Source organism: Pseudonocardia halophobica (assembly GCF_050948485.1).
Taxonomy (GTDB): domain Bacteria; phylum Actinomycetota; class Actinomycetes; order Mycobacteriales; family Pseudonocardiaceae; genus Pseudonocardia; species Pseudonocardia halophobica.
This window is the reverse complement of sequence record NZ_CP192046.1, coordinates 2,216,479-2,271,826: the sequence shown is the minus strand read 5'-3', so window position 1 is coordinate 2,271,826 and position 55,348 is coordinate 2,216,479. Positions and strand designations below refer to the sequence as shown.

The following is a 55,348-nucleotide window of genomic DNA, read 5'->3' as shown; positions in this document are numbered from 1 at the left end:
TCGTCGTGTCGATCGCGCTGGTGGCGTTGTCGGCCTTCTTCGTGGCCGTCGAGTTCGCGCTGGTCGCGGCCCGGCGGTACCGGCTGGAGGAGCAGGCGGGGCACAGCGCGTCCGCCCGCGCCGCGCTCCGCAGCGCGCGCGACATCTCACTGCTCCTCGCGGGCTCCCAGCTCGGCATCACGCTCTGCACGCTCGGCCTCGGTGCGGTCGCCAAGCCGGCGGTCGACGACGCGCTCGAGCCCGTGTTCCTCGGGTGGGGGCTGCCCGCGGGCGCCGCGGGGATCGTGTCGTTCGTGCTGTCGCTGGTCGTGGTGACCTTCGTGCACCTCGTCGTCGGCGAGATGGCGCCCAAGTCCTGGGCGATCTCGCACCCCGAGCGCTCGGCCACGCTGCTCGCGCTGCCGATGCGGGCGTTCATGGTCGTCACCCGGCCGCTGCTGGTGGCGCTCAACGGGATGGCGAACTGGTGCCTGCACCGGGTCGGCGTCGAGCCCGTCGACGAGATGGCCTCCGGCCGGAACGCCGACGACCTCCGCCAGCTCGTCGACCACTCCGCCCGGGCCGGTGCGCTCGACGAGGAGCGGCGCGACCAGCTCGTCACCACCCTCGAGCTGGACCGGGCGCCGGTGCGCTCGCTGGTCCACCCCGACCCCGCGGGCGTGACCTGCGACGACCCCGTGGCCCGCATCCGCGAGGTCTCCCGGGAGAGCGGTCACCTGCGGCTCGTGGTCCGGGACGGCGACCGCGTGACCGGCTTCGTGCACGTGCGGGACACGCTGGGCAGGCCGGAGACGGTGCGGGCCCGCGACCTCGTCCGCGACATCCTCACCTTCCCCGCCGACACCCCGGTCCACCAGGCGCTGTCGACCATGCGGGAGAAGCGGGGGCAGCTGGCGCTGGTCACGGAGAACGGGACGCTCCTCGGCATCGTCACCATGCAGGACGTCGTCGACCGCCTCCTCCCCGCCTGACGCTTGCGGCCGTGCTCGGGCCGCGCCGGGCCGTGATCGCCGGCTGGGACCATTGTCGGCCGCAGGTGGCCGTCATCGGTCCGGTCCGGCGATCACGCCCCGAGGCACGGCTCCCCCTCGCCCGTGATCGCAGGCCTGGGCCACACGGCCACGTGCGGCCGGGAACGGGCCGGGGCGCCGAGGGACAGTGGGTGCGCGTCCTGCCCCGGGTGTACCGCCCGGCGAGCCACCGCTACGGCGACGAGGCACGCATCCGGGCGGCCTGGCTCTGGCTGGGTGACGACACGATCGTCTCAGGCCCGGCGGCGGCGTACTGGCACGGCATGCTCGGTGCTGCGCCGCCGACGATCCAGGTCACGGTGCCGCGCACCGAGCACCGCGGACCCGGCCCGGCGTCAGCATCCGACGGCGCACGCTCGATGCCGCGGACCGCACCCGGATCCGCGGCGTCGGCATCACCGCGCCGCCGCTCACGTCCTCGAGACCGCGGTCGCGCTCGACGCCGGCTCGCGTTCCTCGACCGCGCCCTGCAACGGCACGTCCGCTTCGCCGAGGTACATCGTGCCTACTCGAGCATGCTCGGCAGCCGCGGCTCCCGACGCGCCGGCCGGCTGTTGGCCGCCGCGGCAGACACAGCGGGATCGGACGCGGAACGTCTGATGGTCGCGCTGCTCCGCGAGGCCGGGATCCGGGGCTGGGTGCTCGGCCACCCCACGGGACCGGACGCGGCCACATGCGGCCGGAAACGGTCCCGTCCGACGATCATGCCGGAGCCCGTACACGGAGCCGAACCAGAAGACCTCAGGTCAGCAGCCCAGGAGGCGTTGGGCGAGGTAGCCCTCGACCTGGTCGAGGGGGATGCGCTCCTGCGCCATGGTGTCCCGCTCCCGGATGGTGACGGCCTCGTCCTGCAGGGTGTCGAAGTCGACCGTGATGCAGAACGGGGTGCCGATCTCGTCCTGGCGGCGGTAGCGGCGGCCGATGGCGCCGGCGTCGTCGAACTCGACGTTCCAGTTCTTCCGCAGCCGCGCGGCCAGGTCCCGCGCCTTGGGCGAGAGGTCGGCGTTGCGGGAGAGCGGCAGCACGGCGGCCTTGACCGGGGCGAGCCGCCGGTCGAGACGCAGCACGACGCGCTTGTCGGTGCCGCCCTTGGCGTTGGGCGCCTCCTCCTCGTGGTACGCGTCGATGAGGAAGGCCATCATCGAGCGCCCCACGCCGGCGGCCGGCTCGATGACGTACGGCCGGTACCGCTCCTTCGTGTTCTGGTCGTAGAAGGAGAGGTCGACGCCCGAGTGGTTCGAGTGCGTGGTCAGGTCGAAGTCCGTGCGGTTCGCGACGCCCTCGAGCTCGCCCCACTCCTGCCCGACGAACTCGAAGCGGTACTCGATGTCGACGGTGCGCTTCGAGTAGTGGGAGAGCTTCTCCTTGGGGTGCTCGTAGTGCCGCAGGTTCTCCCGCGCGATGCCGAGGTCGACGTACCAGTTCGTGCGCTCGTCGATCCAGTACTGGTGGAGCTCCTCGTCCGTGCCCGGCTCGACGAAGTACTCCATCTCCATCTGCTCGAACTCGCGCGTGCGGAAGATGAAGTTGCCCGGCGTGATCTCGTTGCGGAAGCTCTTGCCGACCTGGCCGATGCCGAACGGCGGCTTCTTGCGCGAGGTGGTCTGCACGTTGAGGAAGTTCACGAAGATGCCCTGCGCGGTCTCCGGGCGCAGGTAGTGCAGGCCCTCCTCGGACTCCACCGGGCCGAGGTAGGTCTTGAGCATCATGTTGAAGTCGCGCGGCTCGGTGTACTGGCCGCGCGTGCCGCAGTTGGGGCACGGGACGTCGGACAGGTCCTCCTCCGACGCCTCCTTGCCGGTGCGCTCGGTGTACTCCTCGGCCAGCTGGTCGGCGCGGAAGCGCTTGTGGCAGTGCTGGCACTCGACGAGCGGGTCGGTGAACACGCCGACGTGCCCGGAGGCGACCCACACCTGGCGCGGCAGGATCACCGACGAGTCGAGGCCCACGACGTCCTCGCGGCCGGTGACCATCGACTTCCACCACTGCCGCTTGATGTTCTCCTTGAGCTCCACGCCGAGGGGCCCGTAGTCCCACGCCGACCGGGTACCGCCGTAGATCTCACCCGACGCGAAGACGAATCCGCGGCGCTTGGCGAGCGCGACGATGGTCTCGATCTTGGCGGAACTGGGCTTGCTGGCCACGGAGGATCTCCCGGGAACGGTGTGGGGCGACCCCGCCGGATGCGGGGGCGGAATCTCCAGGGTATCGACCGGCGCGAACGGGTTCGGCTAGTCCCCCGCCCGCAGCGAGGCCCGCCGCTCGACGGCGCCGCCGGCGGCCCCGAGCAGCGTCTCGTAGGTGGCGGGCGAGTCGGCCGACGCCTCGGACAGCAGCGGGACGACGTGTTCGCGGACCGGGAAGGGCGAGAGGGCCCGGCGGTAGGCGTCGACCCCGGTGAAGCGCACGGTGAGCACCCAGTGCGCCGGGTCGTCGACGGCCCGGCCGGCCTCCCCGCCGAGACACCCGGGCTGCGCGGTGAGCACCTCCAGGGCGTACGCGAGCCGGTCGGCGAAGGCGGCCGGATCAGCCGGTGTGAAGCGGCACACGAGCAGCACGCGGCGGACCCTACCGGCCGCCTTCCCGCCTTGTTGAAAACGCCTATCATGGCCGATGCGGCCCGGCGAGGCTCACGACGCGACCGAGGGTGCGGCCGCCGCCCCCGGGGACTGGACGGTCATGTCGATCACGCACGAGCACGAGGGCACGCTGTGCCCGGCCGCCGAGCCCGCCCCCGTCCACCCGCCGCGCACCCTCGCCGCCGCGGGCGACCTGCTCCGCGCCCTCGCCGCGCCGGTCCGGATCGCGATCGTGCTGCAGCTGCTCGACTCCCCGCGCTGCGTGCACGACCTGGTCGACGCCCTCGGCGTCACCCAGCCCCTGATCAGCCAGCACCTGCGCGTGCTCAAGTCCGCCGGGGTGGTCGAGGGCGAGCGCAAGGGCCGCGAGGTGCTGTACTCACTGGTCGACGACCATCTCGCGCACATCGTCGTCGACGCGGTGGCGCACGTTCAGGAGGACGCATGACCGCTGGGGGCACCCGGGTGCTGCGCGCGACGAAGCAGCGCGCCGCCGTCTCCGCCCTGCTCGACCGGCTCCCGGACTTCCGCTCGGCCCAGGAGATCCACGAGGAACTGCGCCGCTCCGGCGAGGGCATCGGCCTGACGACCGTGTACCGGACCCTGCAGACGATGGCCGACGGCGGCGAGGTCGACGTCCTGCGCAACGCCGGCGGCGAGGCCGTCTACCGCCGCTGCGCCTCCGACGAGCACCACCACCACCTGGTGTGCCGGCGCTGCGGGGCGGCGGAGGAGATCGACGCCCCCGCCGTCGAGGAGTGGACGCAGCGGGTCGCCCGGGAGCACGGCTTCACCGAGATCTCGCACACCGTGGAGATCTTCGGCGTCTGCCGCTCCTGCGCCTGAGCCCTCCTTCGACCTGCACGAACGGCACTCTCGCTCACCAGATCTGAGCGAGAGTGCCGTTCGTTCACGCGGGGGTCAGGACTTCGGGGGCATCCGGATCGCGCCGTCGAGCCGGATCGTCTCGCCGTTCATGTAGTCGTTGGTGAGCACCTCGACCGCCATGGAGGCGTACTCCTCGGCCTTCCCGAGCCGGTTCGGGTAGACCACGCTCTGGCCGAGCGCGGCCTTGAAGGCCTCCGCCTTCTCGCCCTCGCCGTAGATCGGGGTGTCGATCAGGCCGGGGGCGATGGTGTTGACGCGGATGCCGTGCCGGGCAAGGTCGCGGGCCATCGGCAGGGTCAGGCCGACCACGCCGCCCTTCGAGGCCGAGTACGGGGTCTGGCCGATCTGGCCGTCGAACGCCGCCGCGGAGGCCGTGTTGAGGATCGCGCCGCGCGAGGTGCCGTCCTCGAGCGGGTCCGTCTTGGCCATCGCCGACGCCGCGAGCCGGGCGCAGTTGTAGGTGCCGGTCAGGTTGACCCGCACCACGAACTCGAAGGTCTCGAGCGGGACCGGCTCGAGGTCCCGGCCGATGATCCGGGCGGCACGGCCGAGGCCGGCGCTGTTGACCAGGATCCGCAGCGGGCCGAGCTCCGAGGCCGCCTCGACGGCCGCCTTGACCTGGGCCTCGTCGGCGACGTCGGCCTTGGCGAACACGCCCCCGATCTCGGCGGCGACCTTCTCGCCCCGGTCCTCGTTCAGGTCGAGCACGACGACCTTCGCCCCGCGCTGGGCCAGCAGCCGCGCGGTCGCCTCCCCGAGACCGGACGCGCCGCCGGTGACGATGGCCGAGGCTCCCGTGATGTCCATCAACGCTCTCCTCTCCGCGGCGGCGTCGGTGCCGCCGTGATGCACGTGCATTGTCTGCCCACTCTGCTGTGCCGAGGGCGTGCTGTCGACCACATCGACAGCCGCGGCGGAGTGGCCGGCGTCTCATATCGAGATCCACCCGGCGTCGGCACGGGGATACCGTGCGCCGACGCGACGAAGCGGGAGGCGTGCCCATGACCGACGGCGGGACCCCAGGGGCATCGGGTCCGGACGCACCGAGCACGGTGCGCAGGCTCGACACACCGGAGTCCGGCGAGCTGGCCCAGCTCTCCGCGGTGTTCGAGGACCTGCAGTACGTGCTGCGCTGCTGCGAGCACCTGGTCGCGGCACTCGCCGTGCCCCGGCCCGACCCCGTGCTGGTCGAGGCGTTGTGGACCGGCGCGCTCGTCGGGTACGTGCGCTGCTTCTCGGGCCGCACCAAGATCCTCACCGACGCGGACGTCGAGTCCCTCGAGCTCGACGACGAGGTGGTGAAGTTCCACAAGACCTTCCCGACCCTGCGGGACCACTACGCCTCGCGGCACGTCAACCCGCGCGAGGCCTTCACGATCGGCATCGCGCAGGCCAACGACGGGCACCCGACGGGCGTCGCCGTCGTCTCCGCACCGCGGCCCCCGGTCGACGACACCACGGTCCGGCTGCTCGGCCGGATCTCCTACGGCCTGTCCGGGCTGGTCGACGGCCGGATGCAGGAGGCGCAGGCGCGCGTCCTGGAGAACGCCCGGCAGATGAGCGCGGCCCAGCTCGCCGAGCTGCCGCTGGTGCACCTGTCCGAGTCCCCCGTCGGCTGACCCCGTGAGTGGCGATGGTCGCTACGGCAGCCATCGCCACTCACGAGGGTCAGGAGCCGACGAGCTCGGTGCGCATGGCCGAGGCGCTGCCCACCACCAGCATCAGCAGTGTCCCCATCGGACCCTCCGCCAGGCCGGCCGCGGGGAAGGCGTAGCGGAGCGTGACGTCCCAGCCGTTCTCGCCGCGTACGACCCGCGGCGTGCCGAACAGCCCCTCGCCCACGCCGAGGGCGACGCGGGTGGGGACGTCCGTCGCCGGGTCCGCGGACACCGGCAGGTCCCAGGCCACGACGCAGGTCAGGTTGAGGACGGGCAGCCCCTCCTCCAGCTCGGTGCCCTGCACCACGCACAGCACGCCGCCGTGGGCGAAGGTGAGCGCGCCGTCCTCGCCGACCTCGACGTCGTGGTAGCGCTCCAGTGCCCTGCGGGCGATCTCCAGGCTCACGAGGACCCCGCCTTGTCGATCGCCCCGCCGAACCGGCGGTCCCGCCTCGCGTAGATCTCGATCGCCTCCCAGATGTGCCGACGGTCGAAGTCGGGGAAGAGCGTGTCGAGGAAGACCATCTCGGCGTAGGCGCTCTGCCACAACAGGAAGTTCGACGTCCGCTGCTCGCCGCTCGACCGCACGAACAGGTCGACGTCGGGCATGTCCGGCTCGTCGAGGTACTTCGCGATCGTCCGCTCGTCGATCTTGTCCGGCTTGATCTTCCCGGCCTGGACCTGCCGCGCGATCTGCTGCACCGCGTCGGCGATCTCCGCCCGCCCCCCGTAGTTCACGCACATGGTCAGCGTCAGCACGTCGTTGTGCCTCGTCTTCTCCTCGGCGACCTCGAGCTCCTTGATCACCGACCGCCACAGCCGCGGCCGCCGCCCGGCCCACCGGACCCGGACGCCCATGCTGTGCATCTCGTCCACCCGGCGGCGGATGACGTCCCGGTTGAAGCCCATGAGGAACCGCACCTCGTCCGGGCTGCGCTTCCAGTTCTCGGTGGAGAAGGCGTAGGCGGACAACCACTTCACGCCGATGTCGATGCAACCCCGCGCGACGTCCATGAGCGAGGCCTCGCCGCGGCGGTGCCCCTCGATCCGGGGCAGGCCGCGGGCGTTGGCCCAGCGGCCGTTGCCGTCCATGACGAGGGCGACGTGGTTCGGGACCAGCTCCGGCGGGATCGCCGGCGGCCGCGCTCCCGACGGGTGCGGCGGCGGGGGCTGGAAGGGCCCAGGAGTCGGCACGGCCATGGAGCCTACGTCCGCCGTCCCTGGACGCCGGGCCCCGGTCTGGAGTAGGCACTGCACATGGTGGCCTGGTTCACGGACACGATCGTCACGACCGGGCGCCTGCCCTTGTTCTGCTTCCTCTGCGCGTTCCTCGTCGCGTTCCTGTTCATCCGGTTCAGCGTGCGGATGATCCGTGCCCAGGTGTCGTGGTGGCCCGGCAACGTGACGCCGGGCGGGCTGCACATCCACCACGTGATGTTCGGGATGGTCATGATGCTGGTCGCGGGCTTCGGCCTGATCGCGCTGGCCGAGGTGAGCACGCCCGTCCCGAACGTCATCCTGGCGAGCCTGTTCGGGATCGGCTCGGCGCTGGTGCTCGACGAGTTCGCGCTGATCCTGCACCTGTCCGACGTCTACTGGAGCACCCAGGGCCGCAGCTCGATCGACGCCGTGTTCGTCGCCGTCACGATCACCGGGCTGTTCCTGTGCGGGCTGCACCCCCTCGGGTTCGACGACGACCTCGTCGGAGTGACCTCGACCGACGCCGTCGAGGTCGTCCTCACGCTGGTCTTCTTCGCGCTGCAGCTGGTCCTGGTGGTGATCACCCTGGCCAAGGGCAAGCTGTGGACGGGTCTGCTCGGGCTGTTCCTCACGCCGCTGCTGCTCTTCACCGCCATCCGGCTGGCCCGGCCGGGCTCGCCCTGGGCGCGCTGGCGGTACCTGTCGCGGCCGAAGAAGATGGAGCGCGCGGTGCGCCGCGAGAAGAAGTACCGGGTGCCGGTCGTCCGGGCCAAGATCGTGGTCCAGGAGGCGATCGCGGGGCGGTTCGACGCCGACCCGGAGCAGCGTCACGCGGTGACCGAGGCCGCGCACCGGGAGGCGGAGCGGGCGGCGCTCGACGCGGCCGAGGCGGTCCGGCGCGCGGGCCCGATCGGCGCCACACGCACCCCCGCACCCGTCGCCCCCTCGCCCCCGGAACGCGTCATGGAACCATAACGCGCGAAATCGGGCCGGAACTCCGCGTGAGGGAACCATAATGCGCAGAATCTGGCCCGGAAGTCGCGCTATGGAACCATAATGCGCCCCGCGACGCGGTCAGCCGGCCACGCGCGGCAGGTTCCACCCCTGCCACACCGCGACCAGCCGCAGCACGACCGTGACGACGGCGCCGAGGGCCAGCACCAGCACCCGCGGGGCCCGGTAGCGCAGCCCCACCGCGGTCACGCCGGCACCGGCCAGCGCGGCGACCGCGTAGACGTCCGAGCGCAGGACCAGCGGCACGCCGCCCAGCAGGACGTCCCGGATCACGCCGCCGCCGACCCCGGACACCGTCCCGAGCAGCGCCGCGAGCAGCGGCGACATCCGGTGGTCGATCGCCTTCGCCGCCCCGACCACCGCGAACAACGCGAGCGCGGCCGCGTCGAGCGGGATCAGGACGTCGCGCGGGACGTCCCGCACCGTGGTGTAGAGCAGCACGACCACGGCCCCGCCGGCGAACGCCGTGATCGGGTAGGCGAGGTCGCAGAACACCGCAGGCGGGGTGTCGCCGAGCAGCAGGTCACGGATGATCCCGCCGCCCACCGCCGTCACGAAGGCGATGACGAGGACGCCGAAGACGTCGAGCCCCACCGCGGCGGCGGTGAGCCCGCCCTGCAGCGCGAACAGCGCGGTCCCGGCCAGGTCGACCGTGCGGAGCAGGTGAGCGGGGCGGAGGCGGCCACCGAGGCGGGGCTGGAGGCGGCGCGGGCGCGTCGGCATGGGCGGTCTCGAGGCTCAGGCGATCGGGGTCGCCCCCGGCGCGGCGGCGGCGGTGGGGTCGCCGCGGCGCTCGACGAAGGGCAGGGAGCGGAGCTGGCGTTCGAGGTGCCACTGCAGGTGCGCGGCGACCAGGCCGGAGGTGTCGCGACGGGTGGGCGGCTCGGCGGCGTCGGCGATCTCCCAGTCGCCGTGCAGCAGGGCGTCGAGCAGGTCGAACACGGCCGGGCCGGGGAGGACCGAGCCGGGCGGGCGGCACACCTCGCACACCGCGCCGCCGCCCGCGACGCTGAACGCCCGGTGCGGCCCCGGCGAGGCGCACTTGGCGCACTCGGTGATCGCCGGCGCCCAGCCGGCGTGGCTCATCGCGCGGAGCAGGAAGGCGTCGAGGATCAGCGAGGCGTCCCGCTCGCGCCCGGCCAGGGCCCGGATCGCCCCCACGAGCAGCAGGTAGACCCGCAGGGTCTCGCCACTGTGCCCACTGCCCTCCTCGGACACGAGCCGGTCGGCCGTCTCGAGCATCGCGCAGCCCGCGGTGTAGCGGGAGTAGTCGGAGACGACGCCGGTGCCGAAGGCGTCGAGCGTCTGGCACTGGGTGATCACGTCGAGGCTGCGGCCGGTGTAGCACTGCACGTCGACGTGGTTGAACGGCTCGAGCCGCGCGCCCCACCGCGACCGGGTGCGGCGCACGCCCTTCGCGACCGCCCGGATCTTGCCGTAGCGCCGGGTCAGCAGCGTGACGATCCGGTCCGCCTCGCCCAGCTTCTGCACGCGCAGCACCACACCGGTGTCGCGGTACAGGGTGCTCACCGGGGAAGCCTACGACCTCCGCCGCGCACCCACGCCGCGACCGGCCGATCGACCTCCTGCGCCGCACGAGGATCATCGAGTGCCCGGTGGGCGGTCCGGGCGAGCGGCACGGCCCGACGCGGCCGGACGAGGGGAACCCATGGCCGTCATCGTCGTCACCACCCTGACGGCGTGACCGCCGACGGGCTCCGCGAGGCCAACCGCACCCAGGACGCCACGATGCAGCGGATCGTCGAGGACGGGAGGTCCAAGGGCTGCCGGCACCACGTGTTCGCCGAGGCGGAGGACGGCAGCGTCGTGGTGTTCGACGAGTGGACCAGCCGTGAGGACTTCGCGGTTCCGACCCCTGCCCCGATCCCCTACGACGGGGGTTGCGGCCGGAAGGGCTGCTCGACGTCCGGCCCCTTCTGCAGCACGAGCGCCGTCGACGGCGGCACCTCGTGCCACAGGCCGGGCAGGTCGGTCAGCGGCTCGGAGACGACCGCCCGGGAGTCCTCGGAGAAGTGCTGCCAGCGCTCGTCCTCGGGGTAGAGCCGGCGGAGCGCGTCGACCTCGCTGCTCACGTACAGGGTGTTGACGACGGGGCCGCTGGCGTACCGGACGGCGTAGAGCCGCTCGCCGTCGGCGACCCCGACCGTCATCTGCAGCGGGTGCTCGGAGCCGGCGGCGCGGCCGGCGGCCTCGACGTAGCCGGCCATCCGCTCGAGCGCGGGCAGCGGCTCCTCCTCCAGCCCGAACGTGAGCGCGAGGTGGAAGAGGACCTCCGAGTCCGTGCTGCCCTGGACGTTGTCGAAGAGATCGGGCCGGACGGCGAAGAGCAGGTCCCGGCGCAGCCGGGCCCACCGGTCGACGAAGCCGTTGTGGACGAAGATCCAGTTGCGGTACCGGAAGGGATGGCAGTTCGTCTGCTGCACGGGCGTGCCGGTGGCCGCGCGGACGTGCGCGAGGAACAGCCCGGACTGCACGACGCCCGCGATCTCGCGCAGGTTCCGGTCGCCCCAGGCCGGCGACTCGCTGCGGTACAGCGCGGCGTCCGGTCCCTTCCCGTACCAGCCCAGCCCGAAGCCGTCGCCGTTCGCGATCGCGCTGTCCGGGGCGGCGCGCCGGCTCTGCTCGATGAGCGAGTGCCGGGTGTCGTAGATCAGTTCCTTCGGCTCGATGGGGTTGCCGTAGTAGCCCAGCCACCGGCACATCGGGGCCTCCCTGGTCGCGTCCGCGTCACGTTGACGTACCCGGTGCGCCCGGGACCTCACCCCGGCGGGACGACCTTGACAGCCGCCGGCGCAGAAGTAAGGGTCACCTCAGTTCGTAGGGAGGTGACGGGTGGGCGAGCTGGAGGAGGTCCGGGCGCTGCTGTCCGGGCAACGGTCGGGGACGCTGGCGACGCTCGGGTCCGCCCCGGGCCCGACGAGCACGTCGGCCGGCGCTGCGGCCGCGGGCTTCCCGTTCGGGTCGGTGGTCGCCTACGCGCTCGACGACGACGGGTCACCGCTGCTGTGCCTGTCCGACCTCGCCGAGCACAGCCGGAACCTGGCGGCCGACCCGCGTGCGTCGCTGCTGGTGGCGGAGCCGGTCTCGACCGACGCAGACCCCCTGGCCGCGCAGCGGATCACCCTCGTCGGCCGGGTGTGGGTGCTGCACGGCGACGAGCGCACCCGCGGCCTCGCCGCCTACCGCCGCGCCTTCCCCGACGCCGGGTACGTCGACTTCGCCGACTTCCAGCTCTACCGGCTCGAGGTCCGCACGATCCGCTACGTGGCCGGGTTCGGCCGGATGGCGTGGCTGGAACCGGATGGGCTCGAACCGGGTCAGAAGCCGAGCTTGCGCAGCTGACGCGGGTCGCGCTGCCAGTCCTTCGCGACGGTGACGTGCAGGTCGAGGTAGATCTTGGTGCCGAGCAGCGCCTCGATCTGCTTCCGGGCGGCCGTGCCGACGTGCCGCAGCCGCTCGCCGCCGCGGCCGATCACGATGCCCTTCTGGCTCTGGCGCTCCACGAAGATCGTGGCGTGCACGTCGAGCATCGGGTCGTCGGCGGGCCGGTCCTCGCGCTCGATCATCTCCTCGACGACGACGGCGATCGAGTGCGGCAGCTCGTCGCGGACCCCCTCCAGGGCGGCCTCGCGGACCAGCTCGGCGACGAGGGTCTCCTCCGGCTCGTCCGTCAGCTCGCCGTCCGGGTACAGCGGCGGGCCCTCCGGCAGCTTCCCGACCAGCAGGTCCGCGAGCAGCTGCACCTGGTAGCCGCTCTTCGCCGAGCAGGGCACCACGTCGGCGAACTCCATCAGCTCGGTCAGCTGGGTGAGCCGCTCGGCGATCTGCCCGGGCTGTGCCTTGTCCGTCTTCGTGACGACGCCGACGACCGGCGTGCGGCCCGCGACGGACTTGAGCTCGTTGGCGATGAACTCGTCGCCCCGGCCCACGGGCTGGTCCGCGGGCACGCAGAACCCGACGACGTCGACCTCGGCCCACGTCTCCCGCACGACGTCGTTGAGCCGGGAGCCGAGCAGGGTCCGCGGCTTGTGCAGGCCGGGGGTGTCGACCACGACGAGCTGCGCGTCGGGCCGGTGCACGATGCCGCGGATCGCGTGCCGCGTGGTCTGCGGACGCGACGACGTGATCGCGATCTTCGCACCCGTCAGCGCGTTGGTCAGCGTGGACTTGCCCGCGTTGGGGCGGCCCACGAAGCACGCGAAGCCGGACCGGAAGTCCTCCGGCCAGGACCCGAATGCGGTCATGATGCCTCGCTTCGCTCGGACCGTGAACGGCGACGGTCGCCGCTCACAGGGGACCCGGGTTGTCGCCGGTGAGCCGCTCGAGGATCTCGCGGCCGATGGGCAGGGCGGCGGTGGCCGCCGGGGAGGGCGCGTTGAGCACGTGCAGGATCGAGCCCGCCCCCGTGCCTTGCTCGACGAGGAGGAAGTCGTCCACCAGGGTGCCGTCGGGCTTCACGGCCTGGGCCCGCACCCCCGCGCCCGCGGGTGTGAGGTGGCGCGCCTCGACCTCGGGCAGCATCCGCTGGATCTGGGTGACCATCGCCGCCTTCGACAGCGACCGGTGCACCTCGCCCAGGCCGTAGCGCCAGTGCCGCTTCGCGACCCGCAGCATCCCCGGATAGACCAGCGAGCCCAGCAGCTCCTTCGGCTTGACCGTGCCCCACGAGTAGCCCTCGCGGGCCAGCGCGAGGACGGCGTTGGGCCCGGCGTGGACGTGCCCGTCGATCCCGCGGGTGGCGTGCACCCCGAGGAACGGGAAGGCCGGGTCCGGCACCGGGTAGATCAGGCCCTTGACCAGCTCCGCGGCGTCGTCGGTGAAGCCCGAGTACTCCCCGCGGAACGGGATGATCCGGACGCCCGGATCGGCGCCGGCGGCGCGGGCGAGCTCGTCGCAGCGCAGCCCGCCGCAGACCACGACCCGCTCCCCCAGCAGGTCGCCCTGCGCGGTCCGGACGACGACGTCGGGCCGCGCGGACGTCTCCCGCCGCACCATCCTGGTGACCGCGCGGCCGAGGTGGATCTCGCCGCCCTCCTTGGCCACCAGCTCGCCGAGCTTCTCGGCGATCGCCCGGTAGTCGCAGATGCCGGTCGAGGGCACCCACAGCGCCTCGAGCCCGCGGACGTGCGGCTCCCGCTCGCGGATGCCCGCCGCGTCGAGCCGCCGCGTCTCGACGCCGTTGGCCGCCCCGCGCCGTTCCAGCTCCGCCATCCGCGGCAGCTCCTCGGGCTCGGTGGCCACGACGAGCTTCCCGCACACCTGGTGGGGCAGGTCGTGCTCGCGGCAGAAGGCGACGGTCTCGGCGCACCCCGCCACCGCGAGCCGGGCCTTCAGCCCGCCCGGGGCGTAGTAGAGCCCGGAGTGGATGACGTTGGAGTTGTTGCCGGTCTGGTGGTTCGCCAGCCGAGGCTCCCGCTCGACGACGGCGACGCTCAGCCCGCTGCGGACCGCCGCGTGCGCCGTGGCGAGGCCGACGATCCCGCCGCCGACGACGACCAGGTCGTACCGGGGGGTGCTCATGCGGGCGTCAGCACGCTCACGACGGTGCCGGACGCGTCGGCCACGATCACCGGCGCGGCCGCGGTCAGGTCGCGCACCGCGGCGACCGAGGCCTCGTCCGCCTCGCCGCTCTCGGTGACGACGGCCGCGGCCTCCAGCCCCGGCGCCCCGCTCGACACGGCGGCGGCCACGGCCGCCTGCAGGGCCGTGAGCCGCAGGGACGGCAGCGCGACGGAGGCGGCGGCGTAGGTGCGGCCGTCCGTGTCGCGGACCGCGGCGCCCTCGGCGGCGCCGGTGCGGGCGCGCGAGGACCGCGCCAGCGTGACGATCTTGGCGTCCTCGGCGTCGAGCTCGGGCGGGTTACTGCCGGACATCGGTCTCCTCCCGGACGTCGGCCTGCTCGGCGGCGTCCTCCTTGTGGTCGCCGGCTTCGGCGGCGTCGACGGGTTCGGGCACGGCGAGCGGCGTGACCAGCACCGACGTGATGCGGACGCGGCCGCGGGCGTCCTTGCCGCCCTCGCCGCGCAGGTGCAGCAGGCCCTCGACCTCGGCCTCGGCGCCGGGCAGCGGCACCTTGCCGAGCCGCTGCGCGAGCAGCCCGCCCACGGTGTCGACGTCCGCCTGCGCCAGGGCCTCGCGCAGCAGCTCCTCGCGCTCGGTGCCGCTGAACTCGCCGGCGAACAGCTCGCTGAGGTCCTCGACGGGCAGCCGGGCGGCCAGCCGGAGGGTGCCGCCGTCGAGCCGCTGGACCTCGGGCACCTCGTCGGTGTCGTACTCGTCGGAGATGTCGCCGACGATCTCCTCGAGGATGTCCTCGATCGTGACGACGCCGGCGGTGCCGCCGTACTCGTCGACCACGATCGCCATGTGGTTGCGGGTGCGCTGCATGTCCTTGAGCAGCTCGTCGATCCGCTTGGAGTCGGGCACGAACACCGGCGGCCGCACGACCTCGACCAGCCGCGCGTCGGGCCGGTCCCAGCCCGCGCCGACCAGGTCCTTGAGGTACGCGACGCCGATGACGTCGTCGATCCCCTCGCCGAGCACCGGGATCCGGGAGTAGCCGCTCTTCAGCGCCAGCCGGACCACCTTCTGCACCGCGGTGTCCTGCTCGGCCCACACCACGTCGGGCCGGGGCTGCATGACGTCCCGGACGATCGTGTCGCCCAGCTCGAAGACCGAGTGGATCATCTTCCGCTCGCCCTCCTCGACCACGCCGCTGGTGCTGGCCATGTCCACCAGCTCGCGCAGCTCGACCTCGGAGGAGAACGGGCCCTCGCGGAAGCCGCGGCCCGGGGTGATCGCGTTGCCGACCAGGATCAGCAGCTTGGTCAAGGGGCTGAGCAGGGTCGCGATGATCCGCACGGGCGCCGCGACGGCCAGCCCCAGCGCGTACGGGTGCTGGCGGCCGAGCGTGCGCGGGCCCACCCCGATCAGGACGTAGCTGACCACGACCATGATCACCGCGGCGAGCAGGACGCCGACCCAGGCCGGGTCGAACCAGCTCGCGAGCGCGACCGTGAGCAGCACCGTCGCGACGGTCTCGCCCATCAGCCGCAGCAGGATCAGCAGGTTGACGTACCGGGCGCGGTCGTCGACGACCTTCGACAACGCGCGCGACCCGGGCCGGTTCGCCCGCACCAGGTCCGTCACGCGCGCCCGGGAGATCGACGTGAGCGCGGCGTCGGCCGCCGCGCACAGCCCGGCGAAGGGGATCAGGACGATCGCGACGGCGAGCAGGCCAGCGGCGTTCATCGGTCTCCTGCGGTCGGTGTCCGGGCGGTCAGCGCGGTTCGGCGGGGCCGGCCGGGTCGTCGAGCCCGACGGTGCCCAGCACGCGCGAGTCGCTGCGCCGCTGGGCCTCGCGGGCCGCGACTTGCGCCCGCTGGGTGCGCCAGTCGTGGAGCAGCTTGTTCTGCAGCGCGAACATCTCGCGCTCCTCGTCCGGCTCGGCGTGGTCGTAGCCCAGCAGGTGCAGCACGCCGTGCACGGTCAGCAGGTGCAGCTCGTCGGAGAGCGCGTGGCCGGCCTTGACCGCCTGGTCCTTGGCGAACGCCGGGCAGAGCACGATGTCGCCGAGCAGCGCCGGGCCGATCTCGGGGGCGTCGGGGCGGCGGGTGTCGTCGACCAGCTCGTCCATCGGGAAGGACATGACGTCCGTGGGGCCGGGCTCGTCCATCCACCGCTCGTGCAGCTCGGACATGGTGTCGAGGGTGACCGCGGTGATCGCCAGCTCGACGGCCGGACTGACCCGCATGGCGTCGAGCGCGTACCGGGCGACGGACACGATGAGCGACTCGTCGACGGCGACGCCGGACTCGTTGACGACCTCGATGCTCACGGCAGTTCTCGGACCAACCTTCTCGGGCGAACTCGGCGGACGGGACCGGTGACGAGGGTAGCCGCACCCCGGTCGGGGCCGTTCGGTCGGCCGTGGTGGGAGGAGGCGGTCAGTCGGCGGCCGTGAGCAGGGCGCGGACGGCGGCGGGGTCCGGCGCGTCGAGGGCCCGGGCGGCGAGCGCGGCCACCTCCCCGGCGTCGGCCTCCCGGACGGCCTGCTTGACGAGCGCGACCGCGGGCGGCGCGACCGAGAGCTCCCGGACCCCGAGCCCGACGAGCAGCGGGGCGGCGACCGGGTCGGCGGCCAGCTCCCCGCAGACCGCGACCATCGCCGTGCCCGCACCCCGGCAGGTGGCGTCGACCAGCCGCAGGACCGCGGGCGAGAGCGGGTCCGCGAGGGCCGCGACCTCGGCCGACCCGCGCTCGGCGGCGAGCGTGTACTGGGTGAGGTCGTTGGTGCCGATGCTGAGGAAGTCGACCGCCGGGGCGAAGGCGGCGGCGGTCAGCGCGACGGCGGGGACCTCCACCATGATCCCGACCTCGAGGCCCGGCGGCCGGCCCCGGCCCTCAGCGGCGATCGTCTCGTCGAGGGCGGCCCGCGCGGCGTGCAGCTCGGCGGGGACGGTGACCATGGGGAACATCACGCTCACCGGCGTCGCGTGGGCGGTGCGGACGATCGCGCGCAGCTGGTCGGCGAGCAGGTCCGGGCGGCGCAGGGCCAGCCGCAGCCCGCGGACCCCGAGGAACGGGTTGGCCTCGGCGGGCATCGGGACGTAGGGCAGGGGTTTGTCGCCGCCGACGTCGAGGGTGCGCAGGACGATCCGGCGGCCGCCCAGCGCCTCGGCGACGGCCCGGTAGGCCGCCTCCTGCTCGTCGACGTCCGGTGGTGCGGCCCGGTCGAGGAAGAGGAACTCGGTCCGGACCAGGCCCGCGAGGTCGGCGCCGGTGCCCGCGGCGCTCGCGGCGTCGGCGCCGACGTTCACGCCGACCAGGACGTCGGTGCCGTCGCGGGTGCGGGCGGGCTCGCCCGCCCGGGCGCGGGCCGCGGCCTCCTGCTCGGCGCGCTGGGCGAGCCGCGCGCCGAACACGGCCCTGACCTCGGCGGACGGGTCGACGACGAGCCGGCCGGCCGTGCCGTCGAGCGCGATCGGGGTGCCGGGGTCCAGGTCCAGGACCGCGGGTCCAGCGCCCATGACGGCCGGGATGCCGCGGGCCCGCAGCAGGATCGCGGCGTGCCCGGTGGCGCTGCCGCCGGCCAGGACGACCCCGACCACGGCCTCCGGGTCCAGCACCGCCGCCTCCGCCGGGGTGAGGTCCGCGGCGACGAGGACCGCGGGAGGGGTGGGTCGGTCTCCGTGGATCTGGTCGGTCGGTGCACCCGACGGTGCCAGTGGGGTCGGCGCCGGGGTTGCGTCCGTTCCGCGAGTCGGGACGTCCGGCACCGCGAGTCGCGAGCTGCTCGTCACCAGCGCGCGGAGCACCTCGTCGCCGACGGCGCGGACATCGGCGGCGCGGGCGCGGAGGTACTCGCCCGGCAGTGCGGCGAGGGTGCGCTCCGCGGCGTCGACCGCGGAGGCCCAGGCCGCGGGGGCCGCTGATCCGGCGGCGATCCCGTCGCGCGCGGCGTCGACCAGCGCGGGGTCGTCGAGCATCGTCAGGTGGGCGTCGAAGATCGCGGCCTCCGAGGCGGGCGTGGCGTCGCGGACGGTCGTGATCGTGCGGCGTGCCACGTCCAGGGCGCGGTGCAGGCGCTCCCGCTCGACGGCGGGGTCCTCCGCCTTCTCGTCGGGAACCCGCAGGTCCACGGCACGGTGCAGACGTGCCGGGCCGATCGCGATGCCGGGTGAGGCGGGCAGCGGGCCGCGCTCCTGCCCGAACGCCGCTCCCCCGGTCGCCTGTTCCGCGGCCGCTTCGGCGGTTGACGTGGTGGCCGGAGTCGGCGCGGCGGTCGGCGCGGCCGTCGGTGGTGCCTCGCCGAACCCCGTGGCGGCGAGGGCGAGGAGGGCATCGACGGCCTCGCGCGCCTCGGGCCCCCGGGCACGCACCTCGATCTCGGCTCCCGCACCCGCGCCGAGCGAGGCCACGCCGGTGAGGCTCGCGGCGGGGACCGGGCCGCGGCCGGTGCGGGGATCGCGCAGCTCCACCTGCGCGTCCAGCCCGCGCAGGGCCTGGACCAGCAGGGCCGCGGGGCGGGCGTGCAGGCCGTGCGGCGGCGTCACCACGAACGTCCCGGTCGCCTCCGCTCCCCCCTCGCCGACGGCAGGCTCGACGGCCGGCGCCGGTGCGACCGGTCCCAGCTGCGCGGCCTTCGCGTCCGCTCCCGATGCCGCCTCCGCCGCGACACCGGCCCGGTCCGCCCCGCCCGCGGCCGCGACGGCTGCTGCCACCAGCCCCTCCACCAGCGGCGCCGGGCAGAGCAGGACCCGGTCCCTGGCGGACGGGTCGTCGAGCAGCTCCAGCGCCAGCTCCGCGGACAGCACCGCGCTGCCGAGGTCCATCAGCACCACGACCCCGGCGCCCCTGTCGGCCGCGGTGATCGCCTCGGCGACCGCGGTCGCGTCCGTGCCGAAGGTGGTGGCGTCGAGCCCGGCCGCCACCTCGATCCGGACCGCCTCCCCCGCCGGCCCGTGCAGCATCTCGCGGGCCAGCGCCACGGCCGCCTCGCCGAGGGCACGGCTGTGCGACACGGCGACCAGGCCGACCGCCGCCTCGGTCACGCGCTCACCCCAACGTCGCGGCCGCGGCGGCGACGAGCAGGGCCACCGACGTCGCCCCCGGGTCCTGGTGCCCCACGCTGCGCTCGCCGAGGTAGCTGGCCCGGCCCTTGCGGGCGAGCATCGGGATGGTGGCGTCGCGCCCCGCGTCGGCGGCCGCCGAGGCGGCCCGCAGCGCGTCGCCGAGGGAGGCGCCGCCGGCGAGGGACTCGTCGAGGGCGTCGAGGGCCGGGGCCAGGGCGTCGTACATCGTCTTGTCCCCGGCCTCGGGGCGGCCGCGCGCCACGACACCCTCCAGCCCGGCGCGGAACGCCTTGGCGAAGCCCGCCGGGTCGAGCTCGGTGACCTCGCCCGCCGCCGTGCCGAAGCGCAGGAAGAGCGTCCCGTAGAGCGGGCCGCTCGCGCCGCCGACCTTGCTGACCAGCGTCATCCCGACCTTCTTGAACACCCCGCCCGCGGTCGTCTGCGGGTCCGCGTCGAGGGCCTCGACCGCCGCACCCATCCCGCGGGCCATGTTGGCGCCGTGGTCGGCGTCGCCGATGGCCGAGTCGAGCGCGGTCAGCTCGTCGCGGTGCTCGGTCACCTGACGGGCGAACTCGCGGACCCAGGCGAGCAGCTCCTGCTGTGTGGTCATGCGCCCCACCGCAGTCCCGGGGTGTCGACCGGGGCGTCCCAGAGCCCGAGCAGGTCGTCGTCCGCGCGCAGCAGGGTGACCGAGCAGCCGGCCATGTCCAGGCTGGTGATGTACGAGCCGACCAGCGACCGCGCGATCCGGACCCCGGCCTTCTCGAGCAGGCCCGCGACCTCGCCGTACATGAGGTACAGCTCCAGCAGCGGGCTCGCGCCCATGCCGTTGACGAAGCAGATCACGGGCTCGGCGGTGAAGTCGGCGTCGGCCAGGATCGGCTCGACCAGCATCTCCGCGATGTCCTTCGCGGGCGCGATCGGCACCCGGCGACGGCCGGGCTCGCCGTGGATGCCGATGCCGATCTCCATCTCGTCGTCCGGGAGGTCGAAGGTCGGGCGGCCCGCCGCCGGCACGGTGCAGGAGGTCAGCGCCATGCCCATGCTGCGGCCGCGCTCGTTGACCTTGCGCGCCACACCGGCGACCTCGGCGAGGTCGCGGCCCTGCTCGGCCGCGGCACCGACGATCTTCTCCAGCAGCACGGTGGTGCCCACGCCGCGGCGGCCGGCGGTGTAGAGGCTGTCCTGGACGGCCACGTCGTCGTCGACCACCACGGCCTGGACCTCGACGCCCGTCTTGGCGCTGGTCAGCTCGGCCGCCATGTCGAAGTTCATGACGTCGCCCGTGTAGTTCTTCACGATGTGCAGCACGCCGGCGCCGCCGTCGACGCCCTCCGTCGCGGCGACCATCTGGTCCGGCACGGGCGAGGTGAAGACCTCGCCGGCGCACGCGGCGTCGAGCATCCCGCGGCCGACGAACCCACCGTGCATCGGCTCGTGGCCCGAGCCGCCGCCCGAGACCAGCCCGACCTTCCCCCGGACGGGGGCGTCGCCGCGGAAGACGACCCGGTTCTCGAGGTCGACTCGCAGGCCCGGATGCGCCGCGGCCATCCCGCGCAGCGCCTCGACGACGACGTCGGCCGGGTCGTTGATCAGCTTCTTCATGGGGTCCTCCGTCGCACCCGAAGCCCGTTCGGCTATGCCGAAGACCTGTCGGACGCTACTGTGACCTGGCCCACGAACACAAGGAGCGAACGGTGATCCAGTCCGTGGACCGGGCCCTGCGGGTGCTGGCGGTGCTGCAGGGCGCACGGCGGCGGAGCCTCGGCGAGATCGCGTCGGGCTGCGGGCTCGCACCGTCGACGGTGCACGGGCTCGTCCGGACGCTGCTCGCGCACGGCATGGTGGTGCAGGAGCGCGACTCGGGCCTCTACCGGCTCGGTCCCGCCACGCTCCGGCTGGGCAACGTCTACCTCGACAACCTCGAGCTCCGCGCCCGCGCCCAGCCGTGGGCGGAGGACCTGGCGCGCCGCACGGGGTGCGCGGTGCGGGTGGCGGTGGCCCTGCAGCGCGACGCGATCGTGGTCGGCCACGAACCCCGGCCCGACGGGAGCCGGCAGATGACCGAGGTCGGCATCGTGGTGCCGGCGCACGCCTGCGCGGTGGGCAAGGCGCTGCTGGCCTACGGCGCCTGCGAGCCCGCGGACCGGCCGCACCGGATGACCGGGGAGACCGTGACCGAACCACGGGAGCTCGAGGCCCAGCTCGCCGCGGTGCGCCGCACCGGCCTCGCCACCGAGGTGGAGGAGGCCGTGCTGGGCGAGTGCGGGCTCGCCGCCCCGGTCGCCGCGGCCGACGGCGTGATCGCGGGCGCGATCGGGCTCGTGGTGCCGGCCGGGGAGTGGCCGCTGCCGCCCGGCGCCCCCGACGCCCTGCGGCACGCCGCCCGCGCGGTCTCCCGCGAGCTCGGCGCCGCCTCCTGGCCGCCCCTCGCCGAGGGGCGGGACGAGGCCGCCTCCTGACCCGCGACCCGGACCCTGGGGATCCGGCGGCCGCGGGCGCTGCTCAGCGGCGGCGGGAGCGGCGGTCCTGGGGCGGGCCGGTGCGGGGGGCGGCGCTGCGCAGCTGCCCCCGGCCCTGGTCGGCGTCGAAGCGGGCGTAGGCGTCGACGATGTCGCTGACCAACCGGTGCCGGACGACGTCGCTGCTGGTCAGCTCGGGGAAGGCCACGTCGTCCACCCCGAACAGGATGTCCTGGACGACCTGCAGCCCCGACCGGGTGCTCCCCGGCAGGTCGATCTGCGTGACGTCGCCCGTGACCACGATCTTCGAGCCGAAGCCGAGCCGGGTCAGGAACATCTTCATCTGCTCGGGCGTGGTGTTCTGCGCCTCGTCGAGGATGATGAACGCGTCGTTCAGCGTACGGCCGCGCATGTACGCCAGCGGTGCGATCTCGATCGTCCCGGCGGCGATGAGCTTCGGGATCGACTCGGGGTCGACCATGTCGTGCAGCGCGTCGTACAGCGGCCGCAGGTACGGGTCGATCTTCTCGTAGAGCGTGCCCGGCAGGTAGCCGAGCCGCTCCCCCGCCTCGACGGCCGGCCGGGTGAGGATGATCCGGTTGACCTGCTTGGCCTGCAGCGCCTGCACGGCCTTGGCCATCGCCAGGTACGTCTTGCCGGTACCGGCGGGACCGATCCCGAAGACGATGGTGTTCGCGTCGATCGCGTCGACGTAGCGCTTCTGGTTCAGCGTCTTCGGCCGGATGGTCTTGCCCCGGCGGGAGACGATGTCGAGGCTCAGCACCTCCGCGGGCGACTCGCCGCGCACGGCGGCGACCGCGGGGTCGGCCTCGCCGAGCATCTCGACGGTGCGGCGCACGGTGTCCGACCCGACCTGCTGCCCCCGGTCGGCGAGGGTGATGAGCTCGGCGAACACACGCTCGGCGAACGCCACGTCGGCGGGCTCGCCCGAGAGGGTCAGCTCGTTGCCCCGGACGTGCACGTCCGCGGCCAACAGCTCCTCGGCGGTGCGCAGGGACTCGTCTCTCGAGCCGAGCAGCGCGAGCAGCGCGGTGTCCGGGACTGCGATGCGGGACTGGACGGGGTCCGGCTGCGTCACGTGGTCTTGTCGCCTGCTTCCTGCTGCTCTGTGGTCCCCGTGACGGGGGTGCCCTGCGATGTCGGCGGTTCGATGTTACCGCCGGGCACCGACACTCCGCCCCGCCATTCGGCCGTCGCGGGGCTCACCCCGAGCGGCCGGGCGCCCCCGGCACCCCTAGTGCCCGCGGAACGCCTCCTGCAGCCACCAGGACCCGCCGTCGGACGCGATCTTCGCGTCGACCAGCACTGCCCGGCTCCGCGGCCCGGCCAGCCAGTCCTCGACGCCCTTGAGGTCCTCCGGGGTCCGGACCGTCACCGCGTCGAGCCCGTAGCCCCGCCCGACCGCCGCGATGTCGGTCTCCGGGAACCGCACCGTGGCGTGGTCGGCCCCGGTGAAGTGGTGCACCTCGGCGCCGTAGGCCCGGTCGTCGTAGACCACGATCACCATCGGGATGCCGAGTCGGGCGACCGTGTCGAGCTCGGCGGCGCCCATGAGCGCCCCGCCATCGCCGAGCGCGGCGACGGCGAGCCGGTCCGGGCGGGCCAGCGCCGCGCCGACCGCCGTGGCCAGGCCGAGCCCGACCGACTGGAAGCCCTGGGTGAAGCAGAACCCGAACTCGTCGGGAACCTGCAGGTAGGCCGCCGGATAGCCCATGAAGTTGCCGGAGTCGACGGCGACCACGCGCTCGGCCGGGAGCAGGTCGTCGAGCGCGACGGTGAGGGCGCGCGGGTCGATGCCCTCGGGCCCGGTGAGGTCGGTGTACGGGACGTCCCGCAGGCGCCCGCGGTCCGCGATCGCGGACCGGACCTCCGGCGTGCGGTAACCCGTGCGGCGCACGACGGCGCCGAGCAGGTCCGCGGCCGTGGCGGCCACGTCCCCCACCACCCCGAGGTCGACGGGCCGGTGGGCGCCGAGCGCGTCCACGTCCAGGTCGACCTGGGCCACCCGCGCCCCCTCGCCGATCAGCCGGCCGTGCCGGGTGGTCCACATCGTCAGCGCGCACCCCCACGCGACGACGAGGTCGGCGCCGCTGATCAGCTCGGCGGTCAGCGGCGAGGCGAACCCGCCGGAGATGCCGAGCGACCACGGGTCGTCGTGGAACAGCCCCGAGGCGACCGCCGAGGTCGCGAGCAGGGCACCCGACTCCTCGGCCAGCGCGCGCAGCTCCTTCCGGGCCCCGCGGGCGCCGCGGCCGGCGACGAAGACCGGCCGCTCCGCGCCGTCGAGCAGGGCGGTCAGGGCCGCGATCCCCTCGGCGGACGCCCGCGGCGGGGCGACGGGCGGGAGCGCGGGCAGCGGGGCGGGCTCGGCCGGGGCGGCCTGGACGTCGAGCGGCAGGTTGAGCACCACCGTGCGGCGCTGCTCGACCGCGGTCCGGTACGCGCGGACGGTGTCGGCGAGCGCGGTCCCCGGCGAGTGCACCCGCTCGGCGACCGCCCCGACGGCCGTGACCAGCGCGTCCTGGTCGATCCGGAAGTTGGAGCGCACGGCGGAGCCGGCGGTGTCGGCGGCGAGGACGATCAGCGGGGTGCGGCTCTTCGCGGCCTCCGTGACGCCGGTCAGGCCGTTGGTGAGGCCGCAGCCCTGGTGGACGCTCAGCACCGCCGGACGCCCGGACACACGGGCGAACGCGTCCGCCATGGTCGCCGCGCCGCCCTCGTGCCGGGTCGCGGTGAACGGGACCCCGGCCTGCCGCAGCGCGTTCGTGACGTGGAAGTTCCCGCTCCCGACGACCCCGAACGCGTGCCCGACGCCCAGCTCCGCGAGGGTGCGCCCGACGAGCTCGGAGACGATCACTTCTCGACCAGTGCCAGCACCCGCGCCGGCGATCCGGAGCCGCCGACGATCGGCAGCGGCGAGGTGAGCAGCACGGCCCCGGTCGGCGGGAGCGTCGCGAGGTTCTGCAGCTGGGTGAGCCCGTACTTGCCCGCGCCGAGCAGGAACGAGTGGCACGGGAAGGGCGGGTCGAAGGAGTGCGCGGCGCCGGCGTCCGTCCCGACGGTCTCGGTGCCGAACCCGATGATCGGCGCCTCCTCCGCCAGCCAGTTCGCGCACTCGACCGAGACGCCGGGGGTGTGCGGGCCCTTCTCGTCGGCGTTGAGGAAGGCCTCGGCGTCGGCGGAGCGGGCGTCCCAGCCGGTGCGGTAGAGCAGCCAGCCGCCCTCGGGCAGCGGGCCGTGCTCGGCCTCCCAGGTCTTGACGTGGTCGATCTCGAGCAGGAAGTCCGGGTCGGCAGCGGACTCGGCCGAGAAGTCCAGCACGGCGGCCGGGGCGAGCAGCCGCGCGGCGGGCACCTGGGAGACGTCCTCGCCGTCCCGGCCGGTCACCCAGTGCACCGGGGCGTCGAAATGGGTGCCGCTGTGCTCGCCGGTGTGGATGTCGTTCCAGTACCAGGCCGGGCCGCGCTCGTCGTACCGGCTGATCTCCGACAGCGAGAACGGGATCGTGTTCGCGAACGGCGGCGGCAGCTGCAGGATCGGCGTGCCGGAGTGCAACGGGGCGGTGAGGTCGACGACCTCGACGCGGCGGGACGACAAGGCGGAGAGCAGCTCCTGCAGGACACCCATGGGCCGGAACCTACGGCCTGCCCGAGGCGCGCCGCGACGACCGGGGGGAGGATCGTCGCGGCGCGGCCGCCGAGCCGGCGGCTCCCGCGGCGCCGTGAACGGGCTGCGGGACCGGGTGCTCACCAGGGGGGTGGGTGAGCCGCCACGAGACTAGACCAGTTCGTTGCGGGGTCACGCAGTCGGTGCGGGGTGCGCCACGTGGTCCCGGTCACGCCAGCGTCCGGTCAGCACGCCGATCGCCCCCAGCGCGACGGCCGCGGCGGTCGACGCGCGCAGCACCTCCGGCCCCAGCCGGACCGATCGGGCACCGGCTGCGGTGAGCGCGGCGAGCTCCTCGTCCGAGACCCCGCCCTCCGGCCCGACGACGAGCAGCACCTCGCCGTCCGCCGGCAGGTCGGCGACGGAGAGCCCGGCCTCGGCGCTCTCGTGCAGCACGAGGGCCGGACCGCCGCGCGCGACCAGGTCGGCGGTGGTGACGGGCTCGCCCACCTCGGGGATCCACGGCCGGCGGGCCTGCTTGGCGGCCTCGCGGACGGTCGAGCGCCAGCGGGCCAGCGCCTTTTCGCCGCGCGGGCCCTGCTCCCAGCGCGCGACGCAGCGCGCCGCCCGCCACGGCAGGATCGCGTCGACGCCCGCCTCGGTGGCCAGCTCGACGGCCAGCTCGCCGCGGTCGCCCTTCACCAGCGCCTGTGCGAGCACGACCCGCGGCGCGGGCGCAGGATGGTGCACCACCTCGTCGAGCGCGAACTCGACCGAGTCCTTGGCGACGGCGACCGCGTGCGCCCGGGCGACGGCGCCGCGGCCGTCGCCGAGCTGCACGACCTCGCCGACCCGGATCCGCTTGACCGCGGCGGCGTGCCGGCCCTCCGGCCCGTCGAGCACGACGGTCCCGGCCGCCGGCAGCTCCCCGACCAGGAACAGCGGGGCGGTGCTCACGCCGGCTACCGGAAGGAGTCGCGGAGCCGGGCGAACAGGCCGTGCCCGTTGCGGGCGCCGACGGCCAGGTCCGGCTGCTCCTCGCCGCGCAGCTTCGCGAGCTGGCGCAGCAGCTCGGTCTGCTCCTTGTCGAGCTTGGTGGGGACGGTGACGTCGATGTGCACGACCAGGTCGCCGTGGCCGTCGACCCGGCCGGTGGAGCGCAGCCGCGGCATGCCCTTCCCGCGCAGCGTGCGGAGCGTGCCGCCCTGCGTGCCCGGCTCGACGTGCAGGTCCTCGGTGGAGCCGTCGAGCATCGGCAGCGGGAGCGTGGCCCCGAGCGCGGCCGCGGTCATCGGCAGCGGCAGCCGGACGTGCAGGTCGGCGCCGTCGCGCTGGAAGACCTCGTGCGGGATCTCCTCGACCTCGACGTACAGGTCACCGGCCGGGCCGCCGCCCGCGCCGACCTCGCCCTGGCCGGCCAGCCGCACGCGCATCCCGTCGGCCACGCCGGCCGGGATCCGGACGCCGACGCTGCGCCGCGAGCGCACCCGCCCGTCGCCCGCGCACTGCCGGCACGGCTCCGGGATGACCTCGCCGAGGCCCCGGCACGTCGGGCAGGGGCGGGAGGTGACGACCTGGCCGAGGAACGAGCGCTGGACGCTCTGCACCTCGCCGCGGCCGCCGCAGGTGTCGCAGGTGTGCGGGCGGGTGCCCGGCGCGCAGCCGTCGCCGCCGCACTCCGAGCAGAGCACCGCGGTGTCGACGGTCAGCTCGCGCTGCACGCCCGTGGCGCACTCCTCCAGCGTGAGCTGCATGCGGATGAGCGCATCGGCCCCGGGTTGCACCCGGCTGCGCGGCCCGCGCGATCGGCCGCCCGCGGCACCGCCGAAGAACGCGTCCATGATGTCGCCGAAGCCGAAGGCGCTGAACGGGTCGCCCCCGCCCGCGCCGGCCCCGACGCGGCCGTTGTCCAGCGGGTCGCCGCCCAGGTCGACGATCCGCCGCTTCTCCGGGTCCGTCAGGACCTCGTAGGCCGTGCTGACCTCGCGGAAGCGCTCCTGCGCCCCCGGTTCCGGGTTGACGTCCGGGTGCAGCTCCCGGGCCAGTTTGCGGTAGGCCCGCTTCAGTTCGGCGGCATCCGCGCCGGGCTCCACGCCCAGGATGCCGTAGTAGTCCCGTGCCACCCTCGAAGTCCCCATGATCCTTCTGTGCTCGACAGCTCAGCTCGGTGGGAGTCCCACGACTCCTAGCGCCCCGCCAGGATCTCACCCACGTACCGGGCGACGGCGTGCACCGCCGCCATCGTGCCCGGATAGTCCATCCGGGTCGGTCCGACGACGCCCATTCCGCCCACGACCGTGCCCGGCCCGTAGCCGATCGACACGACCGAGGCCGTGTGCAGGTCGGCCGACTCGTTCTCCTCGCCGATGCGCACCGTGACCAGGCCCGGGTCCTGCGCCGCGGCCAGCAGCTTCAGCACCACGACCTGCTCCTCGAGCGCCTCGAGGACCTGCCGCAGCGACCCCGGGAAGTCCGCGGAGTTGCGCGTGAGGTTCGCGGTGCCGCCCAGCACCAGCCGCTCCTCGGGGTGCTCCACCAGCGTCTCGATCAGCACCGTCGACACCGTGAGCACCACGTCGCGCAGCTCCTTCGGCGCGGAGTGCGGCAGCTCGGCCACCCGCGCCGACGCGTCGGCCAGCCGCCGCCCGGCCAGCGCCTGGTTGAGCAGGGCGCGCAGCCGGGAGGCGTCCTCCTCGGTGACGACCTGGCCGAGGTCGACCATCCGCTGGTCCACCCGGCCGGAGTCGGTGATCAGCACCAGCATCAGCCGCGCGGGCGTGAGCTGGACGACCTCGAGGTGCCGCACCGTGGAGCGGGTCAGCGTCGGGTACTGGACGACGGCGACCTGCCGGGTCAGCTGGGCGAGCAGCCGGACGCTGCGGCGGAGCACGTCGTCCAGGTCGAGCGCGCCCTCGAGGAAGGTCTGCACGGCCTTGCGCTCGGCGGCCGACAGCGGCTTGACCTGCGCCAGCCGGTCGACGAACAGCCGGTAGCCCTTGTCCGTCGGGATGCGACCCGCGCTGGTGTGCGGCTGGGCGATGAGCCCGTCCTCCTCCAGCGCGGCCATGTCGTTGCGCACCGTGGCACTGGAGACCCCGAGGTTGTGACGCTCCACGATCGCCTTGGAACCCACGGGCTCCTGGGTCGACACGTAGTCCGCCACGATCGCCTGGAGGACCGCGAAGCGGCGTTCGTCGGCGTTCACCGCACACACCTCCCTGCTGACCCGCACACGTCACCGGACGTTCGTCCAGTCTATGCGGAAGCGACCCCCCGCCGCCCGGACGCGAGGTGTGACCCGGCTCAGGATTCTGCGTCTCCCCCGCTCAACCCTTCCCGTGAGCGGCAACTGCCCCTAGAACGGCAGTCGGCGCTCACGACCGTCACCGACGAGGGGGTCGCCGTGCTGCTCCGCCGCCCCACGCTCGACGGCATCGCCGCCGGCGAGATCACCTGCGCCTTCCGCCGCTGGGAGCGGCCGCGGGTCAGGCCGGGGACGCGCCTGCGGACCGCGGTCGGCGTGGTCGCGGTGACGGCCGTCGACGAGGTCGAGCCGCACGCGCTGACCGCCGGCGACGCCGCGGCCGCCGGCCAGGCCCTCGACGACCTGCGCACGATGCTCGCCCGCGGCTCCGGCCCCGTCTGGCGGGTCGCGCTGCACCTCGACGGGCCGGACCCGCGGATCGCCCTGCGCTCGGCGGACGTGACTCCGGAGGAGCGCGCCGAGCTCGACGCCCGCCTGGCCCGCTTCGACCGGGACCACCCGTGGACCACGGAGACCCTCGCCCTGATCGCGGAGAACCCCGGCGTCCGGGCCCCCGACCTTGCGGCGCGCCTCGGGCGGGAGACCGCGCCGTTCAAGCGGGACGTCCGCAAGCTCGAGGAGCTGGGGCTCACGGAGAGCCTGGAGGTGGGGTACCGGCTCAGCCCCCGCGGCCGGAGCTACCTGAGGGTCTGACGTACGCGGGTTTCACCCGCGGCTGGCAGTCTGGAGAGGGATGACTGCTGCCCGGGTGACGCGACGCTGGGTGCTGGTCGCCGCCGGCACCGCGGCGGTCGCCGGCGCGGCCGCGGTCACGCTGCCGGCGAGCGGGTCGGACGAGCCCGCCGAGGCCCTGCGCGGCCGGGTGCTGGGCGGGACCCCGCCGCACGTCGGGTACGCCGAGAGCACCGGACGGCTCGGGCTGCCCGAGATCCCGGCGCTGGAACGGGTCACGGCGCTGTTCACCGGCGTCACGCAGCTGCGGGCGTACGTGGCGGGCCCGGACCGCTGGCGGGTCGACGAGCTGACCCCGGCCGGCGAGCGGGACACCTACCGCCGGGACGGCCGGGAGTACCTCTGGGACTTCGGCGCGAACCAGCTCACGACGGTCACCGGCGAGACCCCGGTCCGGCTCCCCCGGGCCGCCGACCTCGTCCCGTCGGAGCTGGCCCGCCGGCTCGTCGGGCTCACCCGGGCCGATCCCGTCACGTCGCTGGACCCGCGCCGGGTCGCGGGGTGGTCCGCGGCCGGGTTCCGGGTCACGCCCGCCGACCCGGACACCACCGTCGGGCGGATCGACGTCTGGTGCGACCCGGCGTCGGGCCTCCCGCTGCGCGTCGAGGTGGCCGCGCGGTCCGACGACCGTCCCCTGCTGTTCACCGAGTTCCTGGAGGTCGCACTGACCACCCCCGACGACCGCACCCTCACCCCGGCCGTGCCGCCCGGCGCCGGGTCGGTCACCGCCGAGGCCGCCGACCTCGCCGGGGCCCTCCGCCAGCTCGACGCCGCCGAGCCGCCCGCGCGCCTGGCCGGCCGCGAGCGGGTCCCGCTGGGGTCCGGGCTGCCCGGCGTCGGGGTCTACGGCGCGGGCGTCGCCGGGTTCGTGCTGGTCCCGGCCTCGCGCGGAATCGCCGACCGGGTGATCGACGGCGCCGCCTCGGCCGGCGGCGTCACCGTCGACGTCCCCGTCGGGCGGGCGGCGCGGCTCAGCACGCCGCTGCTGTCGGTCGTCGCGCGCGGCGGGATCCGGCGCGGCGGGGTGCTGCTCGCCGGGACCGTCGCGCCCGAGGTGCTGGAGCAGGCCGTGCGCGAGCTGCCGGGGCGGCGCGCGTGATCGTCGCGACGAGCGGGCTCACCAAGCGGTTCGGCCGGGTCACCGCGGTCGACGGGGTGTCCCTGCAGGTCCCGGCCGGCGTCCGGTTCGGGCTGCTGGGCCCCAACGGCTCCGGCAAGACCACGCTGGTCCGGATGCTGCTCGGGCTGGTCCACGCGACCTCGGGCTCGATCGAGGTGCTGGGCGAGCCGATGCCGCGGCGGGCCCGCACCGTGCTGCCGCGGGTCGGCGCGCTCGTGGAGGGCCCGGCCGCGTGGGACCACCTGTCCGGGCGGGCCAACCTCCGGCTGCTCGACGCCGCGGGGCCGGGCCGGGCGCGCCACCGCCGGCGGCGGGTCGACGCGGTGCTGGAGCAGGTCGGGCTCGGCGGCGTCGACCGGCGCCCGGTGAAGGCCTACTCGCTCGGCATGCGCCAGCGCCTGGGCATCGCCGCCGCCCTGCTCCGCGAACCCGAGCTGCTGCTGCTCGACGAGCCCACCAACGGCCTCGACCCCCGCGGAATCCAGGAGATGCGTGCGCTGCTGACCTCGCTGAACGCGGCCGGGACCACGGTCGTGCTCTCCTCGCACCTGCTCACCGAGGTCGAAGCGCTGTGCACGCACGTCGGCGTGATGGACAGGGGCCGCCTGGCGCTCTCGTCGGAGCTGGGCGCCCTGCGCACACCCACCGGGCGGGTGCTGGTGCGCACCCCCGAGCCCGACGCCGTCGTCGGGCTGCTCGACGGGCAGGTCGTCGACCGGCGCGGGGACACGCTGACGGTCCGCGGGGTGGAGCCCGCCACGCTCAACGCCCGGCTGGTCTCCGGCGGCGTGCGGGTGACCGGCCTGACCGAGGAGCGGCGGACGCTGGAGCAGGTGGTGCTGGAGCTGACCGGGACGGGGAACGACCGGGTGGACCGGACGCCGCGCGAGGCCGTGGTGCCGGGGCGGCCCCGGGGAGCGGGGGGACCGCGGTGATCGGGGTCGAGCTGCGACTGATGCTGCGCCGGCGCCGGGTGTGGCTGTGCTGGGTGCTGCTCTGCGCGCTGCCGACGCTCGTCGCGATCCTGCTCGCGACCACCCGGCTCGCCCCGCCGCCCGGCCGCGGCGGTGCGTTCCTGTCGGCCGTGGTGAGCAACGGCCAGATCTTCCCGGCGGCGGCGCTCGCGCTCGTCATCCCGATCTTCCTGCCGATCACGGTGGCGATCGTCGCGGGCGACACCGTGGCGGGCGAGGCGTCGGCGGGGACCCTGCGGTACCTGCTCGTGCGGCCGGTCGGACGGGTGCGGCTGCTGCTGGCGAAACTGATCTCCGTGGCCGCGTTCGTGCTGCTCGCCGTGCTGTTCGTGACCCTCGTGTCGTACGTCGTCGGCGTCCTGGCCTTCGGCTTCGGGCCCGACGCCTCGGTCGGCGGGGCGGGCGCGATCCCGTCGCTGTCGGGCGTCGAGCTGACCCCGCTCCACGTGGTGGGCCGGACCGCCGCGACCGTCGGCTACCTGGCCCTGTGCATGCTCGCGCTCGGCGCGGTCGGGCTGTTCTTCTCGACGCTCACGGACTCGCCGCTCGCCGCCACGCTGGGGGTACTGGCCTTCGTCGTGGCGAGCGCGGCGCTGCAGCCGCTCGACGCGGCCGCGGCGATCGAGCCCTACCTGCCGACCTCGCACTGGCTGGCGTGGATCGACCTCTACCGCGACCCGATCCTCTGGACCAACCTGCGGGAGGGGGTGCTGGTGCAGCTGGGGTACGTCGTCATCGCCTTCGGTGCCGCCTGGGCCAACTTCAGCACCAAGGACGTGACGACCTGAGATCGCCTCAGTGGCCCGGCGCGGCGGCGATGCCGCAGCCGGCGCCGGTGAGGTCGATGGGCCGGGGCGCGATCCCCCGCAGGACCAGGCCGGTCGCGGTCGCGTCGGTCGGCAGGCCCGAGTGCGTGACGCGCGCGCCCGGGCACACCTGCTGCACCGGCACGTTGACCGCGCCGGGGAGGTTCGCGGTGTCGGGCGGGGTGGAGGTCTCGTCGTTCCCGGTCCAGACCGAGAGCCAGGGCAGGGCGCTGCCGACCCGGGCCCGCGCCAGCTCCGTGAGCTCCGCGGACCCGGGGGCGAGCTGGCGGCAGGCGGTGGGGCAGGCGTCGGGGGCCCGGGCGACGGCGAGCGCGGCGAGCGACGTGCCGTTCAGCGGTGAGCCCAGGGTGACGATGCGGCGGGCCTTGGCGGCGCCGTCGTCCCGGGCGACCCACAGGCCGGCGACCACGCCGCCGGCGCTGTAGCCGACGACGTCGACCGACGGGGCGCCGGCGGCCAGGGCGGCCGTGACGGCGTCGTCGAGCACCCGGACCTGCGCGGAGAGGTCACCGGTGCCGTCGCCGACGAGGGTGAGCACCCGGGCGTCGCGGCCCGTCGCCTCGATCTGCGCCGCGAGCCGGAGCAGGGAGTCGCGGCCGCCGCCGTAGCCGGGGACGAGCAGCACCGGGCCGGGGCGGTCCTGGGCGGGGCGGGCCTCGGTGCCGACCGGCGGCCGGGACGAGCTCGCCACCCGCACCCCGACGACCACCGCCACCACCAGCACGAGCGCGGTCAGGACCGCGACCAGCACCCGGCGCCGAGGGCTCACGCCGGGGTGCTCTCGCTCGCAAGCAGCAGGTCCTGCACCACGCGGTCGGCGAGCAGGCGGCCGGGACGGGTGAGGACCGCCCGGCCGCGGTCGAGGGCGGCGGCGTCGAGCAGGCCGTCCGCGGCGGCGCGTCCGGCCTCGCGGCGGGCGGGGTCGTCGAGCAGCGCGAGGTCCAGGCCCTCGGCGAGGCGGAGCCGCAGCATCACGCGCTCGGTGTGCCGGTCCGCGGCCGTCAGCACCTCGTGGTCCGCCTCCGGTGAGCCGTCCGCGACGGCCGCGGCGTAGCGCGCGGGGTGCTTGACGTTCCACCAGCGCCGGCCCGCGAGGTGCGAATGGGCGCCGGGACCGACGCCCCACCAGTCGCCGTCGAGCCAGTAGCCGAGGTTGTGCCGGCATTCCGCCTCGGGCGTGCGGGCCCAGTTGGACACCTCGTACCAGCGCAGGCCGGCGGCGGTGAGGAGGTCGTCGATGAGCTCGTACCGCTCGGCGGCGACGTCGTCGTCCGGCGCGGGCAGCTCCCCGCGCGCGACCCGGCGGGCCAGCGCCGTGCCGTCCTCGACGATCAACGAGTACGCCGACACGTGGTCGACGCCCGCCGCGAGCACCGCCTCGACCGACGCGCGGAGGTCGTCCGTGGTCTCGCCGGGCGTCGCGTAGATCAGGTCGAGGTTGACGTGGGCGATCCCGGCGGCCGCGGCCTCGCGGGCGGCCTCGACGGCCCGGCCCGGCGTGTGCCGGCGCTCCAGCACGCGCAGGACGTGCGGCGCGGCGGACTGCATGCCGAGCGAGACGCGGGTGAACCCGGCCCCGACGAGCCCGGCGAAGAACTCCGGGGACGTCGACTCCGGGTTCGACTCGGTGGTGACCTCGGCGCCCGGGGCGAGGCCGAACTCGTCGCGGATCGCGTCGAGCACGGTGCCGAGGCGGGCGGCGCCGATCAGGGACGGCGTGCCCCCGCCCACGAACACCGTGTCGACGGCCCGGTCGCCGACGGTCCGGCGGGTCAGCGCGAGCTCGCGGCGGACGGCCTCGAGCCAGCCGTCGGGCGAGGAGCCGGAGCCCGCGAGCTCGGAGGCGGTGTAGGTGTTGAAGTCGCAGTAGCCGCAGCGCGACGCGCAGAAGGGCACGTGCACGTAGATCCCGAACGGCGTCCTGCTCACGACTCCACGGTACGGACTCGCGGTGCGGTGCCGACGCCCGCGGCGGGGTCGTTCGTCACGGTCAGCCATCCATGATCACCGGGAGTGGAGCGGGATCCGCGGTCAGCGCGGGGAGCGTTCCCGATCCGACGACGATCGTCAGCGCCTGCTGCCGGCGTCGGCCGAGCCCGCGTCCTCGTCGGCGCGGTGCCGGCCGCCGACGGTCCGATCCCGATCGGTGCCGTCCCACCACCTGGTGCCCCAGGACTCCTGCGGGTCGGTGAGGTCGGCCGCCTGGTCCTCCTCGACGGTCGGCAGCTCGGCCGGCCGATCCTCCTGGTCGGCGCGGCGTTCCTCCTGGTCAATGCGGAGCCCGGCCCGGCGCTCGGCGTCCTCCGCCGCCAGCTCCGCGCGGCGCTCGGCCTCGTCGGCGGCCTGCTCGGCGCGGCGCTCCGCGTCGTCGGCTCGGCGCTCCGCCTCATTCGCGCGGCGTTCGGCGCGGTCCGAGGCGAGGTCGTCGTCCGGGTCCTCCGACGGGTCGGGGACGACGTGGCGGGAGCCCGGGTTCGTGGGTTCCGGAGCCGGGGCGACGACACCCGGCGGCGGAGTGATCACAGCCGGAGGGGGTGCGGCGACGGCCGGGGGCGGTGTGATCGCCGGTCCGACTGGAGCAGGGGCGGCGGGAGCAGGAGCCGCAGGAGCGGGAGCACCCGGAGCAGGGGCGCCGGACCCGCCACCCGGTCCGGTCGAGCCCGCTCCACCACCCGCCGGACCGGAGGACGCGCCCCCACCGCCGCCCGAGCCGCCCGAGCCGCCCGAGCCGCCCGAGCTGCCGGAACCTCCCGCGCCGCCGGACCCACCCGAGCCAGAACCCGCCGAGCCAGAACCCGCCAGGCCAAAACCCGCCGGGCCAGAACCCGCCGACCCGGAACCCGCTGACCCGGACCCGTCCGACCCACCCGACCCAGGGCTCGTCGACCCCGTCCCACCCGACCCGGGCACGTCCGTCGCGGAACCTCCGGGCGCAGGAGCGGACGACATGGTCGGCAGCGCCACCTCCGGCTGCTCGGAGCCTCCGTCCGCGGTGACCGCGGCCCAGGTCGCCGCGCCACCGATCCCGAGCACCCCGACGGCCGCGAGCGCCGCCAGCAGCCCGCGTCGTCCCGGTCGCGTGGGCCGGCGGTCCCCGCGCAGCAGGTCCGCCGCGGGGATTCGCCCGCGCGCCCGTCCGTGCCGCGGAGCCATGGCCCTCCTTCCGCCCGCGCCCGGGTGCCCGTTCCCGGGTGTCCCGAACCCCGTGGATCATTCCGCCGCGGGCGCCCGCGCGCGACCCCGAACCGGAACCCTGAGAGATCGTCTCCGCCGTTCGGCCGCCGCCGATCTTCCCGGCGGGCGCGTGGCGGGCGGGCCGACCCGGATGGGGTACCAAGGACCCCACCGCGCGGCCGCCGCCGCGACGGCGGAAGACGGAGGTCCCACAGGGCATGGAGATCGGGACGGGCACCGGGGCGGACCCCGGCTCGGACGCGGGGCACGACGTGCTCGGCGAGCGGTACCGGCTCGACGAGCTGATCGGCGTGGGCGGTACCGCGCACGTCCACCGCGCCACGGACCTGCGGACCGGCCGGGCGGTCGCGGTCAAGGTGCTGCACCCCGGGATCGACGTCCGCAGGCTCGGCGTCCGCGGGCTCGACGAGGTCCCGCGCCATCCCGCCCTGGTCGAGGTCCTCGACAGCGGGGTCGACGGCGGCGGGGCCGACGGCGGCCGCGGCTTCGTCGTCATGCAGCTGGTCGACGGCGGGTCGCTGGCCGACCTGGTCGAGCTCGGCCCGGTCCCGGACGAGCGCGTGGTCGCGATCGGCACCGTGATCGCCGGCGCCCTCGCCCACCTGCACGCGCTCGGTGTGGTGCACCGCGACGTGAAGCCCGCGAACGTGCTGCTCGACCGCACCGGCCGCGCCTTCCTCGCGGACCTCGGCGTCGCCCGGCTGCTCGACGCCACCCGCGTCACGACCACCGGCCTCGCCGTCGGGACGCCCGCCTACATGGCCCCCGAGCAGGTGAAGGGTCGCGAGGTCGGCCCGCCCGCGGACGTCTACTCCCTCGGCCTGGTCCTGCTGGAGGCGCTGACCGGGCGCCGCGAGTACGCCGGCGCGGCCCTGGAGTCGGCGGTCGCGCGCATCCACCGCCGCCCCGACGTGCCGCCGCACCTCGATCCCCCGCTGCGCACCCTGCTGATCGCGATGACCGCCGACGAGGTCGCGGCCCGGCCGAGCGCCGCCGAGGTCGGCGAGCGGCTCGGCGAGATCGCGGTCCCCCGCCCGCTCACCACGCCGCTGCCCGTCCCCGCACAGGCCCGGCACCGCTCCCCCGCCCGGCCCGCGCCGCGCCGACGGCTGGCGACCGTCGTCGCCGGCGGCGTGGTCGCGGCCGGTGGTGTCGTCGTCCTCGGCACGAGCCTGCTCTCCGGCCCGACCCAGACCGCGCCGGCCGCCGTCGTCCCCACCCCGGCGCCGACGGCTCCCGCCGAGCCGGCGGCGCCGACGACCCAGCCGGTGCCGCACCTCGCGACCGCTGCCGGCGCCGCGCTCGAGCAGGCCACGCCCACCCCGAAGCCCGTACCGACCCGCGCGCCTCGCGTCGTCCTGCGCGAGGACGAGGAGGACGAGGAGTTCGACCTCCGCGACTACCTCGACCAGCTCGACGACGAGGACGGCGACGACGGCAGCCGGGGCAACGGGAACGGCAACGGGAACGGGAACGGCCGCAACCGGGACTGACGCCCGGCGCCTGTGAATCCCCTCCCAGCATCCGGGCGCCCGGTGGCCTTTGGTCCGGACAGCGTGGCACCCTGTGGTACGTGACTGCGCTGACTCTGCGCCTCGTGGCACGACGCCACGTGGACCTGCACCGGGTGAACAGCGCGCTCTGTCGACGGTAGCGCCACGCCGCGCCCTCGACCCCGTCAGACCAGGCCCCCGGTCCGCGCCGGAATCCCGAACGTCCCGGCATGCCCCGACGCCGCCCCCGCAGAGCTCAGGAGCTCCCACCACCATGCCCACGGAAACCCCTGCCAAGCGCAAGCGCGGCGAAGGCCAGTGGAAGCTCGGCCACCGCGAGCCGCTGAACCCGAACGAGCGCAGCAAGCGCGACGACGACGGGCTCAACGTCCGCACCCGGATCGAGAACATCTACGCCAAGCGCGGCTTCGACTCGATCGACCCCGCCGACCTGCGGGGCCGTTTCCGCTGGTGGGGCCTCTACACCCAGCGCAAGCCGGGGATCGAGGGCGGCCGCACGGCCGCCCTGGAGCCCGAGGAGCTCGACGACCGCTACTTCATGCTGCGGATCCGGTGCGACGGCGGCGCCCTCACCACCGAGCAGCTACGGGTCCTGGGTGAGGTCAGCCAGCAGTACGCGCGCAACACCGCGGACATCACCGACCGGCAGAACATCCAGTACCACTGGATCCAGGTCGAGGACATGCCGGCGATCTGGGAGAAGGTCGAGGGTGTCGGCCTGCTGACCACGGAGGCGTGCGGCGACACCCCGCGCGTGATCCTCGGCTCGCCCGTCGCGGGGATCGCCGCCGCGGACCCGGTCGACCCGGAGCCCGCGATCCGCACGATCCTGGACCGCTACATCGGGTCCCCGGAGTTCTCGAACCTGCCCCGCAAGTTCAAGACGGCGATCTCCTGGCAGCAGGACACCGCGCACGAGGTCAACGACATCTCGTTCGTCGGCGTCGAGCACCCCGAGCACGGGCCCGGCTTCGACCTCTGGGTCGGCGGCGGCCTGTCCACCAACCCCAAGATCGCGCAGCGGCTGGGCGCGTGGGTCCCCCTCGACGAGATCCCCGAGGTCTGGGCCGGGGTCGTGTCGGTGTTCCGCGACTACGGCTACCGGCGGCTGCGCAACCGCGCCCGCCTCAAGTTCCTGATCTCCGACTGGGGCGCGGAGGAGTTCCGCCGCGTGCTCGAGGCGGAGTACCTGGGCCGCGCGCTGGTCGACGGGCCCGCCCCGGCGATCCCGGAGCGCCCTATCGACCACGTGGGCGTGCACAAGCAGAAGGACGGCGCCAACTACATCGGCCTCGCCCCGGCGTCCGGTCGGGTCTCCGGGGACACCCTGGTCGCGCTGGCCAAGGCCGCCGAGTCCGCGGGGTCGCGGCGGGTCCGGCTGACCCCGCAGCAGAAGGTCGTCGTGCTCGACGTGCCCGACGCCGCCGTCGACGCCCTGGTCGCCGAGGCCGAGAGCCTGGGCCTGCAGGCGAACCCCTCGCCGTGGCGGCGCGCGACCATGGCCTGCACCGGGATCGAGTTCTGCAAGCTCGCGATCGTCGAGACCAAGGAGCGGGCGATCCGGCTGGTCACGGACCTGGAGGAGCGGCTCGCCGACATCCAGGGCGACATCGACACCCCGGTGTCGATCCACCTGAACGGCTGCCCGAACTCCTGCGCGCGCACCCAGGTCGCCGACATCGGCCTCAAGGGCATGATCGTGCGCGACGCCGAGGGCGACCAGGTCGAGGGCTTCCAGGTGCACCTGGGCGGCGGGCTGGGCCTCGACGCCGGCTTCGGTCGCAAGCTGCGCGGGCTCAAGGTCACGAGCAAGGAGCTCGGCGAGTACGTCGAGCGGGTGGTGCGGAAGTACGTCGCTCAGCGCGAGCAGGGTGAGCGCTTCGCCCAGTGGGTGCTGCGGGCGGACGAGGACGACCTCAAGTGACCGAGCTCGCGAGGTCACCATTCAGCACAGTGAGCCCGCGAACGCGGCCGACGAGCGCCGGCGAGGAGGGCAAGTGAACTCGCGCGTCGTCCCGTACCACTGCCCGTACTGCGGGGAGGAAGATCTCGTCCCCGCCGAGCGTTCGGAGAAGGTGCCCGGTGCCGCCTGGTGGTGCGCGTCGTGCCTGCGCACCTTCGTCGTGACGTTCGTGGGCATCGGGATCCCGGAGGGAGTCGAGTCATGAGCGCTGCTGTCCGAACCGCCACGGAGACCGACCTGCGCGCCGTCGCCGAGCAGGGCGCGGAGCAGCTGGGCCCGGACGCGACCGCCGAGCAGGTGCTGGCCTGGGCCGCGGAGACCTTCGGCGACCGCCTGATCGTCGCGTCGAACATGCAGGACGCCGTGCTGGTCGACCTGGCCGCGAAGGCCCGGCCCGGCGTGGACATCCTCTTCCTGGAGACCGGCTACCACTTCGCCGAGACGATCGGCACGCGCGACGCCGTGGAGCAGGTCTACGACGTGCGGATGGTCAACGCGCAGGCCGCGCAGTCCGTCGCCGAGCAGGACGCCGCCGAGGGCAAGGACCTCTGGTCGCGCGACCCGAACCGGTGTTGCGCGCTGCGGAAGGTCGCGCCGCTGCAGGACACCCTCGCGAAGTACGACGCCTGGGTCACCGGCGTCCGCCGCGTCGAGGCCCCCACCCGCGCGAACACCCCCCTGGTCACCTACGACGAGAAGTTCGGGCTGGTCAAGATCAACCCGATCGCCGCGTGGAGCGACGAGGAGATGGAGCAGTACATCGCCGACCACGGGATCCTGGTGAACCCGCTGGTCGGGGCGGGGTACCCGAGCATCGGCTGCGCCCCCTGCACCGCCAAGCCCCTCCCCGGGGCCGACCCGCGCAGCGGCCGCTGGGCGGGCACGTCGAAGATCGAATGCGGGCTGCACACGTGACCGAGCTTGCGAGGGCACCGAGGAATCGAGCATGACGACCCTGGAGAAGAAGGCGACGCTCGACGCGCTGGACGCGCTCGAGTCCGAGTCCATCCACATCTTCCGCGAGGTCGCCGGCGAGTTCGACCGCCCGGTGATCCTGTTCTCCGGCGGCAAGGACTCCACGCTGCTGGTGCACCTCGCCGTCAAGGCGTTCGCGCCGGCGCCGGTGCCGTTCCCGCTGCTGCACGTGGACACCGGGCACAACTTCGACGAGGTCATCGACTTCCGGGACTCGATCGTCGAGCGCCTGGGCCTGCGGCTCGAGGTCGCGAAGGTGCAGGACTACATCGACGACGGCCGGCTGGTCGAGCGGGCGGACGGCACCCGCAACCCGCTGCAGACCCAGCCGCTGCTCGACGCGATCGTCGAGAACAAGTTCGACGCCGTGTTCGGCGGCGGGCGCCGGGACGAGGAGCGGGCGCGGGCGAAGGAGCGGATCGTGTCGCTCCGGGACGCGTTCGGCCGCTGGGACCCGCGTAAGCAGCGCCCCGAGCTGTGGAACCTCTACAACGGACGGCACGCCCCCGGCGAGCACGTCCGGGTGTTCCCGATCTCCAACTGGACCGAGCTCGACGTCTGGCGCTACATCCAGCGCGAGGAGATCGAGCTGCCGTCGATCTACTACGCGCACCGGCGCGAGGTGTACAAGCGGGACGGCATGTGGCTGGCCGAGGGCCCGTGGGGCGGGCCGCGCTCGACCGAGACGGTCGAGAACCTCTCGGTCCGCTACCGGACGGTCGGCGACGGGTCGTGCACCGGCGCCGTCGAGTCCACGGCCACCACGCTCGACGAGATCATCGCCGAGGTCACCGCCTCCCGGCTCACCGAGCGCGGCGCCACCCGCGCCGACGACCGCCTCTCCGAGGCCGCCATGGAGGACCGCAAGCGCGAGGGGTACTTCTGATCATGGGCAAGGATCTCCTCCGGTTCGCGACGGCGGGCTCCGTCGACGACGGCAAGTCCACGCTGGTCGGACGGCTGCTCTACGACACCAAGTCGGTGCTCGCGGACCAGATCGAGGCCGTGCATCGCGCGTCCGTCGACAAGGGACTGTCCACACCGGACCTCTCGCTGCTGGTCGACGGCCTGCGCGCCGAGCGCGAGCAGGGCATCACGATCGACGTCGCGTACCGGTACTTCGGCACCCCCACCCGGGAGTTCGTGCTCGCGGACACCCCGGGGCACGTCCAGTACACCCGCAACACGGTCACCGGCGCGTCCACGGCGGAGCTCGCCGTGCTGCTCGTCGACGCCCGCAACGGGATCGTCGAGCAGACCCGCAGGCACGCCACCGTGCTCGCGATGCTGCGCGTCCCGCGGCTCGTCCTGGCGATCAACAAGATCGACCTGGTCGGGTACGACGAGGAGACCCTGCGCGCGATCGAGAAGGAGTTCACCGGGCTGGCGAAGTCGCTCGGGTTCGCCGACGACGCCGTGCAGACCATCCCGGTGTCCGCGCTCGTCGGGGACAACGTGGTGGAGCGGTCGGAGCGCACCCCCTGGTACGACGGGCCGACGCTGCTCGGGCACCTCGAGTCCGTCCCCGTCGTCGGGCCGGAGGTGGCGAAGCCCTTCCGGATGCCGGTGCAGTACGTGATCCGCCCCCGCACCGAGGAGCTGCACGACTACCGCGGCTACGCCGGTCAGATCGCCTCCGGCACGGTCGCGCCCGGCGACACCGTGGTGGTGCTCCCGGAGGGCCGCGAGACCACGGTGACGCACGTCGACACCGCCGACGGGCCGCTCGCCGAGGGCACCGCAGGCCGCTCGGTCACGATCCGGCTCGCCGACGACATCGACATCTCCCGCGGGGACATGCTCGTCGCGGTGGACGCGCAGCCCTCCGTGACCTCGGAGATCGACGCGACGCTGTGCTGGCTGAGCGACAAGCCCCTGCGGCCGAACGCCCGCCTGCTCCTGAAGCACGGCACGCGGACCACCCAGGTCGTGGTGGGTGCCCCCGAGTCGCGGATCGACACGGACACGCTCACCGAGGTCGAGGCGGACGCCCTGTCGCTCAACGACATCGGCCGGGTCACGGTCCGCACGGCGGACCCGCTTCCGGTCGACGAATACGCCGACATCCGCGCCACGGGCAGCTTCCTGCTGATCGACCCGCCGACGGGCAACACGCTCGCCGCCGGCCTGGTCGGCACACCGCTGGCCCTGAGCCCCGCCGAGTGACCACTCGCGGGACGGGAGCGGCGGCATGATCGGAACTGACCTCTGATGGCCTCTCCCACTCCCACCCTCGTCGCCGTCGCGCACGGCAGCCGGGACCCGCGGTCCTCGACGACCGTCCGGGACCTCGTCGACGTCGTGCGCTCACGGGCCCCGGCGCTCGACGTCCGGCCCGCCTTCCTCGACTTCGACGAGCCCGCGTTCGGCGAGGTGCTGGCCGACCTGGACGGGCCCGCGGTCGTGGTGCCGCTGCTGCTCGGCTCGGCGTACCACGCGCGCGTCGACATCCCGGCCGTCGTGGAGGAGTCCGGGGCGCCGCACGTCCGGGTCGCCGACGTCCTCGGGCCCGACCCCGCCCTGCTCGACGTCGCCGCCGAGCGGCTCGCCGCGCTCGGCCTGGCCCCCGGCGACCCCGGTCTGGGCCTGGTGCTCGCCGGCACGGGCTCCTCGCACCAGGCCGCCAACGCCGTCGTGCAGCGGCTGGCGGAGCGCTGGCCGCACACGGTCGCCGCCTTCGCCACCGCCTCGCCCGGGATCACCGATGCGGTCGCGGAGCTGCGGACCCGCGGCGCGCGCCGCATCGCCGTCGCCTCCTGGTTCCTCGCCCCCGGCCGCCTGCTCGACCGGGTGCACGAGCAGGCCGCCGGCGCACCCGTCGCCGAGGCGCTCGGCGCCCACCCCGCGATCTCCGACGTGGTGCTGGCGCGCTACCGCGCCGCCGCCGCCACCCTGCTGCCCGCTGCCGCCTGACCCACCCGGCTCCGGCCCGGGCCGGGTGATCATGGAGTCAGGTTCCTCGACGACACCCCGATGTCCGGTCCACTCCCCTCCGCACCCGGGGACCGGCGCGGACACCACGAGCGCACAGCTCTGAGAGACTGACCACGCCGAGCAGGGCGAACGATCGTTCTCCGCGACGTCCCCGCACGTCAGGACCCCGCTCCGACCAGCACCGTTTCGTACGGACATTTACCGCTGCTCCCGCATCACGGACGCCCGGTTGAGGCTCCGCGCCCGTGATCGCACGATGGGGTCGTGCCCGCCGACGACCTGCGCCCGCTCTCCCCGGGCGCCTTCGCCGTGCGGCCCCTCCGGGCCTCGGACCTGGAGCTGTTCTGGCCGTCGCGCCGCGGCCACGCCTTCGACGAGCTCTGTCGCTGACCCTCGTCGTCGCTCCCCTGCTCGACCGCGCCGCGCCCAGGCCCGCTCGCCGTGGCCGCGCGCGCCCACCACCGCGAGAGAACCACCGCAATGCGCACCTTGATCGTCTTCGCCCTGGTCGGCCTCGGCGCCCAGCTCGTCGACGGCGCCCTGGGCATGGCCTACGGCGTCACGTCCTCGTCGCTGCTGCTGATCGCCGGCGTGAACCCGGCCGCCGCCAGCGCCTCCGTGCACCTCGCCGAGGTCGGCACCACCCTCGCCGCCGGCGCCTCGCACTGGCGCTTCGGCAACGTCGACTGGAAGCTCGTGCTCCGTCTCGGCGTGCCGGGCGCGATCGGCGCCTTCCTCGGCGCCACGGTGCTGTCGGCGCTGTCCACCGAGGACGCCGCCCCGATCATGGCCGGCATCCTGCTGGCGCTGGGCGTCTACATCCTGCTGCGCTTCTCGGTCCGCCCGCCCCGCGAGGCCACGGCCCGGCGCTCCCCGCACCGCTCGACGTTCCTGTCGCCGCTGGGCCTGGTCGCCGGGTTCGTCGACGCCACCGGGGGCGGCGGGTGGGGTCCCGTCGCGACGCCCGCGCTGCTGACCGCGGGCAAGACGGCGCCGCGCACCGTGATCGGGTCCGTGGACACCTCGGAGTTCCTGGTCGCGCTGTGCGCCAGCATCGGGTTCCTGCTCGGGCTGGGCAGCGCCGTCCTCGACCCGTGGACGGTCGGCGGCCTGCTGCTCGGCGGCCTGGTCGCCGCGCCGATCGCGGCCTGGCTGGTCACGAAGATCCCCGCGCCGGTGCTGGGCACCGCGGTCGGCGGCATCATCGTGTTCACCAACGCCCGTACGATCCTCGACGCGCTCGACGCCTCCGGCCCCGTGCTCGCCGTGGCCTACACGCTGATCGTCGCGGCCTGGGTCGCCGCGGTCGCCGTCTCGGTGCAGCGGCTCCGCCGGACCCGCGCCGCCGCGGCCGCGCGGCCGGCATCCGAGCGCCGGGAGCTGGCTGGTGCGACGGCCGGCGGGTCGACCGAGCGCATCCCCTCCGACTCCACCCCGCGCCCCCTCCCCGACGAGGACTGACCCCCGAATCGAACGGCGCTCTCGGTCAGCAGATGTGAGCGAGAGCGCCGTTCGTCTGTGTGGGAGCGGGGTCAGGCGGCGGCGCTGCGCGCGCCCGGCAGGGACAGCAGGACGGCGCGGGCGACGGCGTCGTTGTAGCGCAGGCTCTGCGCGTTCATCCCGGGCCGCGTGAAGGCCCCCGCCACCTTGACGGTGGTGTGCGGCCCGACCGCGAACCGCCGCTCGTGGGCGTGACCGGCCGCGTCGATCAGTGCCCCGTCGGCCGGCCGCACCCGGACCAGCCCGGTGTGCCGCAGGACCGCGCCCGAGGCGTCCCGCAGGACCTCCTCGGACACCTCGCCGGTGGCCCGCAGGCCGGCCAGCAGCGGGTCGGCGGTGCGCTCGACGCTGGGGTCGGGCAGCCGGGCGTCGACCAGGATCGTGGACCGGACCGGCGGGGCCCCGGCCAGCGTGGTGCTGCCCGCGCGGAAGCCGTCGTCGTCGAGGTCGACCCACATGCCCGGGCCCAGGAACTGCACGAACCCCGCCTCGGAGAGCGCCAGCAGCTGCCGGACCCGGAACCCGGGCGGGCCGCTCGCGACCGAGTTGAAGAAGCTCTGCCACCACGGGACGTCCCGGGCCCGCGAGGCGGCCGAGAGCAGACCGGCGCCCTGCACCCGGGTGATCTCCCCGTAGACGGCGAGCATGGCCGTGAACGCGCCGAGGTGCGGCGTGTGCCGCTCGTCGGTGTGCTGGCGCAGGTCCTCGGCGATCCGGGCCCGGACCAGCGGCTGCAGCTCCTCCAACGACCCGGCCGCGAGCCCGTCGAAGGGCCGGTCCAGGGCTGCGAAGTCGATCCGGTCGATCGGGTCGGGGACGGCCGACGCCAGCAGCTCGGTCATCTCCGGTGAGTCCCAGTCGAGCGCGGCGTAGCGCGGCTCGAACTCCGTCCACGGCAGCGCGACGAGCTCGGGGTGGCCCAGGAAGAGCTCGTGGTACCAGCCGAATGCGATCTCCTTGGCCATCAACGGCCAGAGGTCGCGGCGCAGCTCCAGCGGCCGCGGCAACGCGTCGACCACGGCCGGGGTGAGGAACCGCGGCACCGGCGGGCGGCCCGCGCGCAGCTGGTAGTGCGTCTTGGAGTGGTACGGGGCACCGCGCGGCGACCCGGCGACCAGCCGCGGCTCCCGGCCCGACGGCACGTAGCTCAGCCCGCCGGGGCCCTCCTCGAACCGGCCCCCACGCCCCTCGAACAGCAGCACCATCAGGTCGACGAACGCGAGACCGAGCCCGCGTGCGATCACGGTCTCCCCCGGCTCGACGACCGAGAGGTCCGAGTCCGTGGTCTGCTCCGGGGGGAGGTACCGCAGCCCGCGCGCGGTGGCGGCGTCGAGCAGTGCCTGCTCGTCCGGTGTCGGAGTGGCGTCGAGGTGCCCCGACGCGAGCACGACGGCGTCGACGGTCAGCGCGGGCTCCCCCTCGACGGCCAGCACCTGCCGCCCGGCGCGCTCGGTCAGCCCGGTGGCGCGGGCGGCGTGCACGTGCACGCGGACGTTGTCCGGCAGGTCGGCGACGACCGCACGCAGCACCGCGGCGAGGTAGCGGCTCTGCAGCCGGCGGCTCGGGAACGTCGAGGCGGTGACGGCGCGCAGCTCGGCGGCCAGCTCCGGCGGCCAGTCGGCGAGGTCGGCCTCGGACAGCTCCTGCGCCCACTCCCAGAACGACGGCCCGGGGATGATCGGCCCGTCGCACACCACCGAGTCGTCCGTGTACATCGTGACGTCCGCGGTCATCGAGTTCATGGCCAACAGCGGCGACTGCGCGTCGCGCCAGATCCGCCCGGCACCCGCCGGGTACGGGTCGACGAGGTGGACGTCCAGGGCGTCGCCGAACAGCTCGGGCGCGCTGGCCGAGATCCGCTCCAGGATCCCCACGCCGCGCGGCCCGGCCCCCACGATCGCGATGGCGGTGCTCATCGTCCTCCCGGCGGTCGGCCTTCCGACTGTGCAGCGCATCGACCCACCTCCGGTATTCCCAGGGGTCCTGCCCCCGCGCCGGGGTGGGGTCCACCCCACGCCCGGAACGGGGGCCGACGACCGGTGTGCGGGGGTTGACTCGGTCGTTCCGTCCGGCCCGGATCGGCACAGTTCTCGGCATCGGAGGCCCGGACGGGGCCTCCACAACCCGAGGAGCACACCATGCCGTGGCAGAGCACCTACAGCGAGGACTACGACTACGAGGAGAGCTGGGACGAGGAGGAGACCGAGGAGACGGGCGAGGACGAGGACGGCGGCGACGACTTCGAGGAGACCGCCAGCTTCGACGACGACGACACCGAGGACGCCTCCGATGACGGCGGCGACGACGACGGCGACGACGGCTACGACGACTTCGCCGCATGACCGGACCCGGCCGGCCCGCCTCGCGGGCCGGCCGGAGCCGTCCCCCGACCCCACCACCCGAGGAGCCGGAGATGCCCGAGACGATCACCGCCCCCACCCGCAGCACCGCCGCCGAGGCGGCCGAGCTCCTCGACGAGACCCTGGCCGGCGCGGAGGCCAACGACCGCGCGGACCTCATCCGCCGGGTGCGCGTCGCCCGGGAGACCCTGCGGTCGGCCCGCAACACCGAGCACGAGGCCGCCGCGATCCGCGCCGCGGGCGAGGAGACCGACCGCGCGCTCGCCTCCCTGGGCGCCGACCTGCGCTACCGCCGCGCCTCCCTGACCGACCCCACCCGCGCCAACCGGCTGCGCGCCGAGCTCGCCCGCACCCGCACCCGGTCCGACCACGAGCGCGCCCTGGCCCGGGAGTGGCCCCAGCTCCTCGCCGACGGCTTCGCCACCCTCGTCTCCGACGCCGAGTTCGCCGTCCGCACCGCCTCCCGCAGCGTGCTCGCCGAGGCCGAGGCCGCCCTCGCCGCGACGGACCCGCGCAAGGACCGCGCCCGGCTCGACGAGCAGCTCCGCACGCGCCTGGTCATCGAGGCCGACCGGACCCGCGAACAGGCCCGCGACACGGTTGCCGCGCTCGCCGCCCGCCTCGAGCGGCACCTCGAGCTCGACTCCCCGCTCGAGGTCCCGGCGCTGCCGATGGTCACCCCGGCCTCGCTCGTCGAGAACCTGGCTCCACCCACCGCGACGAACGACGGCGGCCGCATGCCGATGCCCGCCCGGATGGCCAGGATCGTCATGCCCTCCTACGCCGGCATCATGATGTCCCTCGTGCTCACACGGGTCTTCCACGTCACGATGCCGCTCTGGATCCTGATCACCGGGGCCGTGGTGGCCGCGCTCGCCCTCGGCGGGTCGGCGGTGGCCGCCGAGCGCAAGCGGTCCCTCGACCGTCGCCGGCAGGAGGCCCGCACGCGGAACCGCGCCGTCGTCGACGAGTTCCAGATCGTGCTCGTCAAGCAGCTGCGCGACGCCTCCCGCACCGCCCAGACCACGCTGCGCCGCGCGGCCGGCACTGCGGTCACCGCGCGCGAGAGGGAGACGACGGCGCAGCTCGAGGAGGTGCGCCGCACCGTCGAGGAGCTGCGCGACACGAGCCGGGCGATCAAGGCCGTGGACGCCGACCTGACCTCCGTCGCCGACCTGCGGGCCCGCGCCCGCCGGCTCGCCGAGGGCACCTGAGGGGAACACGCCGGGCCTCGGCGTGCTTGTGCGAGGGGAGAGCCGACCCCCGTCCGCGAAGGAGCACGCCAATGCCCGTGGAGTTCCTCGGCATCGGAGCGACCAACGACGGCACCGAGACCCGTCCGCGCTCCGGCCCCGCCTTCGACCCCGAGTTCACCCTCGCCCTGGCCCGGGCGCACGAGGAGAGCGGCTGGGACCGCGTCCTCACGGCGTACTCGTCGGGCAGCCCGGACCCCGCGCAGGCGGCCGCCTACATCGCCGACCACACCGAGCGGCTGCAGCTGCTGCTCGCCCACCGGCCCAACGTCTCCTACCCGACCTTCACGGCGAAGACCGTCGCCACGCTCGACGCGATGTCCGGCGGCCGGCTCACCCTGCACGTGATCACCGGCGGCAACGACCACGAGCAGCAGCGCGAGGGCGACGTCCTGCCCAAGGACCGCCGCTACGACCGCACGCGCGAGGCCATCCAGATCCTCAAGCGGGCCTGGACCGAGCGCGAGCCGTGGGACTTCCACGGCGAGCACTACGCCTTCTCCGACTTCGTGCTCGACGTCGAGCCCGCCCAGCAGCCGCGGCCCCGCATCTCGTTCGGCGGCTCCTCCCCCGCCGCCTACAAGGTGGGCGCCGAGGAGGCGGACATCTACGCGCTGTGGGGCGAGCCGCTGGCCGGCACCGCCGAGCAGATCGCGACGATCACCCAGCTCGCCAAGGAGGCCGGCCGGCCGGCGCCGACGTTCCAGGTGGCGTTCCGCCCCATCCTCGGCCGCACCGAGGAGGAGGCCTGGGAGAAGGCGCACGCCACCGTCGCCCGGATCCGCGAGCGGACCGCGGGCGGGCAGCAGCTCACCCGGCGGCACAAGCTGACCGACCCGGAGAACGCCGGCTCGCAGCGGCTGCTCGCCAGCGCCGCCGAGGGCGAGCGGCACGACCGCGCCCTGTGGACCGTGACGGCCGCGGCCACCGGCGGCGCGGGCAACTCGACCGCGCTGGTGGGTACGCCGGAGACGGTCGCGGCGGCGCTGATGGACTACTACGACCTCGGGGTCCGGATCCTGTCCGCCCGCGGCTACGACCTGCTCGAGGACGCGAAGGAGTTCGGCCGCGAGGTCATCCCCCTCGTCCGCCAGGAGGTCGCGCGCCGCGACGCCGCCGCCTGACGACGCAGTATGGATCCATGATGCGCCGAGACGCCGTCGAAGAGCGCGTTATCGTTCCATAACGCGTTCGGGAGGACCCTGAGATCGCATCATGGTTCCATAGTGCGCTATCGCAGCGGGACGAAGCGGGAGAGCTTGCCCGTCGAGGAGTGCCGCGGGATGCGGTCGACGGTGCGGACGGTGACGGCGGCGTCGGGGAGGCCGTAGGGCTGCAGCGCCTCCACCAGCGCGGTGGTCACCGCCGGGCGGTCCGGCGAACCGACCACCAGCACGTCGGCCCCGCCCGGGGTCTGGTGCACCTGGTACTCGGAGATCCGCGGGTCGGTGCCCAGGACGTACCGGAACGCGCTGGCCGGGACGAGCAGCCCGCCGTAGCGGAAGTCGTCGTCCCGGCGCCCGGCCACGGCGGCGACCCGCGGCATCGCGCTGCCGCACGGGCAGGTCCCGGGCAGCAGGGTGACCTCGTCGCCCAGGTCGTAGCGGACGAACGGGAAGGTGCGGCCCGCCAGCCCGGTCGCGAGGGTGCGGGCGGCCGGCTCGTCCGGGCCGACGGGGCGGCCGTCGGCGTCGACCCGCTCGAGGATCACCTCGTCGTCCGAGACGTGCAGGCCGTCGCCGACCCCGCACCCGACGGCCTGGACGCCGATCTCGGTCGAGCCCCAGAGGTTGTGCACCGGGGCGCCCCAGGCGGCGCCGATCGCGGTCCGGTCCTCCTCGGTCAACGGCTCGGAGTTGGTGCTCACCCGCAGCGGCCGGACGTCGAGCTCCCCGGCCAGCGAGGCCCGGGCGAGCCGGCCGATCACCGACGCGTACCCGACCAATGCGGTCGGGCGGGCGTCGGCCACGGCCTTGACGACGTCGTCGAACGGCGCCGCGGCCGGGATCACGACGGTCTCCGTGGACGCGTCGGTGGCGACGTCGAACAACGGGGTGCTGGCGTGCGGCGGCCCGCCGGCGGAGAGCACGGCCAGCCGGGCGGGCCCGTCGACGCCCGTGGCGCGGTCGGCCCGGACCTGCCAGCGCCACGCCAGGCACGCGAGCGCGACGTACTGCTCCCAGTCCCACACGTACACGCCCCGCACCCCGCTCGACCCGCCCGAGCTGAACACCTGGTGCCCCTGCGGGGTGTAGGAGAACCAGCGCTGCTCGGCCAGCACCCGTTCGGCCCCGGCGCGGTCCAGGCCCGGGGTGGTGACGATCGCGTCCCACTCCTCCTGGGCCTGCGCCTTGGTCATCACGGGCAGCCGCGCGAGGTCCGCGACGGTCGCCGTGGCCGGGTCCACCTCGTCCATCCGGGCGGCGTGGAAGGGCGAGCGCTCGCGCGCCCACCCGAGGAGCGCCCGGAGCCGCTCGGTGCGGTGCCGCTCGATCGCCGCGCGCGGCCGGTCGAGCCGCGCCACGTGGTCGTCGAGCGCGGCCCGCACCGCGCTGAGGTGCGCGGCGCGGAGCCGCTGGTAGGCCGTGCGGTCCTCGTCCGGCATGCGGACAGTGTGGGACCTCCCCCGCGCCGCGGGGAACCGGTCAGAGGTCCGCGACCGCCGGGACGACCTCGCGCCCCAGCTCCCGCAGGGGCTCGAGCTCGGACACGTCCGGCATCAGGCCGTGGTACTCCTGGACCCCGAGCTTCGCGAGCTCCTCCAGGTGCCCCACCAGCTCCTTCGGGTCGCTCCCGTAGCCCCGGCCCATGACCGTCTTCTCGATCTCGTCGTAGTCGCGGCCGACCTCCTCGCACCGCTGCCGCAGCACGTCGAGCTTGTGCGGCAGCTCCGGCCCGTCGAACAGGTTGCACGCGTTCGCGTACTGCGCGACCAGCCGCAACGTCTTCTTCTCACCCCCGCCGCCGATGAGGATCGGCGGGTGCGGGCGGGTCAGCGACTGCGGCACGTTCAACGTCCGCTCGAGCCGGTAGTGGGTGCCCTCGAACGGGCCCTCGTCCGCGCTCCACATCTGCAGGCAGATGCGCAGCGTCTCCTCCAGCCGCTCGAACCGCTCCGCGGTCGACGGGAAGAACAGGCCGAGACCGCGGGCCTCCTCGTCGTTCCAGGCGGCACCGATGCCGAGCCAGGCCCGCCCCTTCGACAGCACGTCGAGGGTGGTGACGAGCTTGGCGAGCAGACCCGGGTCGCGGTAGCTGACCGCGGTGACCCAGGCCAGCAGCTCGACGCGCTCGGTGCGCGCGGCCAGGTAGCCCAGCGTCGTGTACGCCTCCAGCATGTCGTTCTCGATCGGCCCCACGGGCCGGATCTGCCAGACGTGGTCCATCACGCTGACCCGCGCGATCCCGGCCTCCTCGGCCGTGACGGCGATCCGGGTGAGGTCGTCGGCGAGGCCCTGCGGGCCGCTCGGGTAGGTGAAGTCCGCGATGTGCAGGCCGAGTTTCACGCGCCCTCCTCACAGGTGGATGGTCCTCCGGTTACGACGCTAGCCCTGCCCGGCGCCTCGCGCCCGGCGCGAGCCTGGTCCCGTCGGTACCACCCTGAGCGCCTACAACACCGCCTGCGACTGGGTCACCCGCGCGGTGAGCCGGCCGCGGTCGTCGGTCACGTCGACGACCACCACGATCGCGGTGCGTCCTGCGTGCAGCACCCGGGCGGAGGCCTCGACCGCGCCGCCGCTCACCGGCCGCAGGAAATGGGTCGACGACGACGTGGTCGCCGTCCCCGAGGAGCCCTCCGGCAGGTTGAGGAACCCGGCCCAGCCACCGGCCGCGTCGGCGAGCGCGAGGGTGGCGCCGCCGTGCAGCAGGCCGCCGCTGGTGCAGCGCTCGGGGGTCCACTCCAGCCGCAGCCGCACCTCGTCGCGGTCGGCCCGCACCGCCGTCGCCCCGAGGACCTGGGTGAACGGCATGGCGGCGTACATCTGCTCGGTCGAGTCCATGTCCGGGACTCTCGCGCGCGGGCGTGCGGTCGCGCCATTACCTCGGAGGTCATCGCCCGGCCCCGATCGGCTTTGTACCGTTCGGGCCATGACAGCGGTGACGGTCCCGGTCGAGACGGCTTTCGGCGGCCTGCTGCGGGAGTGGCGGCAGCGCCGCCGGCTCACCCAGCTCGACCTCGGCAACAAGGCGGAGGTGTCGGCGCGGCACCTGTCGTTCCTGGAGACGGGGCGGTCGCGGCCGAGCCGCGAGATGGTGCTGCACCTGTCCGAGGAGCTCGACCTGCCGCTCCGGGCCCGCAACGAGCTGCTGGTGTCGGCGGGGTTCGCTCCGGCGTACACGCAGCACTCGCTGCACTCGTCGGAGATGGCGGAGGTGCACAGCTCGCTGAACCGGCTGCTGGCGGCGCACGACCCGTTCCCCGCGGTGCTGGTCGACGGGCAGTGGGACATGATCGACACCAACCGGGCCGTCGCGGTGTTCGTCGAGCTCGTCGACCCGGGGCTGCTCGAGCCGCCGGCCAACGTGCTGCGGCTCGCCCTGCACCCGCGCGGGCTCGCCCGCTACGTCGAGGGCCTCGACGAGTACGCCGCCCACCTCGTCTCGCGGCTGCGCCGGCAGGCCGACCGCTCGGCCGACCCCGCCCTCGGTGCGCTGCTCGACGAGCTGGTCGGGCACTGCCGCACCCTCGGCCTCGATCCGGACGCCCACCCGCGCAACCGGGTCGTGCTGCCGTTGCGGCTGCGCCACCCCGACGGCCTGCTCACCTTCTTCTCGACGGTCTCGGTGCTGGGAGCGCCGCTGGACATCACCCTCGAGGAGGTGGCGGTGGAGTCCTTCTTCCCCGCCGACGCCCCCACCGCCGACTACCTGCGCAGGCGCTTCGGGTAGCCGGCGGCGGGGACTTCGGGCTCAGGCCAGGGCGGTGCGCAGGGCGTCACCCGCCGCGTCCAGCGTCTCCCGGGCCTTGTCGATCACCCCGGCCATCTGGAAGAAGCCGTGGATCATGCCGTCGACCGGCAGCAGCTGCGCGTCGACGCCGGCCTCCCGCAGCTTCCCGACGTACGCGGCGCCCTGGTCGCGCAGCGGGTCGAACTCGGCGGTGACCACCAGGGCCGGCGGCAGGCCGGACAGGTCGTCCGCCCGGCCGGGCGAGACGCGCGGGTCGAGGCCGTCGTCGGGGCTGGTCAGGTAGCAGCCGAGGAACCACTCGATCCACGCCCGGGACAGCAGCGGGCCGAGCGCGTTCTCCCGCATCGACGGGCTGTCGTCGAAGCGGTCGGTCGCCGGGTAGATCAGCAGCTGGAAGGCGATCCGCGGTCCGCCCTGCTTCTTCGCGAGCTGCGCCACCACGGCCGAGAGGTTGCCGCCCGCGCTGTCCCCGCCGACGGCCAGCCGGGCCGGGTCGCCGCCGTGGTCGCCGATCTTCTCGGCGGCCCACACGAGGGCGGCGTAGGCGTCGTCGACCGCGGCCGGGAAGCGGTGCTCGGGCGCGAGCCGGTAGTCCACCGCCGCGACGAGGCAGCCCGCGCGGGCCGCCAGCGCCCGGCAGACGGCGTCGTGGCTCTCCAGGTCGCCGATCACCCAGCCGCCACCGTGGTAGTAGACGAGCACGGGCAGCGGCCCGTCGCCCGGCGGCACGTAGATCCGGACCGGGATGTCGCCGGCGGGCCCCGGCGCGGCGGTGTCCTCCACGCGCGCGAGCTCGGCGGGCGGCCCGGCCAGGCCGGCCAGGTCCGCGATCATCGCCCGGCTCTCGGCGACCGTCATGCTCTCCGGCGACTTCGCGCCCTGCTCGGCCATCTGCGCGAGCAGGGCCTCGATCTGCGGGTCGAGCGGCATGGTCAGGACCGTCCTTCCAGGAACGGGAGCACCTGCGCCAGCACGGCGCCGGTCTGCTCGAGCTGCGGGAGGTGCCCCGCGTCCGGCACCCGGGCCAGCCGGGAGTCGCGCAGCCGGGAGGTGAACTCCTCGGCGTACGCGGGATCGACGAGCCGGTCCTGCTCACCCCACACGAGCAGGGTCGGTGCGCTCACCCGGTGGATGCGCCGGGCCAGGCCCTTCTCCGGCAGCGGCCAGATGAAGTGCAGGATGCTGGCCATCCGCATGGCGGCCTCGAAGAGCGCCTGCGGGTCGTCGGCCGGCGGGGTGAGCATGGCCGCGAGCGGGCTCTCCGGGTCGGCGAGCACCAGCCCGGGAAGCGTCTCCGGCGGGATGCCCGCGATGTCCGGGATCGGGTGGTCGTCGCGCCAGAACCCGACGGGGCACAGCAGGACCAACCGGGAGACCCGGCGCGGGGAGTTGGCGGCCAGCTCCGCGGCGACCATCCCGCCGAACGAGTGTCCGACGACCCGGACGGAGTCGAGCCCGAGGGCGTCGAGCAGCTCGTCGTAGAACAGGACGAGCTCCCACAGCCCCGGCAGGTGCTCCAGGTCCTCGGAGACGTTCGCGCCGGGGTGCTCGACGGCGTAGACGGTGTGGTGGCGGGCCAGCTCCTCGAGGAACGGGTCCCACCACAGCCCGCCGGCGCCGTGCAGGAACAGCAGCGGTTCGCCGGTGCCCGCGACCAGCACGCGCGCGGCGATGGGTCCGACCTGGACGATCCGCTCGTCGACCGGGGATTCCGTCGTCGTCATGCCTGGGCTCCCGTCACCGCTCGGCTGGCCGCACCGGACGGCCACCACTCGTGGGTCCAGCCCTCCGCGTCCCAGATGTGCCGGATCCGCGGCATGACCTCCTCGGCGAACAGCGTGATGTTCTTCTTCGTCAGCTCGTGCGGCATCGACCCGATCTGCAGCAGGGCGTGCAGGTTGCCCACCCGCAGGGTCTTCGCGACCTCGATCAGCCGGTCCGCCACCGTCGACGGGCTGCCGGCGATGATGAAGCCCTCCTCGTTGAGGGTCTTCCAGTTCTTCTCCAGGGCGGCGGCCGCGGCGATCGCACCGGGCTGGTTGGTCTTGATCGCGAACTCGGTCGACTTGCGGGTGCGGTAGCCCGGCGCCTCGAAGAAGTACGACGGGATGTGCAGGCACTTGTTGAAGAAGTACGTGACGTGTTCGAGGTACTCCTGCTCCGCCCGCTCGTCCGTCTCGGACACGCAGATCTGCTGGGCGAACCCGGCGCGGAACGGGTTGCGGTCGACCCCGAGCTCGTCCATCTTCGCCCAGAAGCCGTCCATCAGCTTCTTGCCGAACTTGGCGCCGAAGAAGGACAGGTAGCTGTAGGTGTAGTTCTTCGCCGCCGCGAGCTCCCAGGTCTCCACCGAGCCGCCGCCGGCGAGCCAGACGGGCGGGTGCGGCTTCTGCAGCGGCTGCGGCCAGGGGTTGACGTAGCGGAGCTGGTTGTAGCGGCCGTTGAAGGTGAACGGGCCGGGCCTGGTCCAGGCCTGGGTGATCAGGTCCTCCGCCTCGCGGAACCGCGGGCGGGTCTGGGTGGGCGGGATGCCGTAGCAGAAGTTGACGTCCATCGAGGTGCCGACGGGGAAGCCCGCGGCCAGCCGGCCGTTGGACAGGACGTCGAGCATCGCGAACTCCTCCGCCACGCGGGTGGCGGGCGAGTACAGGGCGAGCGTGTTGCCCAGCACCATGATCGCGGAGTTGTTGGGGGTGCGCCGGGCCAGTGCCGCGGCCATGAGGTTCGGCGAGGCCATGAAGCCGTAGCCGTTCTGGTGGTGCTCGTTCACG

The 55,348-nt window shown here is 74.4% G+C and carries 56 protein-coding genes (2 of these 56 running past the window's edge); 24 read left to right on the top strand and 32 right to left on the bottom strand.

Features of this window, described 5'->3' with window-relative positions:
• Nucleotides 1-971, top strand: partial view of a CNNM domain-containing protein gene (locus tag ACQP04_RS10880; protein ID WP_433506927.1) — the 3' portion only. It extends 16 nt beyond the left edge of the window; only the last 971 of its 987 coding nucleotides appear in the window; its start codon lies beyond the left edge, outside the window; the stop codon is at nt 969-971.
• Nucleotides 972-1,777: 806 nt separating this feature from the next.
• On the opposite strand, the gene ACQP04_RS10875 is transcribed toward ACQP04_RS10880, so the two are convergent.
• Together ACQP04_RS10875 and ACQP04_RS10870 are read right to left on the bottom strand one after the other, a co-directional pair.
• Complete coding sequence (locus ACQP04_RS10875; protein WP_433506926.1) at nt 1,778-3,175, bottom strand: glycine--tRNA ligase; 1,398 nt, start codon at nt 3,173-3,175, stop codon at nt 1,778-1,780.
• An 87-nt stretch (nt 3,176-3,262) separates the two neighbouring features.
• A complete protein-coding gene (locus ACQP04_RS10870) occupies nt 3,263-3,589 on the bottom strand; it encodes an antibiotic biosynthesis monooxygenase (protein WP_433506925.1) in 327 nt (108 codons plus the stop codon).
• 121 nt (nt 3,590-3,710) lie between these two features.
• On the opposite strand from ACQP04_RS10870, the gene ACQP04_RS10865 reads away from it, so the two are divergent.
• Complete coding sequence (locus tag ACQP04_RS10865) at nt 3,711-4,058, top strand: ArsR/SmtB family transcription factor (RefSeq protein WP_358206088.1); 348 nt, start codon at nt 3,711-3,713, stop codon at nt 4,056-4,058.
• Complete coding sequence (locus ACQP04_RS10860; RefSeq protein WP_358206045.1) at nt 4,055-4,456, top strand: Fur family transcriptional regulator; 402 nt, start codon at nt 4,055-4,057, stop codon at nt 4,454-4,456. Before ACQP04_RS10865 ends, ACQP04_RS10860 begins: the two co-directional genes overlap by 4 nt.
• A 75-nt stretch (nt 4,457-4,531) precedes the next feature.
• On the opposite strand, the gene ACQP04_RS10855 is transcribed toward ACQP04_RS10860, so the two are convergent.
• Nucleotides 4,532-5,305 (bottom strand): SDR family NAD(P)-dependent oxidoreductase, encoded by a 774-nt coding sequence (locus ACQP04_RS10855; RefSeq protein ID WP_037043543.1) that lies wholly within the window; start codon nt 5,303-5,305, stop codon nt 4,532-4,534.
• Between the two features lie 194 nt (nt 5,306-5,499).
• On the opposite strand from ACQP04_RS10855, the gene ACQP04_RS10850 reads away from it, so the two are divergent.
• Nucleotides 5,500-6,117, top strand: coding sequence for a hypothetical protein (locus ACQP04_RS10850; RefSeq protein WP_433506924.1), 618 nt, complete (start codon nt 5,500-5,502; stop codon nt 6,115-6,117).
• Between the two features lie 49 nt (nt 6,118-6,166).
• Here the strand turns inward: ACQP04_RS10850 and ACQP04_RS10845 are convergent, their stop codons facing one another.
• Complete coding sequence (locus ACQP04_RS10845) at nt 6,167-6,562, bottom strand: hypothetical protein (RefSeq protein ID WP_433506923.1); 396 nt, start codon at nt 6,560-6,562, stop codon at nt 6,167-6,169.
• Complete coding sequence (locus ACQP04_RS10840; RefSeq protein WP_433506922.1) at nt 6,559-7,356, bottom strand: isoprenyl transferase; 798 nt, start codon at nt 7,354-7,356, stop codon at nt 6,559-6,561. Before ACQP04_RS10840 ends, ACQP04_RS10845 begins: the two co-directional genes overlap by 4 nt.
• 57 nt (nt 7,357-7,413) lie before the next feature.
• On the opposite strand from ACQP04_RS10840, the gene ACQP04_RS10835 reads away from it, so the two are divergent.
• The gene (locus ACQP04_RS10835; RefSeq protein ID WP_433506921.1) at nt 7,414-8,331 is read left to right on the top strand and encodes a hypothetical protein; all 918 of its coding nucleotides are present in this window, start codon (nt 7,414-7,416) and stop codon (nt 8,329-8,331) included.
• A gap of 99 nt (nt 8,332-8,430) precedes the next feature.
• On the opposite strand, the gene ACQP04_RS10830 is transcribed toward ACQP04_RS10835, so the two are convergent.
• The 3 genes from ACQP04_RS10830 to ACQP04_RS10820 form a co-directional block, all read right to left on the bottom strand.
• Nucleotides 8,431-9,093, bottom strand: a complete 663-nt coding sequence (locus ACQP04_RS10830) for a trimeric intracellular cation channel family protein (protein WP_433506920.1) — start codon at nt 9,091-9,093, stop codon at nt 8,431-8,433.
• A 15-nt stretch (nt 9,094-9,108) separates the two neighbouring features.
• Complete coding sequence (gene recO / locus ACQP04_RS10825) at nt 9,109-9,900, bottom strand: DNA repair protein RecO (RefSeq protein WP_433506919.1); 792 nt, start codon at nt 9,898-9,900, stop codon at nt 9,109-9,111.
• Nucleotides 9,901-10,259: 359 nt separating this feature from the next.
• Nucleotides 10,260-11,093: a class II glutamine amidotransferase gene (locus ACQP04_RS10820; protein WP_433506918.1), complete on the bottom strand. Its 834-nt coding sequence runs from the start codon at nt 11,091-11,093 to the stop codon at nt 10,260-10,262.
• 130 nt (nt 11,094-11,223) lie between these two features.
• On the opposite strand from ACQP04_RS10820, the gene ACQP04_RS10815 reads away from it, so the two are divergent.
• Nucleotides 11,224-11,733 carry a HugZ family protein gene (locus tag ACQP04_RS10815; RefSeq protein ID WP_433506917.1) on the top strand — a complete coding sequence of 170 codons (510 nt, stop codon included), beginning with the start codon at nt 11,224-11,226 and terminating at the stop codon, nt 11,731-11,733.
• Here ACQP04_RS10815 and era read toward each other — a convergent pair.
• From era to dhaK, 8 genes are all read right to left on the bottom strand, one after another.
• A complete protein-coding gene (gene era / locus ACQP04_RS10810; protein ID WP_433506916.1) occupies nt 11,709-12,635 on the bottom strand; it encodes a GTPase Era in 927 nt (308 codons plus the stop codon). The genes ACQP04_RS10815 and era overlap by 25 nt on opposite strands.
• A 43-nt stretch (nt 12,636-12,678) precedes the next feature.
• Nucleotides 12,679-13,911: an L-2-hydroxyglutarate oxidase gene (gene lhgO / locus ACQP04_RS10805; protein ID WP_433506915.1), complete on the bottom strand. Its 1,233-nt coding sequence runs from the start codon at nt 13,909-13,911 to the stop codon at nt 12,679-12,681.
• On the bottom strand, nt 13,908-14,264 hold the full coding sequence (locus ACQP04_RS10800; protein WP_433506914.1) for a cytidine deaminase: 357 nt from the start codon (nt 14,262-14,264) through the stop codon (nt 13,908-13,910). Before ACQP04_RS10800 ends, lhgO begins: the two co-directional genes overlap by 4 nt.
• Entirely contained in the window at nt 14,251-15,642 is a 1,392-nt protein-coding gene (locus tag ACQP04_RS10795; RefSeq protein ID WP_433506913.1) for a hemolysin family protein, read from the bottom strand. The genes ACQP04_RS10800 and ACQP04_RS10795 overlap by 14 nt, the downstream gene beginning before the upstream one ends.
• A gap of 28 nt (nt 15,643-15,670) precedes the next feature.
• Nucleotides 15,671-16,228 carry an rRNA maturation RNase YbeY gene (gene ybeY / locus ACQP04_RS10790; protein ID WP_433506912.1) on the bottom strand — a complete coding sequence of 186 codons (558 nt, stop codon included), beginning with the start codon at nt 16,226-16,228 and terminating at the stop codon, nt 15,671-15,673.
• A 109-nt stretch (nt 16,229-16,337) separates the two neighbouring features.
• The gene (gene ptsP, locus ACQP04_RS10785) at nt 16,338-18,944 is read right to left on the bottom strand and encodes a phosphoenolpyruvate--protein phosphotransferase (RefSeq protein ID WP_433506911.1); all 2,607 of its coding nucleotides are present in this window, start codon (nt 18,942-18,944) and stop codon (nt 16,338-16,340) included.
• 4 nt (nt 18,945-18,948) lie between these two features.
• Nucleotides 18,949-19,575, bottom strand: coding sequence for a dihydroxyacetone kinase subunit DhaL (dhaL, locus tag ACQP04_RS10780; RefSeq protein ID WP_433506910.1), 627 nt, complete (start codon nt 19,573-19,575; stop codon nt 18,949-18,951).
• Entirely contained in the window at nt 19,572-20,570 is a 999-nt protein-coding gene (gene dhaK, locus ACQP04_RS10775; RefSeq protein ID WP_433506909.1) for a dihydroxyacetone kinase subunit DhaK, read from the bottom strand. Before dhaK ends, dhaL begins: the two co-directional genes overlap by 4 nt.
• Nucleotides 20,571-20,662: 92 nt before the next feature.
• On the opposite strand from dhaK, the gene ACQP04_RS10770 reads away from it, so the two are divergent.
• Nucleotides 20,663-21,427: an IclR family transcriptional regulator gene (locus ACQP04_RS10770; protein ID WP_037043508.1), complete on the top strand. Its 765-nt coding sequence runs from the start codon at nt 20,663-20,665 to the stop codon at nt 21,425-21,427.
• A 43-nt stretch (nt 21,428-21,470) separates the two neighbouring features.
• Here the strand turns inward: ACQP04_RS10770 and ACQP04_RS10765 are convergent, their stop codons facing one another.
• From ACQP04_RS10765 to hrcA, 6 genes are all read right to left on the bottom strand, one after another.
• On the bottom strand, nt 21,471-22,526 hold the full coding sequence (locus ACQP04_RS10765; RefSeq protein WP_433506908.1) for a PhoH family protein: 1,056 nt from the start codon (nt 22,524-22,526) through the stop codon (nt 21,471-21,473).
• A 156-nt stretch (nt 22,527-22,682) separates the two neighbouring features.
• Complete coding sequence (locus ACQP04_RS10760; protein WP_433506907.1) at nt 22,683-24,305, bottom strand: thiamine pyrophosphate-binding protein; 1,623 nt, start codon at nt 24,303-24,305, stop codon at nt 22,683-22,685.
• Nucleotides 24,302-25,075: a cyclase family protein gene (locus tag ACQP04_RS10755; RefSeq protein ID WP_433506906.1), complete on the bottom strand. Its 774-nt coding sequence runs from the start codon at nt 25,073-25,075 to the stop codon at nt 24,302-24,304. The genes ACQP04_RS10760 and ACQP04_RS10755 overlap by 4 nt, the downstream gene beginning before the upstream one ends.
• A 171-nt stretch (nt 25,076-25,246) precedes the next feature.
• On the bottom strand, nt 25,247-26,011 hold the full coding sequence (locus ACQP04_RS10750; RefSeq protein ID WP_433506905.1) for a 16S rRNA (uracil(1498)-N(3))-methyltransferase: 765 nt from the start codon (nt 26,009-26,011) through the stop codon (nt 25,247-25,249).
• A gap of 5 nt (nt 26,012-26,016) precedes the next feature.
• Nucleotides 26,017-27,177, bottom strand: coding sequence for a molecular chaperone DnaJ (dnaJ, locus tag ACQP04_RS10745; RefSeq protein ID WP_433508344.1), 1,161 nt, complete (start codon nt 27,175-27,177; stop codon nt 26,017-26,019).
• Between the two features lie 62 nt (nt 27,178-27,239).
• The gene (hrcA, locus tag ACQP04_RS10740) at nt 27,240-28,259 is read right to left on the bottom strand and encodes a heat-inducible transcriptional repressor HrcA (RefSeq protein WP_037043492.1); all 1,020 of its coding nucleotides are present in this window, start codon (nt 28,257-28,259) and stop codon (nt 27,240-27,242) included.
• Nucleotides 28,260-28,457: 198 nt separating this feature from the next.
• On the opposite strand from hrcA, the gene ACQP04_RS10735 reads away from it, so the two are divergent.
• From ACQP04_RS10735 to ACQP04_RS10720, 4 genes are read left to right on the top strand one after another with little or no spacing between them, the layout of a single operon-like run.
• Nucleotides 28,458-29,012 (top strand): hypothetical protein, encoded by a 555-nt coding sequence (locus ACQP04_RS10735; protein WP_433506904.1) that lies wholly within the window; start codon nt 28,458-28,460, stop codon nt 29,010-29,012.
• 40 nt (nt 29,013-29,052) lie between these two features.
• Nucleotides 29,053-30,150 carry a hypothetical protein gene (locus ACQP04_RS10730; protein ID WP_433506903.1) on the top strand — a complete coding sequence of 366 codons (1,098 nt, stop codon included), beginning with the start codon at nt 29,053-29,055 and terminating at the stop codon, nt 30,148-30,150.
• The gene (locus tag ACQP04_RS10725) at nt 30,147-31,106 is read left to right on the top strand and encodes an ABC transporter ATP-binding protein (protein WP_433506902.1); all 960 of its coding nucleotides are present in this window, start codon (nt 30,147-30,149) and stop codon (nt 31,104-31,106) included. The genes ACQP04_RS10730 and ACQP04_RS10725 overlap by 4 nt, the downstream gene beginning before the upstream one ends.
• Nucleotides 31,103-31,933, top strand: coding sequence for an ABC transporter permease (locus tag ACQP04_RS10720; protein ID WP_433506901.1), 831 nt, complete (start codon nt 31,103-31,105; stop codon nt 31,931-31,933). Before ACQP04_RS10725 ends, ACQP04_RS10720 begins: the two co-directional genes overlap by 4 nt.
• 7 nt (nt 31,934-31,940) lie before the next feature.
• Here the strand turns inward: ACQP04_RS10720 and ACQP04_RS10715 are convergent, their stop codons facing one another.
• The 3 genes from ACQP04_RS10715 to ACQP04_RS10705 form a co-directional block, all read right to left on the bottom strand.
• Nucleotides 31,941-32,741: an esterase/lipase family protein gene (locus ACQP04_RS10715; RefSeq protein ID WP_433506900.1), complete on the bottom strand. Its 801-nt coding sequence runs from the start codon at nt 32,739-32,741 to the stop codon at nt 31,941-31,943.
• Nucleotides 32,738-33,970, bottom strand: a complete 1,233-nt coding sequence (hemW, locus tag ACQP04_RS10710; RefSeq protein ID WP_433506899.1) for a radical SAM family heme chaperone HemW — start codon at nt 33,968-33,970, stop codon at nt 32,738-32,740. The genes ACQP04_RS10715 and hemW overlap by 4 nt, the downstream gene beginning before the upstream one ends.
• Nucleotides 33,971-34,039: 69 nt before the next feature.
• Entirely contained in the window at nt 34,040-34,495 is a 456-nt protein-coding gene (locus ACQP04_RS10705; RefSeq protein WP_433506898.1) for a hypothetical protein, read from the bottom strand.
• An 869-nt stretch (nt 34,496-35,364) separates the two neighbouring features.
• On the opposite strand from ACQP04_RS10705, the gene ACQP04_RS10700 reads away from it, so the two are divergent.
• From ACQP04_RS10700 to ACQP04_RS10660, 9 genes are all read left to right on the top strand, one after another.
• Nucleotides 35,365-36,660, top strand: coding sequence for a serine/threonine-protein kinase (locus ACQP04_RS10700; RefSeq protein ID WP_433506897.1), 1,296 nt, complete (start codon nt 35,365-35,367; stop codon nt 36,658-36,660).
• A 274-nt stretch (nt 36,661-36,934) separates the two neighbouring features.
• Nucleotides 36,935-38,605: a nitrite/sulfite reductase gene (locus tag ACQP04_RS10695; protein WP_433506896.1), complete on the top strand. Its 1,671-nt coding sequence runs from the start codon at nt 36,935-36,937 to the stop codon at nt 38,603-38,605.
• A 73-nt stretch (nt 38,606-38,678) separates the two neighbouring features.
• The gene (locus tag ACQP04_RS10690; protein WP_433506895.1) at nt 38,679-38,849 is read left to right on the top strand and encodes an Insertion element protein; all 171 of its coding nucleotides are present in this window, start codon (nt 38,679-38,681) and stop codon (nt 38,847-38,849) included.
• Nucleotides 38,846-39,559, top strand: coding sequence for a phosphoadenylyl-sulfate reductase (locus ACQP04_RS10685; RefSeq protein WP_433506894.1), 714 nt, complete (start codon nt 38,846-38,848; stop codon nt 39,557-39,559). The genes ACQP04_RS10690 and ACQP04_RS10685 overlap by 4 nt, the downstream gene beginning before the upstream one ends.
• Nucleotides 39,560-39,590: 31 nt before the next feature.
• On the top strand, nt 39,591-40,505 hold the full coding sequence (gene cysD, locus ACQP04_RS10680; RefSeq protein WP_433506893.1) for a sulfate adenylyltransferase subunit CysD: 915 nt from the start codon (nt 39,591-39,593) through the stop codon (nt 40,503-40,505).
• A gap of 2 nt (nt 40,506-40,507) precedes the next feature.
• Nucleotides 40,508-41,785 (top strand): sulfate adenylyltransferase subunit 1, encoded by a 1,278-nt coding sequence (locus ACQP04_RS10675; protein WP_433506892.1) that lies wholly within the window; start codon nt 40,508-40,510, stop codon nt 41,783-41,785.
• Nucleotides 41,786-41,830: 45 nt separating this feature from the next.
• A complete protein-coding gene (locus ACQP04_RS10670) occupies nt 41,831-42,532 on the top strand; it encodes a sirohydrochlorin chelatase (RefSeq protein WP_433506891.1) in 702 nt (233 codons plus the stop codon).
• Nucleotides 42,533-42,817: 285 nt separating this feature from the next.
• A complete protein-coding gene (locus ACQP04_RS10665; protein WP_433506890.1) occupies nt 42,818-42,943 on the top strand; it encodes a hypothetical protein in 126 nt (41 codons plus the stop codon).
• Nucleotides 42,944-43,033: 90 nt separating this feature from the next.
• Nucleotides 43,034-44,014 carry a sulfite exporter TauE/SafE family protein gene (locus tag ACQP04_RS10660; protein WP_433506889.1) on the top strand — a complete coding sequence of 327 codons (981 nt, stop codon included), beginning with the start codon at nt 43,034-43,036 and terminating at the stop codon, nt 44,012-44,014.
• A gap of 71 nt (nt 44,015-44,085) precedes the next feature.
• Here the strand turns inward: ACQP04_RS10660 and ACQP04_RS10655 are convergent, their stop codons facing one another.
• Nucleotides 44,086-45,969 carry an FAD/NAD(P)-binding protein gene (locus ACQP04_RS10655; RefSeq protein WP_433506888.1) on the bottom strand — a complete coding sequence of 628 codons (1,884 nt, stop codon included), beginning with the start codon at nt 45,967-45,969 and terminating at the stop codon, nt 44,086-44,088.
• 222 nt (nt 45,970-46,191) lie between these two features.
• Here ACQP04_RS10655 and ACQP04_RS10650 point away from each other — a divergent pair, with 222 nt between their 5' ends.
• The 3 genes from ACQP04_RS10650 (at nt 46,192) to ACQP04_RS10640 (ending at nt 48,790) form a co-directional block, all read left to right on the top strand.
• Nucleotides 46,192-46,395 (top strand): hypothetical protein, encoded by a 204-nt coding sequence (locus tag ACQP04_RS10650; RefSeq protein WP_433506887.1) that lies wholly within the window; start codon nt 46,192-46,194, stop codon nt 46,393-46,395.
• A gap of 71 nt (nt 46,396-46,466) precedes the next feature.
• Nucleotides 46,467-47,627, top strand: coding sequence for a hypothetical protein (locus ACQP04_RS10645; protein ID WP_433506886.1), 1,161 nt, complete (start codon nt 46,467-46,469; stop codon nt 47,625-47,627).
• Between the two features lie 71 nt (nt 47,628-47,698).
• Complete coding sequence (locus ACQP04_RS10640) at nt 47,699-48,790, top strand: LLM class flavin-dependent oxidoreductase (RefSeq protein ID WP_433506885.1); 1,092 nt, start codon at nt 47,699-47,701, stop codon at nt 48,788-48,790.
• A gap of 107 nt (nt 48,791-48,897) precedes the next feature.
• Here the strand turns inward: ACQP04_RS10640 and ACQP04_RS10635 are convergent, their stop codons facing one another.
• The 3 genes from ACQP04_RS10635 to ACQP04_RS10625 form a co-directional block, all read right to left on the bottom strand.
• Nucleotides 48,898-50,271, bottom strand: coding sequence for a phenylacetate--CoA ligase family protein (locus ACQP04_RS10635; protein ID WP_433506884.1), 1,374 nt, complete (start codon nt 50,269-50,271; stop codon nt 48,898-48,900).
• Between the two features lie 40 nt (nt 50,272-50,311).
• Entirely contained in the window at nt 50,312-51,172 is an 861-nt protein-coding gene (locus tag ACQP04_RS10630; RefSeq protein WP_433506883.1) for an LLM class F420-dependent oxidoreductase, read from the bottom strand.
• A gap of 102 nt (nt 51,173-51,274) precedes the next feature.
• Nucleotides 51,275-51,667 carry a PaaI family thioesterase gene (locus ACQP04_RS10625; protein ID WP_433506882.1) on the bottom strand — a complete coding sequence of 131 codons (393 nt, stop codon included), beginning with the start codon at nt 51,665-51,667 and terminating at the stop codon, nt 51,275-51,277.
• A gap of 88 nt (nt 51,668-51,755) precedes the next feature.
• Between ACQP04_RS10625 and ACQP04_RS10620 the strand changes: the two genes are divergently transcribed.
• On the top strand, nt 51,756-52,556 hold the full coding sequence (locus ACQP04_RS10620; protein ID WP_433506881.1) for a helix-turn-helix domain-containing protein: 801 nt from the start codon (nt 51,756-51,758) through the stop codon (nt 52,554-52,556).
• A 21-nt stretch (nt 52,557-52,577) separates the two neighbouring features.
• On the opposite strand, the gene ACQP04_RS10615 is transcribed toward ACQP04_RS10620, so the two are convergent.
• The 3 genes in view from ACQP04_RS10615 to ACQP04_RS10605 are tightly spaced (at most 2 nt apart) and all read right to left on the bottom strand, a layout consistent with a single transcriptional unit that may run on beyond the window.
• Nucleotides 52,578-53,507 (bottom strand): alpha/beta hydrolase, encoded by a 930-nt coding sequence (locus ACQP04_RS10615; protein WP_433506880.1) that lies wholly within the window; start codon nt 53,505-53,507, stop codon nt 52,578-52,580.
• Nucleotides 53,508-53,509: 2 nt separating this feature from the next.
• The gene (locus ACQP04_RS10610) at nt 53,510-54,301 is read right to left on the bottom strand and encodes an alpha/beta fold hydrolase (RefSeq protein WP_433506879.1); all 792 of its coding nucleotides are present in this window, start codon (nt 54,299-54,301) and stop codon (nt 53,510-53,512) included.
• Nucleotides 54,298-55,348: the 3' portion of an LLM class flavin-dependent oxidoreductase gene (locus ACQP04_RS10605; protein WP_433506878.1), read on the bottom strand. Its footprint extends 188 nt past the window's final position; only the last 1,051 of its 1,239 coding nucleotides appear in the window; its start codon lies off the right edge, out of view; its stop codon occupies nt 54,298-54,300. The genes ACQP04_RS10610 and ACQP04_RS10605 overlap by 4 nt, the downstream gene beginning before the upstream one ends.

Coding starts and splice junctions, on each gene's coding strand:
- dhaL (WP_433506910.1), bottom strand. CDS start 19,575: ATGACCACACAGCAGGAGCTGCTCGCCTGGGTCCGCGAGTTCGCCCGT.
- ACQP04_RS10865 (WP_358206088.1), top strand. CDS start 3,711: ATGTCGATCACGCACGAGCACGAGGGCACGCTGTGCCCGGCCGCCGAG.
- ACQP04_RS10625 (WP_433506882.1), bottom strand. CDS start 51,667: ATGGACTCGACCGAGCAGATGTACGCCGCCATGCCGTTCACCCAGGTC.
- ACQP04_RS10850 (WP_433506924.1), top strand. CDS start 5,500: ATGACCGACGGCGGGACCCCAGGGGCATCGGGTCCGGACGCACCGAGC.
- cysD (WP_433506893.1), top strand. CDS start 39,591: ATGACGACCCTGGAGAAGAAGGCGACGCTCGACGCGCTGGACGCGCTC.
- ACQP04_RS10730 (WP_433506903.1), top strand. CDS start 29,053: ATGACTGCTGCCCGGGTGACGCGACGCTGGGTGCTGGTCGCCGCCGGC.
- ACQP04_RS10820 (WP_433506918.1), bottom strand. CDS start 11,093: ATGTGCCGGTGGCTGGGCTACTACGGCAACCCCATCGAGCCGAAGGAA.
- era (WP_433506916.1), bottom strand. CDS start 12,635: ATGACCGCATTCGGGTCCTGGCCGGAGGACTTCCGGTCCGGCTTCGCG.
- ACQP04_RS10840 (WP_433506922.1), bottom strand. CDS start 7,356: ATGGCCGTGCCGACTCCTGGGCCCTTCCAGCCCCCGCCGCCGCACCCG.
- ACQP04_RS10755 (WP_433506906.1), bottom strand. CDS start 25,075: ATGGGTGTCCTGCAGGAGCTGCTCTCCGCCTTGTCGTCCCGCCGCGTC.
- ACQP04_RS10615 (WP_433506880.1), bottom strand. CDS start 53,507: ATGCCGCTCGACCCGCAGATCGAGGCCCTGCTCGCGCAGATGGCCGAG.
- ACQP04_RS10855 (WP_037043543.1), bottom strand. CDS start 5,305: ATGGACATCACGGGAGCCTCGGCCATCGTCACCGGCGGCGCGTCCGGT.
- ACQP04_RS10650 (WP_433506887.1), top strand. CDS start 46,192: ATGCCGTGGCAGAGCACCTACAGCGAGGACTACGACTACGAGGAGAGC.
- ACQP04_RS10835 (WP_433506921.1), top strand. CDS start 7,414: ATGGTGGCCTGGTTCACGGACACGATCGTCACGACCGGGCGCCTGCCC.
- ACQP04_RS10655 (WP_433506888.1), bottom strand. CDS start 45,969: ATGAGCACCGCCATCGCGATCGTGGGGGCCGGGCCGCGCGGCGTGGGG.
- ACQP04_RS10675 (WP_433506892.1), top strand. CDS start 40,508: ATGGGCAAGGATCTCCTCCGGTTCGCGACGGCGGGCTCCGTCGACGAC.
- ACQP04_RS10620 (WP_433506881.1), top strand. CDS start 51,756: ATGACAGCGGTGACGGTCCCGGTCGAGACGGCTTTCGGCGGCCTGCTG.
- ACQP04_RS10830 (WP_433506920.1), bottom strand. CDS start 9,093: ATGCCGACGCGCCCGCGCCGCCTCCAGCCCCGCCTCGGTGGCCGCCTC.
- ACQP04_RS10645 (WP_433506886.1), top strand. CDS start 46,467: ATGCCCGAGACGATCACCGCCCCCACCCGCAGCACCGCCGCCGAGGCG.
- ACQP04_RS10860 (WP_358206045.1), top strand. CDS start 4,055: ATGACCGCTGGGGGCACCCGGGTGCTGCGCGCGACGAAGCAGCGCGCC.
- ACQP04_RS10795 (WP_433506913.1), bottom strand. CDS start 15,642: ATGAACGCCGCTGGCCTGCTCGCCGTCGCGATCGTCCTGATCCCCTTC.
- ACQP04_RS10635 (WP_433506884.1), bottom strand. CDS start 50,271: ATGCCGGACGAGGACCGCACGGCCTACCAGCGGCTCCGCGCCGCGCAC.
- ACQP04_RS10610 (WP_433506879.1), bottom strand. CDS start 54,301: ATGACGACGACGGAATCCCCGGTCGACGAGCGGATCGTCCAGGTCGGA.
- ACQP04_RS10685 (WP_433506894.1), top strand. CDS start 38,846: ATGAGCGCTGCTGTCCGAACCGCCACGGAGACCGACCTGCGCGCCGTC.
- ACQP04_RS10695 (WP_433506896.1), top strand. CDS start 36,935: ATGCCCACGGAAACCCCTGCCAAGCGCAAGCGCGGCGAAGGCCAGTGG.
- dhaK (WP_433506909.1), bottom strand. CDS start 20,570: ATGAAGAAGCTGATCAACGACCCGGCCGACGTCGTCGTCGAGGCGCTG.
- hemW (WP_433506899.1), bottom strand. CDS start 33,970: ATGGCTGACCGTGACGAACGACCCCGCCGCGGGCGTCGGCACCGCACC.
- ACQP04_RS10640 (WP_433506885.1), top strand. CDS start 47,699: ATGCCCGTGGAGTTCCTCGGCATCGGAGCGACCAACGACGGCACCGAG.
- ACQP04_RS10700 (WP_433506897.1), top strand. CDS start 35,365: ATGGAGATCGGGACGGGCACCGGGGCGGACCCCGGCTCGGACGCGGGG.
- ACQP04_RS10670 (WP_433506891.1), top strand. CDS start 41,831: ATGGCCTCTCCCACTCCCACCCTCGTCGCCGTCGCGCACGGCAGCCGG.
- ACQP04_RS10800 (WP_433506914.1), bottom strand. CDS start 14,264: ATGTCCGGCAGTAACCCGCCCGAGCTCGACGCCGAGGACGCCAAGATC.
- ACQP04_RS10660 (WP_433506889.1), top strand. CDS start 43,034: ATGCGCACCTTGATCGTCTTCGCCCTGGTCGGCCTCGGCGCCCAGCTC.
- lhgO (WP_433506915.1), bottom strand. CDS start 13,911: ATGAGCACCCCCCGGTACGACCTGGTCGTCGTCGGCGGCGGGATCGTC.